The organism is Aquisphaera insulae (assembly GCF_011064615.1).
GTDB lineage: Bacteria > Planctomycetota > Planctomycetia > Isosphaerales > Isosphaeraceae > Aquisphaera > Aquisphaera insulae.
The window spans coordinates 1-57671 of record NZ_JAALJH010000046.1; the positions used below are offsets into that span (position 1 = coordinate 1).

Below are 57671 nucleotides of genomic sequence, written 5' to 3' on the forward strand. Positions count from 1 at the left end.
CGGGCGGGCTGTCGGGGCGGGACGCATGCACCACAAGCGGGAAGAGAAGGCCCCTATCACGCCCGCGGGCCTGCCAGCCGGACCAGCATCACGCCGTGGCGGTCGACCCGGGCGGAGTAACTCTCCCTGGCCGTCCCGAGGTCCTTCTGCCTCCAGAGGTCGCGGACCCGATGCTCGCCGGAGAGCTTCAGCTCGGCCCAGGACACGGCGAGCTCCCGCGGCTCCTCGCCCAGGTTGAAGAGGCCCACGGCGATCGAGCCGTCCTCCAGCGGCTTGGCAAGCACCAGGTCGGACTCCGACTTGCGGACGACCCGGGCCTGGATCCCCAGCGGGTCCTGGTCCACGTCGATGACCTCCGCGTTGCAGAGGACGCTCAGCGTGAACGCGTCCAGCTTCTCCATGTCGCCCGAGTAGAACAGCGGCGCCGCCATCAGGGACCACATCGACATGTAAGAGTGTTCCTCGTTCGCGGTCAGGCCGCAATGCTCCTTGCCGACGACGCCGATCAGCAGGTAGTCCGGGTCGTTCCAGCGGCCCGGCGCGGCATTTCGGGCGTGGGCCGCGTTGCTCAGGCCCACGCGGTAGAAGCCCGGCAGGTGGTCCGCCTTCTCGAGGCCGACGTCCCCGGTGGTCCGCCAGCACTGGCCGCCGACGTCGCCCCCCCACTCCCAGACGTTCCCCATCCCGTACTGGCAGAGGTTGAACACGATGTCGCGATCGAGCCGCCCGACGAGCCCGCCCATCAGGGCGTAGGGCTTCACCAGGTGCGCGCGGTCGCTGCCCCCCGCCACGTCGGTGTACGAGCACCAGTCGTACTTGAGGAAATCGAAGCCCCACTCGGCATACTTGCGGGCGTCGACCTCCTCGTGCTCATAGCTGCCGGCGAACCCGGCGCAGGTCGTCCGGCCGGGGCTCGTGTAGAGCCCGGCCTTGAGCCCTCGGGCGTGGATGGAATCCGTCAGCGCCTTCATGTCCGGGAAGCGGCCGTTCGGCCGCATCGCCCCGGCGTCGTCGCGGGCCGGGCCGCCGAGCTCCGGGTCCGACGACCCCGGCCGGACCATCCAGCAGTCGTCGATATTGATGTATTCATAGCCGAAATCGGCCATGCCCGTGCCGATCAGGATGTCGGCCGCGGACCGCATCCGGGCGTCGGTGATGCGGTCGGTCCAGGTGTACCAGTCGTTCCAGCCCATGGGGGGCGTGAGGGCCAGCGTGTCGCCGACGACGATCCGGAGCGGGCGGGTCGATCGGCCGTGCTCGCTCGAGGCCGAGAGGACCACCGCGAACGTCCCGGGGGCCGAGGGGGCCCGCCCGGAGATCACGCCGGTGTCGGCGTCGAGCGTCAGGCCCGCGGGCAGGCCCTCGGCGCTGAACCGGATCGGCCGGCGGCCGGTGCACGGGATCCGGTGGAGGAACGGATGGCCGGGCCGGCAGCCGTAGGCCTTCGGCCCGCGGATCGCCGGGGCCGGGCCCGGCCGGGGCGTGAGGATGTCCGCCTCGCCGGGCGGCCCCGCCAGGGCCGTCGGGCGCGCGGTCGCCGCCGCCAGCGCCAGGAGCGTCATCGTCATCGTCAGGCGGCAAAGGACTCGTCGCGATCGTCGCATGATACACCTCCGATGGAAACGTCCAGCGACCAGCGCCGGGACTCCCCCGGGGCGAGGCGGACGGCCCCGCCCCCGGCCCCGGCCCCAGCCCCGGCGAGTGCCTCGTCGAGCCGATCGCCGGCCGTGGTCGTCGGCTCGATGCCGAGGTTCCGATAGGGCGGGGAGCCGGCGCCGAGGCCCGACCAGCCCCCCTCGTTGATCCAGAGGCCCACGTGGCGGACCTCGTCGCCGCGCCACGCGATCCGCAGCGACTCGTCGCCGCCGGTCGCGGTCAGGCGGACCCAGGCTTCGGCGGGAAGCTCCGCAAACAGTTTCACCGCCCGGCCGGCCTCCGGCGCAAGCGGCCAGGCGAACGGCTCGTGGAGGGCCGGCTCCGCGGCCCCGATCGCCGCCGTGACGCGCGCGATCGTCCCCGCCGGCATTTCGATCGTCATGCCGTCCTCGATGCGAAAGAGCGGATGCGCCGCCCAGAGGTACGGCACGGCCTCGTCGCCGAGGTTCGTCAGTTGATACTCGAGGCGGAAGGCCGGCCGGTCGGGATCGAGCCGGAGAAGCCGGGCGAACCGGACGGCCGGCGCGGGGAGCTCGACGGCCAGGTTGAGCGAAGCCCCCTGCCCTCCTTCGTCTTTCGCGAGCGGCTCGGCCAGGCTCCAGCTTCGATACCAGAGCTCGCCGTGGTCCGTGAGCATCCCGTCTCCCCAGGGCGAGCCCGGCAGCCGGCAGGGATGGACGGTCGGGACGATCTCGTCCCAGCCGCCGACGTCGTGATCGGCCACGTACGAGGCCCCCGGCCGCCCCGCGACCACGGGGAGGTCCGGGTTGCTCCAGAGCCAGGACCGGCCGGTGCGGAGCGACTTCACCGAGGCGATCTTGCCGCCGAGCTCCGGCACGACGACGACCCGGATCGAGGCGTTCTCGAGCGCGAAGGCCGGCCACCGGCCGAGCCATCGCGTCGGTTCGATCGAGGCGGTCATGGCTTCGCCTCCGTCGCCGCGGCGAGTGGCCGATGGATCAGGGCGGCGAGGTGTCCGGCTGCGTGACGGCTCCGGGTGGCTGTGGCAGAGCCGAAGGCGATGCCACGGGATCGGCGAGGCCTGTGGGTGAAGCGACCGCCGTCGGTCGAGCCGAGGCGATCCCGTGGTGTCGCTGCGCGTCCACCACAGCCACCCGGAGACTTGCCACGCGCGACAGGGCTGCTGAAGCCAGGAGGCGTGAGCCTCGCCCGGATGAGCGTCATGGCCGTGCCTCCGTCGTCGTCGCCATGGGCTGGTGGATCAAGGCGCCGAAGTGGCTGGCATCGAGCGCCAGCGCGAGGTCGAACGCCGCGAGGGCCTCGTCCCGCCGGCCCTGGCCGAGGCGGCCCAGTCCCATCAGGTAATGGCAATGGGTGTCGTTCCGCCGGCGGAGGTCGTCCTCGAAGACGAGGAAGTCCGGCAGCGACACGGCGAAGTAGTCGATCGCCACGTTCTGACCCAGGTGGTCGCGGCCGAATTGGGCGAGCGCCTCGAACCGCCGCTCCGCCTCCTCGCCGCGGCCGAGCGCCCGGAGGGCCAGGCCCTGGTAGAGGATCATCTCGGGGGGCTGGTCGTTGTAGTAGAGGGCCTCCGCGGGCTCGACCTGGCCCTCGCTCGCGGCCTCGAAGGCCGAGGCCGCCTCGGCCTCGTTCCCCGCCTCCGCGTGCGCCCGGCCCAGCCAGTAGAGGACGTGGTTCTCGCGGGCGCCCGGCAGCTTGCCCTCGCCGAGGTTCTCCGGGTATTCCCGGGCGCGGAGGAGCGACGCGACGGCCTCGTCCGGCCGGCCCGCCGCGAGCTGGGCCCTCGCCCGGCCGATCAGCGCCTGGACGTACTGGCCGGCCGGCTTCCCCTCGCCCCCTTCCCACGGGTGGAACGTCCGGCCCAGCAGGTCCGAGAGCGCCTCGTCGTGGCGGCCCAGCGCGTTCAACAAGGTCACCCGCTCGATCGTCAGGTCGTCCCGGAACGCAACCAGGTCGGGGCGTGCCTCCAGGCGGGCCAGCCGCGACGCCGGGCCCTCGTTCGTCCGCTTGCGGAGCTGGTCGAGCTCGAAGAAGACGCGGGCGTCGTCCGGCCCCAGCGCGAAGGCCGTCTCGTATTCGGCCAGGCCGCGGGCGTCGTCCTTGCGGGCGTTGACGAGGGCCAGGCCGAGGTTCCGGTGCGCGGTCGGGAAGTCCGGGCGGATCGCCGCGCAGCGTTCCCAGGCGGCAATCGCCTCCTCGTGGCGGCGATGCCCGTACCAGAAGTTGCCCAGGCCGTAGGCCGCCTTCCAGTCCTCCGGGTCAAGCCGCAGGGCCGACTCCAGGGCGGGCACGCATTCGAGCTCGTTCGGGAAGAAGTAGCCCGGCGAGGCCGACGCGATCGACCCGAGGATCGCCCGGGCCGCGTCGTCGTCCCCCGCGAGGGTCCGGAACCAGGCGGCGAAGTAGGCCGCCATCAGGTCGCCCCGGGCGCCGGCGTCGAGGAGGTCGATCGCCTCGTCGAAGAGGCCGGCGTGGGCGCAGTCGAGGGCCAGCTCGATCGCCCGGGTGGGGAGCCCGCAGAAGGTCCGGAAAACCCCGTCGCCCGGGGCCGAATCGGGGCCGGACTCCCGCACCGCGCCCAGCTCGAGGGGATCGGAGCGGAGCCCCCGCCGGGCCTCGCGGCGGGCCTCCTCGGTCCGCCCCAGCCGGCGGAGGATCGCGGCCTTCAGGTGGCGGGCCTGGCCGACGTGCGAGCCGCGGGCCTCCGCCTCGTCGAGGTGCCCGAGCGCCCGGGCGAGGTCCCCCCGCCGGGCCGCGAGCCGGGCCATCGCGAAGGCCGCGGGGCCCTTCCACGCGTCGGTCCAGCCGGCCTTGGCGAAGGCGTCGTACGCCTCGTCGAGGCGGCCCTGGTAGAGCAGGCAGCGGCCGAGCTGGTACGAGGGCTCGCCGTCATACGGGTTCGGGTTCCGGAGCGTCAGGCGGCCGATCGCGGCGCGGAGATGCGGCTCGGCCTCGGCGAATTTCCCCTGGCCGATCCGGATCCGGGCCACGGCCGTGAGGCAGCGGCTGTCCCCCGGGTCGCGGCGGAGCGCCTCGAGGTAGTAGTCGAGCGGCGAATACGTGGCGTGCCGGTACTGCTCGAGATGGAGGCCGTTGAGGAAGAGCTCCTCGACCGAGGCGATCTCCGCCGGCGGCCGCGCCGCGGTCGCGGGCCGCGGGGCCGGGGCGGGCTCGCCGCTCGGGGGCTCGATCGCCACCAGCTCCTCCTCGCCGTCGTGGACGCGGAGCGTCAGCTCGCCCGGATCGGTCCCCGGCGGCAGCGCCACGGACGTGAGGAAGGCCCGCTCGGGGGCGAGCTCGGCCGAGACCTCGCAGAGGGTCTCCTCGCCGCGACGGAGCCGGATCGCGAGCGTTCGCCGCGAGCTGGCGTAGACGCCGATCCGCGCGACCCCGTCGCGGACGTGCAGGCTGGCGGCGGCGTCCCTGCCGGCGTTCCGGGGCGGGCCGATCTCCTTGTAGGGGAGGAAGACCTGGGTGAACGTCTTCTCCTCGCCGGGCATGATCCAGGTGAAGTCCGGCTGGTTGTCCGTGAAGGCGCCGCACATCAGCTCGATGTAGGGCCCGTCGGCGTCGGTGAGCTGCCGGTCCCAGGCGTGGCCGAACGGGCCGTTGCCCCAGGTCCACTGCTTCTTGCCCGGGACGACGCGGTGGTCCGCGACGTGGAGCAGCCCGGCCCGGGCGCGATGGTCGTAGCAGCCCAGGAAGTCGAAATCGGAGTGGTGGGCCATGTACGACGTCGGCACCGGGATCGTGTCGTATCGCGAGATGTCGGTCCCGGGCGCATAATTCACGTGATAATAGGTGCCGGTGGCGATCGGGAAATCCGACACCGCGCGCTTGCCGTGGTCCATCACCGCGCGGACGTCCGGCGGGAAGACCGACTGGTACTGGTCGTGCACGTGGACGGCCGGGTTGGCCCACCAGAGGAACGACCTCGGCTCGTCGGTCCGGTTCACGAGGTGGACCTCGACCTCGAGGTAGGCGCGGCCGGGATGGAGCCTGAAGCCGTGCCGGCCCTGGGTGCGCGACATCCGCTCGACCTCGGAGCACCAGACCGTCCGCGCGCCGTCGGGCCCGGCCTCGATCGCCCAGTCCAGCGGCTCGAAGGTGCTGGGCCGGTGGTGCTGCGGCCAGTTGAACTCGATGCCGCCGGAGATCCAGGGCCCGCAGAGCCCCACCAGGGCCGGCTTGATCACGCGGTTGTGATAGACGAAGTGGTATCCGTTGGTCTTGTCGACCGCCATCTGGACGCGGCCGCCGAGCTCCGGCAGGACCATGATCCGGAGGTACTCGTTCTCCAGGAAGACGGCCGTGTAGGCCCTCTCGACGCGACGCCCCTCGATCCGGTCGATGACCGGGTGCGGGTACACGGCGCCGCTCGATCCCTGGTAGACCCGCTTCTCCAGGAACATCGGGTTCCGGTCGGGCGTGCCGACCGTGTACGTCGGGATGACGACCCGCTCCGACCAGGCTTGCACCGCCGACCCGCCGGCCGCCCCGTTCATGATCGGTCTCCTCCCCGGGAGGTCCTCGCCAACTCGCACGACGCCCCGATTGTCGAAGGCCCCGCGGGCCGTCACAATGGAGAAAAGTCCGCGCGGAGATGGACGATCTGATGATCGACGACGAGTCCCGAACCCAGGAAATGGCCCGTGGCGTCCCGTTGCTGGAGAAAACCCGGCGCCCGGACGGTTTCGCGGGGCAGATCATGCACGTGCTCCCCCGGCCGCTGCTGGCGAGGGAGGCCCGCCACTTCCCGGTCCGCGAACTGTACGTCACGGACCTGGGCTGGTATCCCCGCGCCGCCGGCCACGGGCGGCGGCGGGACGAGGGGGCGGGCGAACATATCCTGATCCTCTGCGAGGCGGGCGAGGGCCTCTACCAGGTCCAGGGCCGCGAGGGCCGCCTCGGCGCCGGCGAGGCGCTGTTGATCCCGCGGGGGGCGGCCCACGCCTACGGGGCCTCGGATCGGGATCCCTGGTCGATCCACTGGGTCCACTTCCTGGGCGACGACGCCGACTACTACCTCCGGCTCCTGCCCGACGGCGAGTGTCGGCTCCCGGTCGCGGCCGGGACCATGGGGCGGATGATCGAGGTCTTCCGAGGCGCCTGCGCCAGCCTCGACCGCGGCCTGTCGGGGTCGGTCCTGTGCTACCTCTCGCACGCGCTGAGGCACCTGCTCGGGCTGCTCTTCTTCGAGAATCGGTCGTACGACGCGGCCGCGCGGGGCCCCTCGCGGCACGACGTCGCCGGCTGGATCGACGGCATGCTCGACCGGATCGGCCGGCCGTTCTCGCTCGCGGCCATGGCCCGCCGCGCCGGCCTCTCGGTGCCGCAATTCTCGGCCGTCTTCCGCCGCCAGACCGGGATGACGCCCGTGAATTACTTCATCCACCTGAAGGTCCAGCGCGCCTGCGCCCTGCTCGACGTCGAGGGCCTGGCCATCGCCGAGGTCGCCCGCGCCGTCGGCTACGACGACCCCTACTACTTCTCGCGGATCTTCCGCAAGGTCATGGGCGTCTCCCCCCGCGACTTCCGCAAGCAGCGGTTCGGGTGAGGATGCGAGGCGATGCGAGGCGCCCCGACCCGACCCGTGGGCGGCCGAGCCGATCTGGTCCGGCCGCGCCGCGATGGAGACGCCCTGCAAGTGTCAGACTTCACCGGCATGGTAGAATCGCCGGACGTGGCGGCATCCGGCATTCGCGCCGATCCTCCGGTCCATCGAGGTCGAGCCATGCGGTCAGTGCCGATCTCCGCGCGACGATTCATGGGCATCGTCCTGCTTGTCGTGGCCCCCCTCGTCGCCCGCGCGGCGGTGGCGGACGAGCCCTACTTCCCGGACCTCGTCTTCGACCGGGATCGGGGGGCGAACGACTTCACGGTGGACTGGTATTCGAAGCACCTGGCGGCGATGAAGGAGCCGTCGTTGTGGGCGCTCTCCCGGAAGGACCCGGCCGCGACGACGTACCGGTTCCTGTGGCTGCCGACGTTCCATCACCCGGCGGCGGTCCGGCTGGTCGAGTCGGACGGCGGGGGCATGCTGCATGCCGTCCTCCTCGACGGCAAGGGCGGCTATGAGCCCGGCAAGGTCATCGCCTCCATCCGCCGGAAGCTCAACGACGCGGAGTGGAAGGAAGTCCGGCGGCTCCTGGATCGGGCCAGGCCGTGGGACCTGCCGACCACCTCCGACCCGTTGCTCGATGGCGAGGACGGGGACCAGCTCATCGTCGAAACCGTGAGGGCGGGCAAGTACCACATCGTCGATCGCTGGGGGTCGACGGAGACGGCCGACTACCGGAATCTGTGCCGGCATCTGCTCGCCCTGTCCGGCCTCGACGTGATGAAGACCTGGAAGGAGTACCGCGAGGAATGACACGCCGCAGGGCGGTGCCTGACGCATCGTCCCGGTTCGCTGCACGGCTCCGGGGCCGCCGGGCCCGCGTCCCGGCCGGCCTGCAAGCCGGGCGCGGTCAGTGTTTGTCCTTCTTGATCCCGAGCCGATCCAGTTGCGCCGCCAGGGTCTGGTAGTTCCGGTAACCGAGGAGCTCGGCGGCGCGGCGCTGGACCCCGGCGGCTTCCGTCAGGGCGCGTTGCAGGTAGTGGCGGCGGATGTCCTCGAGGAGCCGGTCCAGCGAGAATCCCTCGCCCAGGGGTAGCTCCATGAGGTCCTGGGGGGGGCGGCCCGGGATTTCGGCCACGGCGTCGTCGAGGTCTCTCCGATCGATCAGGTCACCGTCGGTCATCACCGCGGCCTGGACGAGCGTGTTGTAGAGCTGCCGGACGTTCCCCGGCCAGGCGTGCCGCCTCACGAAGCCGAGGGCCGAGGCGGACAGACGTTTGGGCCGGAAGCCCGGCTCCTGCCGGGCGAATTCCCGGTTGATCCGGTCGAGCAGCCGCCCGGCGATCATCGCCACGTCGCCGCGCCGCTCGCGGAGCGGCGGGAGCTTGAGGGTGACGACCGCCAATCGATAGTACAGGTCCTCTCGGAACTCGTGCCGGGTGACGGATTCGAGCAGGTCGCGGTTGGTGGCGGCGACGATCCGGACGTCGCTCGTCAGCGGCCGGGAATCGCCGACCCGGGAGAAGACCCGGCGGCACGGGCTGCCGTCGGGCGGCTGCAGCACCCGCAGCAGCTTGGCCTGCATGGCCGGGTCGCACTCGCCGATCTCGTCGAGGAACAGGGTGCCGCCGTCGGCCGCGGCGAACGCCCCGTCCCGGTCCCGGTCGGCCCCGGTGAAGGCCCCCTTCCGGTGGCCGAAGAGCTCGCTCTCCAGCAGCTCGCGGGAGAGGGCGGCGCAGTTGATGGCCACGAAGGCGCCCTCGCGGCGCGGACCGGCCTCGTGGATCGCCCGCGCGAAGAGTTCCTTGCCGGTCCCGCTCTCCCCCAGGATCAGGACCGAGACGTCGCGCCGGGCGGCCCGCCGCGCCCGGCCGACGGCCAGACGGATCCCGGCGCTCTCGCCGGCTATCTCCCGGAATCCCTGGACGTCCTGCGGCAATTCGGCGGCGAGGGACTGGAGCCGGGCGTCCGCGTCCCGCAGGACCTGGGGCACATAGTCCACGACGAGGTCGAACGGGACCGTGGTCACCCAGGCCCGCCCGCCGTGGGTCTGGTAGAAGGTGACCGGCTGGTACTTGCTCTTCCCGAGCAGCAACCAGACCGCCGCCATGGTCGGAGTGCCCGGGCTGAGATGGACGCACAGCTCGACGCCGGCCTCGCGGGGGACGCGGACAATCGCCGCGAGCCGGGAGTCGACGAGCTGGAAGATCTCGGCGTAATCGGTCGGGTCATTCACCGCGACGGCGTGGAGCGTCGGCCCGCCGCCGACCCACTCCGCGTACAGCCGATTGCGCGGGCCGGTGTGGCCGGTGAGGAGATGCACCTCGTCGAACCGCTCGGCGTCGAGCAACGTCCGGAGCGGTCCCGCCTCGCCGACCAGCGGCGTCGGCGGATTCAGCCCGCGCAGGACCTCGGCCTGCCGGTCCTCCGGCAAGGTCGCGGCCAGGGCGCGGAAGTCGGCATAACCGATCCAGGAGACGAGGACGCGACGGGTCGCCATGGGGGGGCACCAATTGTTTGGACATTGCAGCAAATTCCTTTGTACTCCATCGGCGAGCCGGATGCTCATCGCAAAAGCTCCGGGAGGAATTTCGGGACGAGTGCTCCGCCGGCCTCCTCGTTCCAAGGAGTGAGCGGCCATGACCTTGGGGAGCCCGCGGGGGCCTCGGCTCGTCGGGCATGGATCTCGGCCGGTCGCGTTGACTCGAGTCCGGCATCCCCGATGCGATGGACGGCCTTCTCCTTCTCCACTCCCTTGTTCGCCCGGCCCCGATGCCGGCGAGCCGCAGGCGAAGGTTATCTCTGCGAACCGAGACGACCGGTGGAGGTTCCGATGACGCCGGCCCCGGCCGGCGATGCGGGCTCATCCCCCGCGAGCGGAGGAGGTGCGGCGAGACCGGCATGACCCGGGTCTCGCCGCACCATCCCCGACGAATCATAGTTTTCAATACGTCTTCACAATATTCGATCCGAGGCCCTGCCATTGGACGCCTCCGACGACGAGCTCGACCCGCCTCGTCGGGCTCCGGCCCCGCAATCCGAGCCGATGCCCGGCATGCCCCAGTCCCGGAACAACGCCGGCGGCTTCGCGTTCGCCGTGGACGACTGGACCAGGCTCGACCGGTTCCTGGTCCTCGGCGTCGAGGGGGGGAGCTATTACGCGACCGAGCGGCGGTTGACGGCCGAGAACGCGGAGGCCGTCCGGCGCTGCCTGCACGCGGACGGCCCGCGCACCGTGGCGCGGATCGTCGCGATCAGCGAGGAGGGGCGGGCGCTCAAGAACGACCCGGCGATCCTCGCCCTCGCCATGGCCGCGGGTGCGGCCAGCCCCGCCACGAGGGCCCTGGCGCTCGCGGCCCTGCCACGGGTCTGCCGGACCGGGACGCACCTGTTCCGGTTCGCCGACGCGATCGGGACGTTCCGGGGCTGGGGACGCGCCCTGCGCCGGGCGGTGGGCGACTGGTATACCGCGAAGGCGCCGCGGGAGCTCGCCCATCAGCTCGGCAAGTATCAGAGTCGCGGCGGCTGGTCGCACCAGGATTTGCTCCGCCTGTGCCACGTCAGGGCGACGGGGTCGTCGAACGCGGCCCTGCGGTGGGCGGTCGGCAAGGGGCTCGAGCCGGGCCCCGAGGACGCCTCGTCCCCGCTCGCGATCCTCGCGGGATACGAGGCCGCGAAGCGGGCGGCCGCGCCGGGAGAGGTGATCCGGCTGGTCCGCAAATACGGCCTGCCACGAGAGTGCGTCCCGACCCGATGGCTGACGGATCCGGGCGTCTGGGAGGCTCTCCTGGTGACGATGCCCCTGGCCGCGCTCGTCCGCAATCTCGCGACCATGACGCGCCTCGGCCTGCTGACGCCGGGCTCGACCGCGGCGGCACGAGTCGTCTCGGCGCTCGATGATCCGGAGGGGCTCGCGCGTTCCCGCCTCCACCCGATCGCCCTCCTCGCCGCCCTGAGGACCTACGCCTCGGGACGCGGCGCGCGTGGGCAAGGCGTCTGGACGCCCGTCCCCGAGATCGTCGATGCGCTGGACGGGGCCTTCTACGCGGCCTTCCGCAACGCGGAGCCGACCCGCAGGCGCTGGCTCCTGGCCCTGGACGTCTCGGGGAGCATGGCGTGGGGTGCGATCGCGGGGATCCCCGGCCTGTCGGCCCGCGATGCCGCGGCGGCGATGGCCCTCGTCACGGCGGCGACCGAGGCGGATCATCACGTCATCGGCTTCACCGGCCGAGGGTTCTCCGCCTCCTCCGCCGGCGGCTCGCGGTATCGCGCCGGCGCCGGCCATGGAGGGGTCGAGCCGCTGTCGATCGGCCCGGATCGACGATTGGACGACGCGATCAGGATCGTCAGCGACCTGCCCATGGGGCCGACCGACTGTTCGCTGCCGATGCTCTACGCGCTGGAGCGGAAGCTCGCCGCGGACGTCTTCGTCGTCTACACGGACAGCGAGACCTGGCACGGCGCCATCCACCCGGTCGAGGCACTGCGGCGATACCGGGACCGCACGGGCATCGCGGCGAAGCTGATCGTGGTGGGCATGGTGTCTTCCGGGTTCACCATCGCCGATCCGGACGACGCCGGGATGATGGATGTGGTCGGGTTCGACGCGGCCGTCCCGCAGTTGATCGGCCTCTTCGCCGGCCCCGAGGGGGGGACCTGACGGCGGGCGAGGCGGTCGATGACGTCGACTTGGGCCGAAAATCCTTGACCGGGCGGCGGCCGTGCCGGATGGTGAAGCCCGCGGCTTCATCCCGCTCGTTGTCCGATAGGATGGAAACATGTTGATGATTGTTCGATCGTGTCGCGTCGCGATGCTGGTGGCCCTGATCCTGCCGGCGGCCCCGGGCCGCCCGGCGGTCGCGCAGGACGCGGCCGGGGGGGCGGACGTGCGGCCCAACATGGTGGGGGCGTATGGCCCCTGGCTCTCCGGGAAGGTGCTGGGCGACGGCCCGGCGCGGCTCTCGTTCCGGACGGGGCGGTGGAAGTCGCTCGACGAGTGGCGGGCCGTGGCGCGGGAGCGGGCCTGGGAGCGGATTGCGCCGGTGGACCAGGGGGGCAGGCCCGAGGTCCGGGTCGAGTCGACGCGGGAATTCGAGGGCCTGCACGTCGAGCGGCTGTCGTGGCAGCTCCCCGGCGGGGGGCCGCGGACCGAGGCCGTCTTCCTGAAGCCGGCCGGCGCATCCGGGCCGCTGCCGGCGATCCTGGGGCTCCACGATCACGGCGGGAACAAGTTCCTGGGCTGGCGGAAGATCGCCAGGGCCGGCGACGCGCCGACCCGGACGGTGGCGACCCACCAGGACGAGTACTACGGGGGCGTCGCCTGGGCCAACGAGATCGCCAAACGCGGCTACGCGGTCCTCGTCCACGACACCTTCCCGTTCGCGAGCCGACGCGTCCGCGTGGCCGACGTCCCGCCCCGGATCCGCGAGGAGGGGATCGACCCCGAGCCCGACGACGCGGAGGGCATCAAGCGCTACAACAAGTTCGCCGGCGCCCACGAGGACATCATGGAGAAGTCCCTGATCAGCGCGGGGACCACCTGGCCCGGCGCCTACGTCGTCGAGGACCAGCGGGCCCTGGACGTCCTCTGCGCCCGCCCCGAGGTCGACTCGAGACGCGTCGGCTGCGCCGGGCTCTCCGGCGGCGGGATGCGCACCGTCTTCCTGGCCGGCCTCGACGACCGGATCGCCTGCTGCGTCGCCGTCGGCTTCATGACCACCTGGCGGGATTTCCTCCTCGACAAGTGCCATACGCACACCTGGATGGCCTACGTCCCGCTCCTGCCCCGCGACCTGGACTTCCCCGAGATCCTGGCCCTGCGGGCCCCCCGGCCCACCATGGTCCTGAACTGCAACGAGGACGGGCTCTACACCCTGCCCGAGATGCATCGCGCCGACGACATCCTCCGCGAGACCTTCGCGAAGGGGGGCGCGGCCGCCGCCTACCGCTGCAACTTCTACGGCGGCGGCCACAAGTTCGACCGGGAGATGCAGAAGGATGCGTTCGCCTGGTTTGATGAACATCTGAAGGCGAAGCAATGATCTCGGCCGGTCGCCATGTCTGCCCCCGCCCCCTCTCGAGCACCGGAGGCTCTCCTTGGCAAGGTTTGCCAGGCCTGGTCGTGTGCACCGGGAGGGGGCCCTGCCATGGCGACCATGAACATCTCGCTGCCGGACCAGATGAAGGCCTTTGTGGAGTCCCAGGCCCGCAAGGAGGGGTTCGGGACGGTTAGCGAATATCTGCGCTCCGTCATCCGGGAGGTGCAGAAGCGGGAAGACAGGCAGGCGCTCGAGACACGGCTCAGGGAGGGGATCGAGGGCGGTCCGTCCGCCGCGCCTCTGACCGCCGGGGAGTGGGACGACATCGAGCGGGAAGGGCTTGAGAAGGCCGCCGCGAGGCGACGACGGAAGGCATGAGCGTCATTCGCCTGCGAGCCGGGGCGCGATGGGACCTGGTGGAAGCGTCCCAAATGGCTGGGAGGCAGGGCGTGGGGCGTTTGACAGGTGGCACCAAGCTGCAGTGGGGTGGCCGTGGTGGAAGCGCAGCGACACCACCGTGAGGCAAGCGGTCACGCCGGTCGGACTTTGCTCCGGGGACGAGGCGGTCCCGTGGTGTTCCACCACGGCCACCCGGAGCCCCTGCGCGGCGGCCAGGAGTGTCCAGAACCCCCCTCAGGATTTGGGACGGTCCCAACCTTGTGGAAGCGGTCGCCTAACTGGCGGCGAACCGCGGGCATGGGACGCGTGTCGGGTCCGAGGATGTCATCGGGGCCGGCTCCGCTCGGGGGCCCGGCTGGTGTGATAGCCGCCGTCGTCCCGGCCGGAGCCGACCCGCGTCTCCCCTTCTTCGGTCATGTCAGAGAACGGAGCTGCGAATGGCGGCCTCCTGCCCGGAATGCGGTGCGGCGCTCCCCGAGGGCGGGGCGTGCATCGACCATTTCCACGCCCTGCTCCTGCTGGAGTACGAAGTGCTCGCCGACCCGAGCGTGGCTTCCGGCGGCCGAGGCGAGGTCGCCCACTTCCATGCCGTCAGCTCCTATGTCCTGCAGCATCCGGAGGGGATGAACTACACCGCCGAGGCGGTCGTGGGCCTGCGGCGCAGCCTGGCGGACCACCTGGCCGGGAGGATAACCCTGGCGGAGCAGCGGTCCCGGGTCCGCCGCGCCGCTGACGGGGCCACCCGGGTCACCCGCCGTGCGGGGGACGAGGTGACGCGATGGCACGTCGCCTCGTGGCCGATGACCGTGACGGACGTGCTTTCCGGTGGCGTCGAAGGCTACTGCGCGCGGGTCGCGAGATGGGCGGAGTCGATCCTCCGCACGCTGGACGAGGCAGGCGCCTGATTCGACACCCGGGACGGACCTCCACGTCAGCGATCAAGGAGCGGCTGAACTCGAGCGCCGAACGCCTGGATTGCGCCCGAACGAATTCGCTTCCCCCCTTACCAAGGGGGGATACAGGGGGGTGAGTTCGATCGCCTCGGCCGGCACGATCCACCCCCTCCAACTCCCCCTTTGTAAGGGGGAGAGCCCGAGTAGCTTCCCCTGCGTGGGTCTGCATTCCGAGCCCCGTCGGGACGAGAGCCTGGTCTTCCGTCTCGCCAGCGCCATCCGGGTGTGTATGCCAGGCTTTCGTGAGGCGCTCTCGCTCCCTGATCGCCGACGTCGAGGGCCTCGGCCTTCAGACCACGCTCACCTGGAACGGCTCCACCTCGCGGCCGGTGTAGATCGTGAACCCCAGGCACTGGGCCTGGTCGTCCGCGTACTCGACCTCCTCCTCGACGTTGAGGAACTCGCGGAAGGTCTGGCCGGTGGCGTCATCGGTCGTGTCGCGGTGGTAGTCCCAGACGAGGTAGTCGGCGTGCCGGAGCTCGTCCTTCTGGACCGAGCCGTCGCCGTCCCGGTCGTCCAGGATCGTCACCTCGCAGCGGTACGGATCGCGGACGTCGTCGACCCGCCAGTAGGTCGGCTGCTTGTCCTCGTCGATCGGGTTGCCGTCCCGATCGGCGAGGATCTTGAACACGCCCTCCTCGTCGGCGAGGACGTCGAGGAAATTGTTCTCCTCGGCGAACCGCCAGCCGAAGTCCATGTAGGGGCGGAGCACCTGGAACCGGTGCCCGAGCTCGTGGGGCGACTCCTCGTCGGGGATCAGCCGGAGCTTGAGCCGGACCGGCTGGCCCTGCCCGACGGCCGCCACCGCCTTCAGGTTGTAATCGGTGTGGAAGAACGTCCGGTCGCCGATCCGGGTCTCCCAGGCCCAGATCGACTCCACGTAGAACTTCAGGCCGGAGAGGTCGGCCTCGTAGTTGACGGCCACGGACCAGCCCACCTTGGCCTGGAGCGGGTTGTGCACCTTCAGCTCCTGGGCGGTCAGGTCCCGCTTGTTCCGCCCGGTGAGCATCTCGAACAGGGTCCGGCCCTTGCCATTGGCGGAGCTCATCGATCACTTCCCCCAGCGGACGTTGAAGAACACGTAGACGAGGGCGACCACGCCGCAGAGGGCGGAGAGCCACAGGATCACGCTCCCGCCGCCCGAGCCGTCGCGGCCGCGGGGCGCGGCCGGGGAGTAGGTCGCGGCCACGGGGACCGGCTCCGGCATGGCCGTGGGGTTGTAGGCCGCTTCCACGTAGCCCTGGTCGTACTGGTCGGTCGGATCGGAGGCGAACTCCGGGTCCACGTAGTTGGCGTCGCGGGGCACCCGCTGGGCTTCCAGGGCCGCCAGCCGGCGCTGGACCTCGGCGTCGCGGGCGGCGTCCGCATAGGCCTCGGCGCTCAGGCGGGCCTGGTTGTGGTAGAGCCACTGGGCCCGGCGTTCGGCGTTCCACTCCATCATCATCCACCAGAACCCGGTGGAGTACGGCCCGATCCCGTAGCCGACGGGACGGCCCCAGTAGTAGTCGTAAGGATGAGCATAATGGTACACCGTCACGTGCCGGACGAATCGATCCTGGCGGACGTCGGGCTGGATGTAGCTCGAGGGCCGCTCGCGAAGCTGCGTGACGGCCGGCGACGACGCGTCCACCTTGACGGACCGCCCCCCGATCACGGCCTCGCTCCGGGGCGGGGCCGTCGCCTGCTGGGTGGCGACGTATGCCTGGCGGCTCTCCTCCCGCCGCTGGGCCTGGGCCTTGGTGCTGATGCCGCCGGTCGCGGTCGCCGGCCGGGAGCTCGACGAGTTCCCCACCGTCGCGGAGCGGGAGCCCGTCGTGGCGCTTCCGCCGGGCTTCGAGGAACTGCCGCCGCCGCCGGACGACGACGAAGGCGAGGCGGAAGGCTTGCTGCCGCCGAACATCGACCCGCCCGAGGACGTCCCGGTCGCGGCCTTCCCGCCGGACGAGGAGCTCGGCGGCTTGCTGCTGCTCGTGCTCGGCTTGCTGCCGCCGAACATCGACCCGCCCGAGGACCGGCTCGACCCGCCCGAGGACCGACTCGACCCGCCCGACGGCCGGCTCGATCCGGAGCTACGCCCCTTCTGGGCCAGGGCCGAAGTCGAGAACGAGACGAGGAACGCCAGGGCGATCGCCCCGACGAGTCGTTTCGATACCCGCATCTGAAGTCTCTCCGATCGTGGTTGAACCTGACGGTCCATCTTTCATCCATCGAGCCATGCTGTCGGCCATGGTCGGCGCCAACTTGCAGAGAGTATTCTCCATTTCGCCGCACTTATTTGAAGTGGGGCGGTGGAATGGGCTCCGGCGTTTCCCGGCCCGGGGTGATCCCGGATAATGGGGCGGGCGGCGTGGTCGGGTTCGAGACTCAACGGGACGAAGGGGCCGGCGCTCATGATTGGGGACGAGGGCACGGCCTATGCTTGCGGCTCGATCGGGATCGGTCGATGGTACTGGGTCGTCTGGGCGAGCGAGGCGGACGCCCGGGCCATGGCCCCCGCGCTGGCCAGCGGGTATGAGAAGTCGTCGGGGGCGGCCGAGGCGAAGGCGGTCGAGGCCGCCGGCCCGCACTCGAAGCGGCTGCCGGCCCGATGGGCGACCGGTTACAAGCGTGGTGGCGATCCGGCGAAGGCCTCCGGCCCGAAGCCGAAGAGCCGCCTGAGCCGGCCCGTCGGCGGCCTCGCGAAGGGGAAGCGAGGCGGCCCAGCCTCCTCGCCGCCCCGCCTGGCCTTCCTGTACGCCGCGGCCGAGAGCGACCGGCCCGAGGAGCGCGGCGAGGTCGTGGTCGTGAGGCACCGGATCGTCCGGCAGACCGCCGGGAAGATCCACATCGACCGCGACCCGTTCCGCGAGGACGAATGGCGGGGCCGGGACGGGGACGGGGATGGCCCCTCGCCCCCTGCGGACGCCCCGAAGCCGCGGACGCTGGCCGTCGACCGCGAGACGCTGCGCCGCGAGGGGCGGTTCGATCATCGCGGCCTGTCCTTCTACGCCAGCGAGGACGCCGGCATCCGGGGCGTCCATGCGGAGCTGACGGCCCGTCATGGCTGGTGCGCCGCGCTCGGCGTGAAGTTCCCGTGCTCGGTGCAGTCCATCAAGGCCGCCTACCGCCGCCTCGCCCGCAAGACCCACCCGGACGCCGGCGGCGACCCGTCCGCGTTCCGGGCCCTGGAACGCGCCTACCGCGAGGCCCTCGCCTACTTCTCCGCGACCGACGAGCCGGCGGGGCCGGATCGGGGATGAGGGCGTCCGTTCGAGCCGGCTCGTGCTCTGCCAGGGCTAAAGTCAATACCGTTCAACGAAGGCTCGTCTCGTCTCGCATCGCGAAGGCGGAACGTGAACATCCTGGCAGGCAAGGAGTGTCTCCGGGTGGCCGTGGTGGAACACCACGGGACCGCCGTGGCCTCCAGGCGAAGCCCGTTGGGCGCAACGGCTTGCCGCACCGTGGTGTTCCACCACGGCCACCCAGCCTCAGCTCGGAGCCGACGTGACGTTGACCTCGGTCTCGTACCATCGCGGTTCGAGACCCTGCCGAAGCCCGTGTGCCCCTACCCTTCGTTGAACGGTATTGGGGCTAAAGTGGCATCGACCTCGCAAGATCGCTGGCCTCGCATGAACTGCGGGCGCCCGACCTCCTCGGCCCGAGGTGAGGGAGAGAAGGGTCGTAGGAGTCAGGGGTTGGGAACGATGGAGAGGGCTCGTCCATCGTCCGTGCGGTAGACGCTGAAATCTCGCTGGTCGAGGGGGAAAGACGACCCGCTTACTCACCTCCGAAGCCTTCCATGTGGGCGGGATTCGTCGCGAGGTCGCTGGGACCTCCCTTGAGCGTGCCGATGAGCCCGGCCTTGCTCAGGACATCGAACGCGGTCGGCTCCGCGTCCGAGTGCGCGTCGTTGGTGGAAAGCTCGTCGAGCACGGTGACACGGACGCGGTGCCCGGCCAATTCTCGAGCATGGCGGGTGACCTCTTCCCACGTCCCTTCGATGATTCTCTGCTCCATCGCCGCACCTCCTCGGTTTCACCGTCGCCTGAGTCTACCACAACTCCCGGTGCCCTATCCGCTCCTCCTCGAGGCAGCGGCCGGACGCTCCGGGCCGCGTGCCGGGCCGGGCCAGGCCGGGCCGTGCCGGCTCGGCTCACAGATTCGGCCCCAGCCCGTCGGAGACGCGGGCGAGCCCGTCGCGGTCGAGGAGGCGGAGATCGGTACCGGCCCCGGCCCCCGCCCCGATGAGGCCCTCGTCGGTGAGGCGGCGGAGCGTCCGTGAGAGGGTCTCGCTGGTGAGGTTCAGGCGGCTGGCCATGTCCTTCTTGAGGCTCGGCAGGCGGACCACGCCGTCGGCCCCGGCGGCCTCCAGGAGGAATCGCGAGACCCGGCCGGCGGCGTCGCGGAGGGTGATGTCCTCCACCAGGCCGATGAAATGCCGGACCCACAGGGCGAAGCTGCCCAGCAGTTGCAGGCAGAGCGCGTGGTCCTCGCGGAGGGCCGCCTGGAAGGGCCGCTCCGGCAGCAGCAGGCAGGTGGCGTCGGACGCCGCCTCGGCGAACGCCGGGCAGGGGAAGTCGCCGATCGCCGCCACCTCCGCGAAGGTCAGACCCGGCGAGACCAGGTGCAGGACGTGCTGCTTCCCCGACGGCGCGACCAGGAAGACCCGCACCAGCCCCGTCCCCACGATGAAGACGCCCGGCGGGGCGTCGCCCTGGCGGAAGATCAGCGTGCCGCGCTCGTAGCGGCGGACCTCCGCCATCGCCACCAGCCGCGCCCGCTGGCCCCCCGTCACCCCGGCGAGCAGCCGGCAGCCGTCCAGGATCGCCGCCGCGTCGATGTCCACGGTCGTCCCGCCTTTCTCGGCCGCCCCCCCGCGACGTCCCGTCCCGTCGCCCGGCCGGGAGGAAATCCCCGGAAAATCCGGCGGCTTGATCCAGGTCAAGGATCCGGATCGGCGGATCGGCGATAGTCGCATCTGACTCGTCCGCGTCGTCGACGCCGGCCGCTCCGTGCGGCCGGGTACGACCCGGGTTGCCGCGCGGCTCGGACCCGGCGGGCAAAGACCATTCTGGGGAGATCGAACGATGTTCTGCAACCAGTGCGAGCAGACCGCCCACGGGACCGGCTGCGTGATCAGCCCCGGGGTCTGCGGCAAGGACGCCGACGTCCAGTCCGTCCAGGAGATGATCCTCTTCGGCCTGAAGGGGATGGCCGCCTACGCCAACCACGCCCGCCGCCTGGGGAAGACGGACGAATCGGTCAGCGCGTTCATCGAGGAGGCCCTCTTCGCCACGATGACGAACGTGAACTTCGACCTCGGGTCGCTCCTCGAGATCGCCCTGGAGCTGGGCCGCAAGAACCTCCGCGTCATGGAGCTGCTCGACGCCGGTCACATCGAGGCGTTCGGCCGCCCGTCGCCGACGATCGTCTCGCGGGGGACGAAGCCCGGCCCCGGCATCCTCGTCACCGGGCACGACCTCGTGGACCTCCACGACCTGCTCAAGCAAGTCGAGGGCACGGGCATCAACGTGTACACCCACGGCGAGATGCTGCCCGCCTTCATGTACCCGACGCTCCGCGAGCACCCGAACCTCGCCGGCCACTACGGCGGCCCCTGGCAGAAGCAGAAGCAGGAGTTCCCCGCGTTCCCCGGCCCGGTCGTCGCCACCACGAACTGCATCCTGATCCCCCGGGCCGACTACGCCGACCGCGTCTTCACCACGCGGTTCACGGCCGTCCCCGGCGGCACCCGCCTGGCGACGAACGACTTTTCCGCCGTCCTCGCGAAGGCCCGCACCTGCCCGCCGCTGGAGAAGACCTCCCAGGGCGCCTTCCAGGTCGGGTTCCACCGCACCGTCCTGCTCGACGCCGCGCCCACGATCGTCGAGGCGGTCAAGGCGGGCCGGATCAGCCGCTTCTTCGTCATCGGCGGCTGCGACGGCGCCGAGCCGGGCCGGAACTACTTCAGCGACTACGCCCGGAACACGCCGCCGGATTCGTTCATCTTCACCCTGGGCTGTGGCAAGTACCGGATCAACGGCCACGATTACGGCGAGCACCTCGGCCTGCCCCGCCTGATGGACATGGGCCAGTGCAACGACGCCTACGGCGCCATCCAGGTGGCGCTCGCCCTGGCCGAGGCCTTCTCGTGCGGCGTCAACGACCTGCCGCTCACCCTGGTCGTGAGCTGGTTCGAACAGAAGGCCGTGGCCGTCCTGCTGACCCTCCTCTCTCTGGGCGTCAAGGGCATCACCCTGGGCCCGAACCCGCCCGCCTTCGTCACCCCGAACGTCTTCCGCATCCTCCAGGAGCAGTTCGACCTCAAGCTCACGGGCGCCGACGCGAAGCAGGACCTCCTCGCCGTCCTGAACTGATTGATCCCCCGGCCCCTCCCCCGCGGGCGGGGCACCCAGCGGCGTCCTGGCACGATGTGCCTTGTCCCGGCTATGTTCAGCCCGGAACATGGGTGGCCGTGGTGGAACACCACGGGCGGGCAGGCCGTCGCCCTGGCACGAGGGGCCTTGTCCCGGCTATGTTCAGCCCGGAACATGGGTGGCCGTGGTGGAACACCACGGGCGGGCAGGCCGTCGCCACGGCCCAGGCCGCTTCCGCGCTTCCCACGCTCGTCCACCTTCGAGCGAGTGACCTCGCTCAATCCCGGTGGGTCCATTCCGGCGGGACTCGATCAGGAATCAGGCCACAACTCGGCGTGCCATCGAACCAGCCGGCGCTCGACCATCTCCATTCCGACGGCCGACTCACCAGCCCTCGACGCACGGGGTTGGCATGCACGTAGTCGATCATCGTCATCAGGACTTTCGGCTCCCAGATGTTCCGGTCATAGCCCTTGCCCGCCTGCCAGAAGAGTCGCTCTGTCCTCTCCCCACGCTGACGGGTAATCCGGGCGAGCCAGGCCGGGGAATGTTCCACGAGATGGGCGACCCCCTTTCGCCCCACGGGCTCCTTGATCGCCTTGCGGATCGACGCCATGCTGCACATCGACCGCCCTGGGCAAACGATCAAATGGACATGCTCTGGCATGAAGACGAAAGACCAGAGTGCGAAATCCAGTTTCCGCCTGGCGTCTTCGATCGAATCACAGAGCCACTGACACGTGCTCTCCGCCGCCAGGAACCGATATCGATGATAGCAGGAGAACGTCAGTTCGTGAGCCTCACCCGGTTCATCGCTGGTCCGCGGCTTCTGCTTCGAGGGCTGATGTCGCACCATGAGATGAAGCTAGCCCGCCGGTACTGACCGGGCAAGAGGCCTGCCCGCCCGTGGTGTTCCACCACGGCCACCCATGCCTCGGGTAGCAGAGGGATGGGAATATGAGCCAGGAGGCATGGCGGCGGCCTGCCCGCCCGTGGTGTTCCACCACGGCCACCCTGCTTCGGGTAGCAGAGGGATGGGTGTATGAGCCAGGAGGCATGGCGGCGGCTCGCCCGCCCGTGGTGTTCCACCACGGCCACCCATGCCTCGGACTCGCGGGGAAAGACCATAGCCGAATGACCGGCACACATCTCTGGCTGAATTCCCGGCGAACAACTGTGGCGCGTGACACTTCGCTCCTCCACAGCCGCGGCGCGACGCGGCGCCCGGAGTGGTCCGGGATGGGAAGGCGCGGGAAGCTCGCGTTTTTCCCGCAATCCTCGGGGCCGATTGTCACGGCGGGACGGCCCGAGTAGGTTGATAGCATGCGAATTTGACATTGGCCTCAGTGCCGGGAGGGATTCGGGATGCGCGCCGAGCAGAGGACCGCCCTCCAACGAGCCTGGTCGGCGATCTTCGGCTGGTTGCGAGGTCGTGGATTCGCGGCCGAGCGGAGATCCTCGAACGGCTACGAGGCGGGTCCCTCGACCGCCCCGCGGCCCAGCATGGCCCGGACTGTCGTTGACCATCTTCAGACCTTCCTCGCCGTCCTGGCCTTCATCTTCCTGGGAGGCGAGGCCTTCGAGGCGGTCAGGCCGTGGCGACTGGACGTGGGGATCGTGCCCTTCCTGCTGGGCCTCATCGGAGCGTGCGGGGTGGGCTACCTTCGCACCAGGAGCCTCGGAGGCTCCCGGTGGAGGAGCGTCTCGATCACCGCCGCGAGCGTGGCGGCGGCGATGGTGCTCTACGCGGAATGGTCGGCCCGGCGGGGCCTGACGAGGCCGCTGACCGCTTCGAGGCTCGAGTCGATCGGGGGGAAGTCCCTCCCGGCCGGTTCCGAACGACCGGGCTTCCGCCTGGAATGGATGCCCCGGGTATCGAGCGTCGGGAGCCTGCCCTCCGAGGGCAGGAATGAGGTGATCGTCGCCGAGGTCGATCGCGTGCTCCATCTTCGCGTGTTCGACGGCGATGGCGTGATGGTCATGGACACGGATGAAAACCGGCTGATGAATTCGGACCGCGAGCGGATCGACGAACGGGCCCGGATCCTGGAGGAGTTGAGGAAATGGCCCCGTGGGGGGCCCCCTTCCCCGCAACTTTCGCCCTCCCAGCAGCGCCAGGTCATCGACGAGGTCCTGTCGCTCTTCGACTCCGCCCTGATCGTGCTGGTCCATGGCTTCGGCGGGCCGCGGACCGACGGCTACCGGCAGCTCGTGGGAGGGATCAAGAGCTGTCGGCCGGGGGACGACCTGTTGCAATTGTCCTACTCGAACCGGCTGTTCTCGAACGCCGACCCCGCGATGATCGCCGATGAGATCAACGACCAGATCGATAAGGCGTTCAACACGCGGAGAGACCGGGATGGCGTGGGATATCGCGAGGTGATCCTGGTCGGCCACAGCGTCGGGGCCCTGCTCGTGCGGAAGGCGTACCTTTACGGCCGCGGGCACACCGACGACGCTCCGGGCTGGCCGCCCAGGGTCGGCGAGCGGCCCTGGTCGCGGCGGGTGGGCCGGATCGTGCTGCTGGCCGGCGTCAATCGGGGCTGGAGGTCGGACCCGTTCACGGTCCGCGCCGGGGGGTGGATTCGCGGGATCGCCCACCTGGGGGACTCCTTCGCCTGGGCCACGGGGACCGCCGAGCTGCTGCGGGGGTTCCAGGCCGGCTCGCCGTTCGTCGCCAACCTGCGGATCCAGTGGATCCGCCTGGGCAAGGCGGAGAAGCCGACCGTCGTGCAGCTCCTCGGGATCGAGGACGAGGTCGTCGGGATCGAGGACAGCAAGGACGTGGCGGTGAACTCCGACTTCATCTTCGTGCCCGTCCGCGGGAGCAACCACGCCAGCATCCTGGGCTTTGACGACCCGACCTACGGACCCGGACGCTGGGCCGCCTTCCGCGACGCGATGGACATCGATCACCGCAAGGTCGAGACGCTCAAGGAGAAATACTCCGAGGAGACATACGAGTCCGATCAAGGCATCAAGAAGGTCGTGTTCGTCGTCCACGGCATCCGAGACATGGGGCAGTGGACCTCCCAGATCGAGGCGGAGATCCAGGGCCGGGCGAAGGACGTGATGGTCCTCCGCCCCCGCTACGGTTACTTCCCGATGGGCCCGTTCCTCCTCTTCGAGGACAGGCAGAAATACGTGCGCTGGTTCATGGACGAGTACACCGAGGCCCTGGCCCGCTATCCGAATGCGGCCGACGACGTCAACTACGTGGGGCACAGCAACGGCACCTACGTGCTGGCGAGCGCCCTGGCCCGGTATCGAACGCTCAGGATCAACCGGGCGATGTTCGCCGGCTCGGTGGTCCCCCGCGACTACGACTGGAACGACCGCCTCAGGCGCGGGCAGGTCCGGCTCGTCAGGAACGACCTGGCGTCGGCCGACTGGGTCGTGGCGATCTTCCCCAGGATGATCGAGCTCTTCTACGAGACGCTCGGCACCTGGTTCGGCCCCAGCGACATCGGCAGCGCCGGCTTCAACGGCTTCCTGACCGTCGGCGGCAACATGACCGAGAACTACTACCTCGAAGGGGACCACGGGGCCGCCCTCCAGGCCGAGAACATCCCCTCGGTCGCCGGCTTCATCCTGGGCGAGGACGCTCCCGCGGCCTTCGCGCCGCGGGCGTCCGCCCAACCCGCCTGGCTGGTCAACCTGTCCCACCTGTGCTGGCTGGTCTGGGGCGGAATCGCCCTCGTCCTGGTCCTGGCCTATCCGGCCTTCCGGCGGGCCGTCCGCGGGCTCAACGCCCTGTTCTGTCGGGTCGGCCTGGCCCTGAAGGTGCCGGAAGGGATGGCCTTGCCCCTGTACGGCATCCTGTTGATCGTGATCTTGTATACATACTGATGATCGTCGAGATCCCGCGGAGGGCCTGCCCCCGGCCACGAAGGGGGATGGCGCCTGCCCGACGGAACCGGGGGCTTGAAAACAGACAGACTAGTCTGTATGATTGGGGCATGGAAGGTAAGGCGACCACCTCCCGGGCCCGGCGACGCATCCTCGAGACGGCCGATCGGCTGTTCTACGAGGAGGGCTTCCGCGCCGTCGGCATCGACCGGATCATCGCGGAGGCGGATGTCGCCAAGGCCACGCTCTACGCCCACTTCCCCTCCAAGGACGACCTGATCCTGGCCGTCCTGGAGCACCGGGAGCGGTCCACCAACGAGTTCTTCCGCGCGTCGATGGGGCGGCACGCCCGGGCGAAGGGCCCCCTGGGGCCGTTCTTCGCCGCCCTGCGGGAGTGGTTCGAGTCGCCGGGCTTCCGGGGCTGTGCCTTCCAGAACGCGACCGTGGAGCTGGCCGACCCGGCACACCCCGCGACCGAGTTCTCGCGGGGATTCAAGGGCCGCTTCCGCGAGTTCCTGCGGGGGCTCATCCGGGAGTCGGTCGGCGAGCAGGCCGCGAGGCTCGCCCCCGCCGTCTTCCTGCTGGTCGAGGGGGCCATCGTCACGGCCGCCGTCGAGGGCAAGCCCGACCCCGTGGACGTGGCCCGCGACGCGGCCTCGAAGCTGATCCGGGGGGGCGCGTAACCCTCCTCTTCTTTTTTGCCCATGACAGACAGACTTGTCTGTCTGATTTTCCCTGCGGAGGAATCCCGATGAGCGACGCGACGAGGACCCTGCACCGGACCGTGGAGGTCGACGGCCTCGACATCTTCTACCGCGAGGCCGGGCCGAAGGACGCCCCGGCGATCCTGCTGCTCCACGGCTTCCCGACCAGCTCGCAGATGTTCCGCAACCTGATCCCGGCGCTGGCGGACAGATACCGCGTCATCGCCCCGGACTACCCCGGCTACGGCCACAGCGCCATGCCCTCTCGGGACGAGTTCGCCTACACGTTCGACAACCTGGCGAAGGTGATCGACGCGTTCACCGGCAAGGTCGGCCTGACCAGATATGCTCTCTACGTCCAGGACTACGGCGCCCCGGTCGGCTACCGGATCGCGTCGCGGCACCCGGAGCGGGTCACGGCCATCGTGGTCCAGAACGGCAACGCCTACGACGAGGGGCTCGACGACGACTTCTGGAAGCCGATCAAGGACTACTGGGCCCAGCCGGAGAGCCAGGAGAGGCGCGAGGCCCTGCGCGGCCTGCTGACCTACGAGGCCACGCGGTGGCAATACACGCACGGGGTGCCGCACCCGGAGCGGGTCAGCCCCGACGGCCCGGCGCACGACCAGTTCCTGCTCGACCGGCCCGGGAACGCCGAGATCCAGCTCGACCTGTTCCTCAGCTACGGCAGCAACCCGCCGCTCTATCCGGGCTGGCAGGCGTATTTCCGCACCCACCAGCCGCCGGTGCTGATCGCCTGGGGGAAGAACGACCAGATCTTCCCGCCCGCTGGGGCGGAGCCCTACAAGCGGGACCTGAAGACGCTGGAGTATCACCTCATCGATGCCGGGCACTTCGCCCTGGAGTCGAACGGCGACGAGATCGCCGCCTTGATTCGCGACTTCCTCGGTCGCCATGTGACGGCCCGATGACTTCATGGGAGTTGACCATGCGAAATCATCCCAGCGACGTCGCCTTCACCCCGGCGGTGAAGGCGATCCAGGAGCGGAAGGGCTCGCGCCGGGGATATGCCCGGATGGAGAAATCCGGGGGCTGGCAGGCGAGCATCACCGACGACCTCGCGGGGTTCGTCGCCGGCCTCGACATGTTCTACCTGGGGACGGCGAACGCCGAGGGGCAGCCCTACATCCAGTACCGGGGCGGCCCGCCCGGCTTCCTCAGGGTTCTGGACGACAGGACGCTCGCCTTCGCCGACTTCGGCGGCAACCGGCAGTACATCACGCTCGGCAACCTGTCGGAGAACCCGCGGGCGTTCCTCTTCCTGATGGACTACGCCAACCAGCGGAGGGTGAAGGTCTGGGGCACCGCCCGCGTCGTGGAGGGCGACGACGAGCTGCTCGGTCGCCTGAGCGACCCCGAATACCCCGGCAAGGTGGAGCGGGCCATCGTCGTCACGGTCGAGGCCTGGGACGTCAACTGCCCCCAGCACATCCACCCGCGGTTCTCCGGGCGCGAGGTCCGGCCCGTCATCGAAGGGCTCCGGGGCCGGATCCGCGAGCTGGAGCGGGAGCTGGCGGAGCTGCGGGCGGGCCGAGGCCCGGCCTCGGCCCCCCGATGACGGTCCGCCGCGTGACGGCTCACTCGGACACGAGCGGGACCAGCTCGCGGAGCTTGCGGTCGCGGAAGTAGAGCCCGAGCCAGGCGACGACGCCGACGATGACCGGCACGAAGAACATGCCGTCCCTGGCGTGGACGTGGGTCGCCACCGCACCGCCGAGGTAGGCGAGCATGAGGAGGCCGCCGATGTAGCGGGTCTTCGGGATGAGGAAGAGCACGAACAGCGTGACCTCGATGACCCCGAGCGGCAAGGCGGAGCCGGCGGGATAGGTCTTGGTCCACTCCTCGAGGAAGCCCTCGGGCTGGGCGATCTTGAAGAACGCGCTGGGGACGAACACCAGGGCGAGGATGCCGGAGAGCACCCAGCCGGTGATGAGCTGCCATTTCGGGATCGGATTCGTCGTCATATTTGCTTTTCCTCAAGCCTTCCGTTTCACCATGGCCTGCACCCACACCGGTACATACGGGGGCGTGCAACCCTTGGACACCGGCCAGTCACGGTACAGGCCGATCTTCTCGCCGATGGCGACCGCGCGGTCGCGGTGCTCGGGGTGGTGGATGCCGATCGCGGCGAGCGCGTTGTTCATCGTCCACTGCACCTCGGGCTTCGCCTTCGGCAGCTCCTTCTCGATGCGATCGAGCAGCCCGGGCAGGTCGAGGCCGTCGCCCCCCTTGTTGATCCGGCTGGCGGTGAGGTTCCAGCCGGCGCGGGCGGCCCACCGATCCTTGTCCTTCATCCACTTCGCCCGCAGCGCGTCCTTCTCGGGATGCTCCGCGACCACGTAGGCGTTCAGCCAGTCCGCCACCTGCGTGCACGTCGTCGAGCGGGTCAGCGCGTCGAGCTCGTCCGCGGAGAGGGCTTTCGGCTTGATGAGGAGCGTGGCCAGGAGCTGCGCCTCGACGTTGCCCGTCTCCCAGAGCCGAAGCGCCAGCGCGTGGTCCGTCTTGAGCGTCTTCGCCATCGCGCGGATGTCGCCGAGCATCACGCCGAACTGGTTGTCCGGCGCGCCGGCCTTCGTGTTGTGGGCGCGGCGGGCGACGTTGCCTTTGGACTCGAGCTGCCCGAGGATCTCCTCGACGGTCATGGCGGCCATTGTTTTCACCCGAAGATCTTACTGGTTTGCCGTTCGGAACACCTGGTGCCAGTCGGACCATGCCGCCGGGGATCCCGCCCGGCCCGCCGCCCGGACCCGGACGGCGTATCGCGTATCGGGGGCGAGCTCGACGGCCCCGGCGAGCGGCCCGGCGAAGGACCCGGTTGCCGCCTCGACCATCACCCGCGTCGGGCCCGCGATCGGCCTCGACCGCCAGGCGACCGCGCCGCCGCCGCCGCCGGCATCGACGTCCGCGACCTCGGCTTCCCAGCCGGTGCCCGGCTCCGGCGCGGGGCCGCCCAGCAGGAGGACCGGCCGGCGGGGGGCGACGACCGGCCCGATCGGCCGGGTCGAGATCACGAACAGGTCGAGCCACCGCGTCTGGTCGACCGGCGAGCCGTCGTTCCAGTACGACTCGAGGAAGACGGCGTTGAGGCCGTGCTCTTCATAGCGGCCGCGCCAGTCGAGGCCCGTCCGCTCCGACTCGAGCCGGCCGTCGATCCAGAGCTGCATCAGGCCGTCGCGCTCGCCGGGGGTGTTGAGCTTCACCCGGGCCTCGACGCAGACCCACCAGCCCGACTCGCCCGCGGCGCTGATCGGGAGCCTCGCCGCGGGCCGGTTGCCGAGCCATCGCAGGTTCGCGAAGTCGTTGTAGCGCGTCGTGACCACGCGATCGCCGCGGACGCCGCTGGCCGGATCCAGGGTCAGGGTCTCGCCGGTCGACCAGACGTGCCCGATCATCGCCTGCGCCCAGCCCGGCGAGGCGATCGACGTGATCCGCGAGAGCTTCGCCTCGCCGCCGCCGGCCCAGCCGGGTTGATGCTTGACATAAACGCGCCAGTAGACGTCGGAGAATGTCTCCCCCTTGCGGACGACGCGGCCGGTGGGGCTGTCGCCGAAGAAGACCTTGCGATTGCCGAGCCCCTGCTGTCCCTTCTCATAGCGGCAGATCATCGACCGCCCCGCGCCCCCGAACCCGACGCGATCGTCGAGCCCGCCCTGGCTCTCGGTGTACTGTTTCTCCGGGCCGTCGAAGTCGTCGTACCAGATCGTGGCCGGGTCGACCGCCTGCGGCTGATCCGCGAGCGGCACGACCGAGTCGATCCGCGGCGTCCGCTCGGCCGGCGCGAGCAGGGCCGCGGCGAGGCAGGCTGCCAGCAGAGTCATCGAGCCCCCCTTGATGGGCCACATGCGGAATCGGAATCCGTCATACGCTATCGCGTCTCCCCGCGGCGGACAAGCGCCCGAGGCGCCGATGACCATGTTGATGCGAAGGGCCGCCGCGGGGTAATCTCCGGGGATGACGTTCGCCGGCCCGGTGCTTTCGGAGTCCGCTCGATGAGAACCAGGCCCTTCCGGCTCACCGACGCGATGATCCTCGTCGCGGCCGTGGCCGCGGGGCTCTGGGCCAATCGGATCGACTGGCGCGGCTCGTTCCCCTGGTCGTCGTCGTCGAATTCCTATAGCCGGGTCGATTACATCCTGCGTCTCCTCCTGCCTCACGTCGCCGCCATGACCGTCGCCGTGGTCGCCATCGCGATGGGGAGGCCCGGACCGTCTCGGCGACGGGTCGCACGGCGGCCAGGCACGGTGGCGTGCACGGTCGCGTCGGCGGTGTTCCTGCTCATCTCCGCCTGGGCCGCGACGACGACGGCGACGGGCCGCGTCGTGGATCTCATGCAACACGTGTCCTTCCTCCCCAACGGTGGAGGCCACGGCCGAGGCGGCTCCGCGAGCGGTGCGGACGTGGGGATGTGGCTCGTCGTGTATGGGGATCGCGTGGGGTTCACCGTGGCGGGGGCATGGCTGTTGCTCCGGCTGGCCGGCCTGTGGCGGGCCGAGGCGACGTGGATCGACCGCCTGGGCCGGATCATGGGTTGGCTCTGGATCGGCCTGGCGGCGGCCCTCTGGCTCCGGTCCCTGTTGCTTTGAATGAGTCCCCACCCGCGGAGAGGGCCGATCCCATGATACGCCGGCCGTTCCGACTGACCGATGCCATGATCCTCCTCGCAGCGGTTGCCGCCGGGCTGTGGGTCAATCGGCCGGACTGGGCCTTCGCCCTCTTGCGCTGGCGGCAACCCGTCGATGCGCACAATGCCTTCGTGCACCTGCTCGACCTGGTGACGCCCCATCTCGCGATCGGGACGATGGCGGCACTCGCGATCACCATGCGGCCGCCGCGGCCGTCGATACGCCGCCTCGCTCGCAAGCCCGGGGCGGCGGCCTGCATGGCCGCCCTGGCGGCGCTCGTCGTCATCGCCTGCTGGCTGGGCATCACCAGGGCCACGGGACGCGTGGTGACCTTCGACGACCATGCCACGATCCCCGGCCATGACGGCGATTGGGACTTCCCGGGCTCTGCGTTCAGCGGGCGATTCCTGGTGCTCTACGGGGACCGCGTGGGCTTCGCGGTGGCGGGGGCCTGGTTGTCGCTCCGGCTGGCCGGCCGATGGCGAGCCGAGCCGACGTGGATCGACCGCCTGGGCCGGATCATGGGTTGGCTCTGGATCGGCCTGGCGGCGGTCCTCTGGCTCCGCGGCTACCTCCTCTGAGGCCGGAAGCCGAGGTAATGTTCTTGTGGATAACATGGAATCATAGATGATTTCACTTGTCAATGGACGCGGGCCGGCGGGCTCGGGCCGCGGGCTCAGGGCTTCGCCGCCGCGGGGGCGGGGAGCACGGTGAGCCAGGGGTGCTCCGTCTCGGCGTCGAATCCCGCGATCTTCGATCGGGCCACGCGCTCGTGCTCGCGCTCGCGGCCGTCGGCGGCGACGGGCCGGCCGACGACGCGGAACGAGCCGGGCCGGGCATCGACGGGGCCGAGGAGCTCCAGCGTCACCGATTTCGCCGAGTCGTCGCCGGATCGGGACACGGCCGTCGTGCATCGGAGGCCGGCGACGAGCCCCTCGGCGCGGACCTCGATCTCGCCGGCGAAACCCTCCTGGCGGTCGACCGTCACGACGACCCTGGCGGGCTTGCCGGGCGTCAGCTCGAACGCGTCGGCCGCGAGCGCCAGGCCGAAGTCGGGCGCGGGGCGGACCACGCTCAGGAGGTAGGCGAACCGGGGACCGCCGCGGCCGTGGAGGTCGCGGACGACGATCCGGTATTCGCCGTCGGCCGCGGGCGTGAACCGGAGCTCCGGATCCTTCGATTCGCCGACGTCGTCGGTCTCGGCCAGGCCCTTGCCCGTGGCGTCCTGGACCGCCAGGACGGCGTCGAGCGGCAGGCCGAACCCGCGCGACTCCAGCCGGAAGAGGCGGGCCTCCCCCTTCTTGAGCGCGATCCGATAGACGTCCCGATCGCCGGCCGGGTCGATCCGGCCGCTGATCGAGGCGAGGTCCGCGAGCGGCTGGGGTTTGTCCGCCCCGTTGAGCTCCGCCTCGACCGTCGCCGCGGCCGCGGCCGCGACCCGGCGGACCTGGACGCTGCCGGGAAGGCGGGGGTGGAACAGGGTGAGTCGCCCCGATCGGCCGCCGTCGTCCTTGCCGTCGCCGGGCGGGACGGCCAGGGCGGAGTCGGGATCGGAGCCGGAGAGGTTCGGCCCGAGGGCGGCCACCCGCGCCGGCCCGTCGAGCGGCACGGCCAGCGGGAAGGCGTGATCGAGGAAGCCGCCGGTCGTGAGGGTCAGCCGGTAGACGTACGCGTCGCCGCCGGCGAGCTCGATGCTGCTGTCCGGCGTCGCCGGGAAGGCGAAGACGCGGACGATGTACGTGCCGTCCGCGGGCGCCCGGAAGACGAGCCGCGGGTCGAATCCGCCGCCGCCGTCGTCGTCGGCCTGGTCGAGGACGAAGCCGTCGGCCGAGACGACCTGGAGCACGCCGTCCATCGGCGAGCCGAGGCGGCGGTTGGCCTCGACGTCGGCCGTGAGCATTGCCCCGGCCCTGAGCTCGACCGCGAAGCCGTCGACGTCCCCGCGCTTGCCGAGGCGGCCGTTGATGGTGGTGCGCGGCGGGCCGGCCCCGATCCGCTGGGGGGCGAGCGGGTCGTCGTTCGGCTCCGCCTCCGCGGCCTCCGGCAGCACGCCGACGACGAACGGGCGGAGGCCCGTCGCCCCGTCCTTGTCGTAAATGCGGATCCAGCGGACGCCGGGCTTCGCGTCGCCCGCGACGACGACCGAGAGCACCCCCTTCTCCTTCGAGGGCTCAACCTTGAGGCCATCCCCCTCCACCCAGACGCCCACCGGCCAGTGGTCGAAGCTCCCGGACATCGTCACCGACGCGGAACGCCCGCGCTCCGCCCCGGCCGGGAAGAAGCCCGTGAGCGTCGGCGGCTTGGCCGTCGCCGCCCGTCCCGACGCGGCGAGCAGCAGGGCGATCGCGATCGGCCAGGCGGCGCGATGAAGTGGCCTCGGAGTCGGTCCCATCAGGTAAGGCTCCTGGTGTGGATCCAGGATAATTCTCGCACCAGTGGTGCGAGTTTTGGCTGGACACCATACGTCTCAAAGGCCCGCCCGTCTCGGCAGGAGCCTCGACCTGGCGCGATGAAAGGTAAGTATTGACTGCCCCACAGCCGGGACCTGGACGCGACGGTTCCTCTTGCGCCTGACGTGGCTCGCGATGCGGTTGGGAACCTGGCCCCGGCGCGATCGCCAGCCCGTGCCTGGCTCGGCAGGAGCCTCGCCCTCCCATTCGGAGAAGAGCCGCTCCGGGGACCGGGAGGGCGAGGCTCCTGCCGAGCCAGGCGCAAGCCGAGGCTTGCCGACAGGCCTCGTTCCCGCGCAACGAATCCTGGACAAGACGCCCGGGGCGTCCAGGCCAACTTTTCATCGCGCCAGCCTCGACCTCCCGGTTCGGACGTCCTCGGGCCGAGGCCTCGGATTGGCCGGGCGACTTGCGGGTTAGGATAACTTCTAGCGAAGAGTGACCAGAGGGGAGCCGGGCTCCCGCGCGGCCGTCCCGCGGAACAGCCTCTCATCCCATCAGCTCGCGGATCGGGGTGGGGTCGGAGACCAGGAAGGTGGGGCGGCCGCTCGGGGTGTAGAGGATCTTGCCGGGGTCGATCCCGAGCTTGGCGTAGATGGTGGCCACGAGGTTCTCCGGCGCCAGGATCCGCTCGCTGGCGGCGTAGCCCTGGGCGTCGGTCGCGCCGACGACCTGGCCGCCGGGGGTGCCGCAGCCGGCCATCAGCACCGACATGGCGTTCGACCAGTGGTCGCGGCCGGCGTCCTTGTTGATCTTCGGCGTCCGCCCGAACTCGCCGAGCACGACGACCAGCGTCGACTCGAGCAGCCCGCGCCGGTCCAGGTCCTGGATGAGCGCGGCGACCGCCCCCTCGAACCGGGGCATCCGCTTGCGGAAGCCGTCGAAGAGCGAGACGTGGTGGTCCCAGCCCCCCTCGTTGAGCGTGATGAAGGGGACCCCCGCCTCGACCAGCCGGCGGGCGAGCAGGCAGCGCTGGCCGAACGAGTGGCGGCCGTAATGGTCGCGGACGCGCGGGTCTTCCTGGGAGACGTCGAACGCGCGCTGGGCCATCGGCGAGGCCATCAGCTCGTAGCCCTGGTGGTAGTACTCGTCGAGGGCCAGCGCCGGGTCGCCGGCCGCCTTGTCGGCATAGCGGCGGAACCGGTCGAGCCGCTCGCGGAGGCCGCGGCGGTCGTCCACCCGGGTAATTTCGAGGCCCCCCGGCGGGGCGACGTCGCGGACGCGGAAGCTCGACGAGTTGGGGTCATCCGGGACGACGAACGGGGCGTATTTCGCCCCCAGGAAGTTGGGCCCGCCGGACCGCGTCATGCTGGGCATGGAGAAGTACGGCGGCAGCCCGCCGGCCGCCCCGCGCTCGCGGGCGGTGACCGCCCCCATGCTCGGGTGGAAGCTCACGAACGCCCCGCAGCCGACGGGGATCCGCGGCGGTGCCCCCGTGATCATGTAATGATTGCCCGCCCCGTGGTTCCCCTGGTCGTGGCGGATCGATCGGATGATGCTCAGCTTGTCGGCGATCGCCGCCAGCCGCGCCATCGGCTCCGCGAAGCGCACGCCCGGGACCGAGGTCTCGATGGGGCGGAAATCGCCGCGGATCTCGGCGGGGGCGGCGGGCTTGGGGTCGAAGGTCTCGTAGTGGCTGGGCCCGCCGTCCATCCAGACCAGAATGCAGCTCGTCGGCCGCGAGCTCGAGCTCGAGCCCGCGCCCGCCCCCGGCGTGGCGGCCAGGCCGCGGGCCCGGAGGGACTCCACGAGCCCGCCCCCCATCAGGGCGCCCAGGCCGAGCCGGAGGCAGTCGCGGCGGGTCATGGAGGACTGGCAGTTCCTGGGGGTGGCCATGACGGTTGCCTCTGCGGGAGGGTGGAGAGAAAGCGGGCGGGGGAGGGTCCGTATCAACAGCGCGAGGCCGGGGGGCTGAGGGAAACGGGGACTGGCTCCGAGTCTTCGAGGTGCCTGTCCCCCTTCCCCGGGCTCGGCATCACCGGCAGCATGCGCGTTCGGGACATATCCTCAATCCTTGAACACGAATTCGGGCGAATTGATCAGCGCCCAGAAGAGGTCCTCGATCGCGGCGCGGCGGGCCTTCCCCGGTTCCCGGAAGAGGTCCCCGGCGATGCTCGCCTCGTCGCCGGCGGGGCGGCGGCCGTAGGCGCGGAGGTAGGCTTCCTCGACGATCTCGGGCGGCGTCGCTCCCCCCTTCGCCAGGGTCGCGATCCGGCCCCGGTCCGAGGTCAGCTTCTGGTGGATCGCGGGCGAGTTCATCAGGTGGAGGGCCTGGACCACGGCCGTGTCGCCCGTCCGCTCGCAGGGGGGATCCTGGTTCGGGTCCGGCCTCCCGAACGTGTCGAGGGAGAGGGACGGGATGCGATTGGTCCAGGTCGCCGCCGCCCGGCTCCGCGGCGGTGCGGCGCTGAAGGCGTCGGGCACGCCCGTCACGTCGGTGACCGCGTCCACCAGCGTCTCCGCGCGGAGCCGCTGGCGGTAGTGGCGGGAGAAGTTCCGGAGGTCGGCGACGTTCCGCGCGTTCGGCTCCGAGGACAGGGCGTAGACGGTCGAGGCCATGATGGTCCGGATCAGGTGCTTGACGTCGTAGGCGTGGCCGCGGAAGTCGTCCGCCAGGGCGTCCAGGAGCGGGCCGTTGCTGGGCGGATTGGTCGCCCGGATGTCGTCGACGGGGTCCACGATCCCGGTCCCCATCAGGTCGCCCCAGACGCGGTTGGCCATCACCCGGGCGAAGTAGCGATTGTCCGCCGCGGTCATCCAGCGGGCGAGCGCCTCGCGCGGATCCGACTCGGGGCCGCCGCCGACCTTCGCCTCGCCGAAGAGGGGCTTCGGGTCGAGCACCGCGTTCGTCGCCGGGTGCCGGAGCTCGCCCGACGCGGCGTTGAAGACGATCTCCTCGCTCCCGGAGATCGGCGGCGAGAGCCCCGTCCCCTTGCGGCCGACGCGGGAGAAGAAGGCCGCGAACTCGTAGAACTGCTCCCGGCTCCACGACTCGAACGGGTGGTGATGGCACTTGGCGCACTCGAGGCGGATGCCAAGGAAGAGCTGGCTGACCACCGGCGCGATCTCGATCGGCTCGCGATGGTCGCGGAAGATCGTGCTCGGCCCCGGCTCGAACGAGCTCCCCTGGGCCGTGACGATCCGGCGGACGAACTCGTCGTACGGGAGGTTCTTCCGGAAGGCGTCGCGGATCCAGGCGTCCAGGTTGAAGACCGCCTTGATCCCCACCCGGTAGGGATTGGGCCGGAGCAGGTCCATCCACCTCGTCGCCCAGTGGTCGGCGTACTCCGGGCGTGACAGCAGCCGATCCACGAGCCGGGCTCGTTTGTCCGGCGATCGGTCATCCAGGAACGCGCGGGCCTCGTCGGGCGTCGGCAGCCGGCCGATGACGTCGAGGTGGGCCCGCCGCAGGAAGGTGGCGTCGCCCGCGACGGCCGAGGGCGTCAGGCCCAGCTTCTTCCATTTCCCAACCGCGAGATCGTCGATGAAGTTCGACCGGGGGAAGGCGTCATACACGGCCGGGGCGACCGCGCCGGCCAGCGGGACCAGGACGTCGCAGTTGGCGAACAGCCCCTCGTAACGCGCCGAGATCGTGGCCTCGCCCGCGAGCTGGCCCGCCTTGACCTTGCCGCCGGGATCGACGGCGACCGCGGTGGCCTCGCTCGACCCGAACGTCGCCAGCCGGGTCACGTCCTCGGTGGACCCGTCGGAGAACCCGGCGATCACCCGGAGGTCGAACGACTCACCGGGCCGGAGGGCCCGCTCGGTCGGCTCGACCCCCACCCGGACCAGCTTCGGCGCATCGGCGGCGGTGTGAGGCCCCCCGTCGACGATCCAGCGGCGGATCGTCTCGTAGAAGGGGCTGCCCGGCTCGAGCCGCCGGCCCCCGCCGTGCGGCAGGTCGCCGGTCGCCTTGCGGAGCAACAGGCTCTCCTCGGGCGTCGCCCGGAGCATGCGCCGGCCCCCCGCCTCTCGCGTCAGCGCGATGTGATCGAAAGCCGGGTCGAAGCCCTGGAGCGACAGCTTGAACCCGTTCTGCCCGCTCGCCTTCCCGTGGCAGGGCCCCGAATTGCACCCCGCGCGGGTCAGGATCGGCTCAACGTGCCGCTCGAAGGTGATCGGCGACGCCGGGCTGGCCGTGTCCGCACCTTCGGCCGGGCCGCCCGCAGCCGCACCGACGATCATGGCCAGGCCGAGAATCGCGAGTCGCATCATGATCGCCTCGGGGCGAGGTCTGGCCGGTTTCCATCCACGATTCAGGTGTAACCGACCGCGCTGAATTCTTCAACAAGTATTTGACGGCCGGCGGACGAGCCGGGGCGAGCGGAGTGAGGGGCATCGGTCAGGCGGGCAGATGACGGAACGCCTGCCAGGTGAGCACGGCGCACGGCACGGCCCCGACCAGGCCGACGACGCGGAAGACGCCGAATCCCCGCTTACACCGGTCTGCCCTGGCGAGCATGCGCTCCGACACGCCCGGGACGATCATGTAGAGGATCGACTTCAGCGTCATGCCCCAGCCGGCGACGGTCACCATCACCGGCCAGTCCCAGGCCCACCGGTTGTGGCCGACGACCACGAGGAGGCCGATCGGCAGGGTGTACATGCCGATGATCAGCGGCGCCACTCCGGTCCGCGTCAGGACCCGGAAGAACTCGGCCCACAACTTCGGCTGAGAGGCGTGCGACAAACAGGCGATCAGGAGCATCGGGGCGACAAGGGCGTCGATGTACGCGGACATTGGGCGGGCCCTCCAGAGGCATGGTGTCGGATCGGGGCGCAGTCTATCCGGATGTATCTGTACTGCAAAATAAAAATTTTGGCGATCCAAAATTTGCGCCCGTTCCGTCAGTGGTTACCTGTTCGGCCCTGGTGAGTGGGAGAGCCGGCCGTTGATCGTCTTCGGGCTCGAATCGGTGGCCTTCGTCGCGTGCCGATAGGGATCGGCGACCGCATCCGGCGGGACCGTCCCAGATCCTGAGGGCGGTTCTGGACACTCCTGGCCACCGCGTAGGGGATCCGGGTGGCCGTGGTGGAACACCACGGGACCGCCGTGGCCTCCAGGCGAAGCCCGTTGGGCGCGACAGCTTGCCGCACCGTGGAGTTCCACCACGGCCACCCAGGCTCAGCTCGGAGCCGACGTGACGTCGACCTCGGTCTCGTACCATCGCGGTTTGAGACCCTGCCGAAGCCCGTGTGCCCCTGCCCTTCGTTGAACGGTATTGGGGCTAAACCGGCTCACAGAAGGGGCCAACCCGAGGGACCATTCTGGTTCAAGACGGACTCTCGGGCAATCCGGGGGATTTGCCGGCTGGCCGATGGTCTCCGATTGCGGGGGCGTGGGGCCGGGGCCAAGATGGAGGGGAGATCGAGGCACGAGGCGGGGAGGGACGGCCCGCGATCGGCACGGGCTTCGGCCGGCGGCTTTCGCGACCACGCGATCAACCGTGGCCGCACGGGGGCGAGGTCTTCCACATCCGAGATCGCCGCCATCCGCCCCTCGATCCGCCGTGACCGCTCTCGCGGCTCGGAGACTCAGGGGGCCGCGACGGCCGGTCGGCCGGGCCCGGTGCGAGGGCCTCCGGGCCGATCGAGGCCGCGACGGCAGGACGACCTTCCGGGTTCGCCGTCCCCGGGCCCCGCCGCGAGTCGGCGGGTCAACACGCCCCTTCCCGACGATGGAGATGCCGAGATGAGACGACTCGGGACGATCCTCGCGCGGCGATCGACGGGCCATGACTCCGCGGGCCCGTCGCCGCCCGGGCCCTTTGAGGCGAGCAGGGATCGCCGCCGGGGCGGGGACCGCGCCGACCGTCGCCGCCGGCCGGAGCTGGAACGGGTCGAGGATCGCACGCTGCTGGCGGGCGGCCCCGCGGTCCTGGACCCGACCCTCTCCGTCCGGACCGTCGTCGGCGGCATGTCCCAGCCGATCGCCATGGCGTTCCTGGGCAAGGACGACTTCCTGCTGCTGGAGAAGGGGACCGGCCAGGTGCACCGGATCGTCGGCGGCGTGGACGCCGGCACGGTGCTGGACCTCCCGGTCAACGCCGCGGCGGAGCGGGGCCTGCTCGGCATCGCGCTCCACCCCAATTTCCCGAAGAACCCGCGGGTCTATCTCTTCTGGACCGAGAGCTCCACCGGCGCCGACAGCACGGATCTCGGCCAGGTGCCGCTCCTGGGCAACCGGGTCGACAGCTTCCTCTGGAACGGATCGTCCCTGACTTATGAAAAGACCCTCATCCGCCTGCGTGCCTTCCAGGCCGACGAGGGCCAGCCGCCGGCGGGCAGTCACAACGGCGGCGTGATCCGGTTCGGGCCCGACCGCAAGCTCTACGTCTTCGTCGGCGACGAGGGCCGCCGGGGCTGGATGCAGAACCTCGGCTCGGGCCCCTTCGGGCCGGGCCGGCCCGACGACCAGTTCGGCGGCCCGGCGCCCGACGAGGCGCACCTGACCGGCGTGGTCCTGCGGCTCAACCCCGACGGCTCCGCCCCGCGCGACAACCCCTTCGCCCGCGTCGATGCCCGGCAGGTCACGCGGCTCGCCTCGGCCTCCGGCGTGGACCTGACGGCGGACCAGGTCCGGCAATCCGTGGCGAGCATCCGCAAGGTCTTCTCGTACGGCCACCGCAACAGCATCGGCATGGCCTTCGATCCGGCCTCCGGCGGCCTCTGGCTCCAGGAGAACGGCGACGACAGCTTCAGCGAGCTGAACCGCGTCGGCCGCGGCGAGAACGGCGGCTGGATCCAGGTCGCGGGCCCGGTCGGGCGGATCGCCGAGTTCCGGGGGATCGAGACCACCTTCGGCGGTCGCAACCTCCAGCAGGGCCGCTGGTCCCCCGACCGGATCGCCGACTCCCCGGCCGAGGCGCTCGCCCGGCTGGTCCAACTCCCCGGATCGCGCTACAGCGACCCGGAGTTCAGTTGGCGGTGGGAGATGGCCCCCGGCGGCATCGGCTTCCTGAGCAGCCGGGCCCTGGGCCGCCAGTATCGGAACGACCTCTTCGTGGCCGCCGCGACCACCGCCCTGGACGGGGGCTACCTCTTCCGCTTCGACCTGTCGAGGGACCGGCGACAAATCGCCCCGAGCGACCCCCGGCTGGCCGACCGGGTGGCGGACAACACCGCCAAGCACGAGGTCACCGAGAGCGAGAGCCTGCTCTTCGGCACCGGCTTCGGGGTCGGGACCGACGTCCAGACCGGCCCCGACGGCAACCTCTACGTGGTCTCGTTCTCCGACGGGGCGGTCTACGTGATCGCCCGGGCGGCGGGGGCGGGCACCTTCGCGAGCCGGGCCGCGCGGGCGAGTGGCCCGTTCGCGGCGGCCGCCCGCCCGCCGAGGCCTCCGCGGGCATGAGGCCGCAGACCGGCGCGATCTTTGCCCGTAAGATCAGGGCAACGCACCGACGAGACCCGGTCCCTTGCTCCTTCGGAGGCCCACCATGGCACGACCGACCCCCACGATTCCCGAGGATACAGGCGCGACGCGACGGAGTTTCCTCCAGGCGGGCACCGCCGTCTTGATGGTGGGCGGGGCGGGAGTCCTGCCCGCGAATCCGGCGGCGGGGGGCGAGGCCGCCGGGGCCCAGGGGGACGCGGAGTGGCGGAACAGGCAGCCCGGCATGGCCTATCGCCGGCTCGGGCGGACCGGCCTGATGATCTCCGAGGTCGTCAGCGGCGGCGACCCGATCACCCTGGAGAACTACCGTCACCTCAAGCTGGCCCTGGAGATGGGCCTGAACTACCTGGACATGGCCCCCGCCTACAATCGGGGCGACACGGAGAGGGCCTACGGCAAGCTCCTCGCGGCCTCGTCCGGCCGGCGCGACCGGGTCTTCCTGACCACCAAGGTGAGCGACTTCAACTCGGTGCGGACCCGGATGTATCGCCAGGTCCTCGAGGCCCTCCCGGAGTCGAAGCGGGCGGAGATCCGCGCCAGGGCCCGCGCGATCAAGGAATCGCGACGCGTCGAGAACCCCGGCTACTACCTGACCTACTTCCCCGGCCAGCAAGGCGCCTTCGAGGCGGCCTACCTCCGCGCGGCCATGCAGCCCGAGTTCGGCCCCCGGGTCGAGGGGAGCCGGGAGCTGCGCGAGACCATCGTCCAGTCGGTCGAGGGGAGCCTGAAGCGGGTCGGCACCGACCACTTCGATCTGCTGATGTGCCCCCACGGGGCCGACCTGCCCGAGGACCTCGCCTCGCCCGAGATCCGCGCGACGTTCGAGGACCTGAAGAAGCAGGGCAAGGTCCGATTCCTGGGCGTCACCTCCCACAACGACCCCGCCGGCGTGGCCCGCGCCGCGGCCGACGCCGGCCACTACGACGCCGCCATGGTCGCCTACAACGTGATCAACGGCGGCTACGTCGACGACGCGCTCCGCCACGCCGCCGCCAAGGGCCTGGGCGTGATCGCGATGAAGGCGGCCCACGCCGTCGCCACCCACCACAAGGCCCTCCAGCCGGTGCCCGACTGGCGGGTGCAGAAGGTGGAGCGGATCGTCCCGGGCGACCTCAAGGCCCCCCAGAAGGCCTACCTCTGGGCCCTCCAGAATCCCGACATCGCGGCCGTGATCTCCAACCTCTGGGACGAGACGTTCGTGAAGGAGAACCTCGGGCTGGCCGGCCGGAAGGTGGCCCTGAAGCCGGCCTGATCCCGGCCCGTCAGGTTGGGCGGCGCGGCCGGCCAAGGCGGCCGGGCCGGTCCCCTTGCGCCCCCGGTACGCCCGCCCGCCGGACGGGCCGTGCGTCGCCCCACCCTGGACACACGCGCCGCCGGGGCCCATCCTGGGTCGGTGGTGGCTCACACACGGCGCGAACCCCGGGAGGTCTGCGATGCGGCCATTCCTGACGGCGATGACGATCACCCTCTCGGCCGCGGCGGCGGCCACGGCGATGGCGGCCGAGGAGCCCGAGGCGGACGGCTACCGGCTGGCCTGGGCAGACGAGTTCAACCGGGACGGGAACCTGGACGAGAAGGACTGGACGTTCGAGCGGGGGTTCGTCCGCAACAACGAGCTCCAGTGGTATCAGCCGGAGAACGCCGCCTGCCGGGGCGGCCTGCTGGTCATCGAGGCGCGGCGCGAGACGAAGCCCAACCCGGGCCACGCGGCCGGCAGCCGCGACTGGAGGCGCGGTCGGGAGAAGATCGAGTACACCTCGGCCAGCGTCACGACCCGCGGCAAGCACGCGTGGAAGTACGGCCGATTCGAGATCCGGGCCCGGATCGACACGCGGCCCGGCATGTGGCCCGCCTTCTGGACCCTGGGGACCGCCGGCCCGTGGCCCTCCAACGGCGAGATCGACATCATGGAGTACTACCGCGGCATCCTGCTGGCCAACGTGGCCTGGGGCACCGACCGGCGATTCGTCGCCAGGTGGCACACCGTCAAGAAGCCGATCGCCGAGTTCAAGGACCCCGAGTGGTCCAGGGCCTTCCACGTCTGGCGGATGGACTGGGACGAGAAGGCGATCCGCCTGTACGTCGACGGCGAATTGCTCAACGAGACGAGCCTGGCGGGGACCATCAACGGCGACGCGGCCCGCCTCAACCCATTCCAGCATGAGCATTACCTGCTCCTGAACCTGGCCGTCGGCGGCGACAACGGCGGCGACCCGTCGAGGACCGAGTTCCCGGCGCGATACGAGATCGATTACGTGCGCGTCTACCAGAAGCCGTGAGGCCCGGGAGGGATGTCGCAACTCCTCGGTTCATGGATTGACTGGTCTGCGTGTCTGCTGGATGAGTCCGAACTGTTGTTTCGTTGATTTCGTCTGTTGCGTTGGTTTCGCCGTTGTGGCAAGATGCACAGGTCGTCCCGTGGAAAGGCGAGCCATGCCGATCAGCAGACCCGAGATCATCGAACCAGGGCAGTCGGAAGTGCAGATCGCCCGGGAAACGGGGCGAGCATTGGCTTCTCGACTCGAACGGGGTGAGTCTTCGCTCGAATTCCGGGACGCGGGGACGGGTGAGACGCTCACCCTCCCGCCGTCGGCGGAGCGGGCCTTGCTCCAGGTGCTGGAAGAGATGGGGCGAGGGCGAGCGGTCACGGTCACGTCGGTCGCCGCCGAATTATCCACGCAGCAAGCGGCGGACATCCTCAACGTCTCCCGCCCTTATGTGGTCAAGCTGGTGGACGAGGGCACGCTGCCGGCTCGCAAGGTCGGTCCCCACCGCCGGTTGCTGCTGGGCGACGTGGTGGCCTACAAGGATTCGATGTACGCCAGGCAGGTGAAGGCGATGGAGGAGCTGGTGGCCCTGACCGAGGACCTCGGTCTGTACGATGTCGATCCGAAATGAGCCGCGCCCCCGCCGTCATCTGCGACTCATGCATCCTCTTCCCGCCCTCGCTTCGAGACCTCTTCGTCTGGCTGGGGATCACCGGCGCGTGCCGCCCGCGATGGACCGCCGCCATCCACGAAGAGTGGACGCGGAGCGTCCTGGCCGCGCGGACCAACGTTTCGGCCGAGAGCCTCGCCCGGTGTCGCAGCCTGATGGACGCCGCCGTGCCGGACTGCCTGGTGAACGGATATGAGGCGCTCATCCCCTCGCTGACTCTCCCCGATCCGGACGACCGGCATGTGCTGGCCGCGGCGATCCACGCCGGCGTCGAGAACATCGTCACGTTCAACCTGAGAGATTTCCCCGAAGAGCAGACTCGACCGCACGGAGTGATCGCCATTCCTCCGGACGACTTCCTCGTTCGGTTGCTCGATGGGTTCGAGGACGAGGTGTGCCGGGCCGTACAGAGCCAGCGAGCACTCCTCAAGAATCCTCCGAAGACGACGGCGCAACACCTGGCCACGCTTGAGAAGATCGGGCTCATGCAGGCGGCCTCGCTGCTTCGGGCCCACGACGCGAGGCTATAGGCCCAGTCGATTGCGCTCGACCGCCGCGTTCATCTTCCGCACAAAGCCACAGGGCCATTCTGGCTTTCCACCTGACGCTGGGGACCGCCGGCCCGTGGCCCTCCAACGGCGAGATCGACATCATGGAGTATTACCGCGGCACCCTGCTGGCCAACGTGGCCTGGGGCACCGACCGGCGATTCGTCGCCAGGTGGCACACCGTCAAGAAGCCGATCGCCGAGTTCAAGGACCCCGAGTGGTCGAAGGCCTTCCACGTCTGGCGGATGGACTGGGACGACAAGGCGATCCGCCTCTACGTGGACGGCGCGCTGCTCAACGAGACCAGCCTGGCGGGGACCATCAACGGCGACGCGGCCCGCCTCAACCCATTCCAGCATGAGCATTACCTGCTCCTGAACCTGGTCGTCGGCGGCGACAACGGCGGCGACCCGTCGAGGACCGAGTTCCCGGCGCGATACGAGATCGACTACGTGCGCGTCTACCAGAAGCCGTGAGGCCCGGGAGGGATCTGGAACGGGTTCAATGACATGTGTAGGATGTAGGGGAGTTCTCCTGATACCGCATCATCGAGACAGGGGCCTGGGACGGGGTGAATCATGTCCGGCCGACGGATTGCGTTCGATCCGGGCGTGGCCCGGTGCCTCCGATCGCTGGGACGGCAGGCGGTCATGGCGGCGACCTGGCTGATCGTCGTCGGGTACTTCGGGGCGGCGTTCTTCATCCGCGAAGGTCGGCAGCCCTGGGGCGTCCTCGTCGACTTCACCGGCGGATTCGTTTGCGCCGCCGCGATGGCGTGCGGCATGACCCTCGTCCTGGGGTGCAAGCGACGCTGGGGCTTCGAGGTCGTGGCCTCGATCCTGGTCCCGGCTGCGCTCCTGGCTGGAGGTGTCTATCTCTCGTTCTGGCTCGCCCCGCCCCTGGGCCAGGGCCTGCTGGGGGCGACAGGTCGGAGCTTCTTCGAGGCCAGGGATAAGCTCCTCGACGCGATCGTTGAGCTTGCCTGGCTCGCGATGCCGATCGGCGCGGTCTTGGGCGTCGCGATCGGGGGCGTCGCCAGCCTGCTGCTCCTCGCGGGGAGGCGCTGGCCCCACCTCGTCGCAGGCACGGCGATGGGGCTGGTCATCGCCTGCGCGATCACCTCGGCGCATGTCATCGCGTTCAGCCGCCTGATCGATCTCGTCGTGCGGTATCGACTTCACGGGCTCCCGGCCATTTACCTGGCCTGGTACATGAGATTCGCCCAGGCATCGGCCGTGGGCGCGACCGCGGGGGCCGTGGTCGGAGCGGCCGTCGCCTGTGCCGTCCTGTGGTTGGCCGGCCGGTCACGGTCGCGAACCGGCGCGTTGAGCGGCCTCCACCCGTCGATCTCGCCCTCTCCGTAGGACGTCGAAGAGGCCGCCCCGCGGGGATCCGCGGCCCTCCGGCTTAGCGTCCGCTCGCCTCTGCCGTCTGCGTCCGTCGGCCCTTGACGCGGAGCAGGACCGGGCTGCTGGACAGGCCGCCCTCGGCGGACGTCGTCAGGTGGAAGGGGCGGAGTTGGTCGGGGGTGTCGCGGTCGGCGGTGACGAAGAAGGTGCGCTCCTTCTGGTTCTCGAGGACGAGCAGGCCGTTGAGGCCGAGGTTGTCGACGATGACGCCGAAGGGAAGGTTGCGGCCGGCGCCCGTGGTGCCGAAGGGGACCTGGCCCTCGTAGCCGAGGCGCTCGACCCGGACGGACAGGGTGATCGTCCGGCCGGCCTCGACCTCGAACTCGGGGAGGTCGCCCGGGCCCGGCGTGGCCGCGACGGGTTTGGGGCCGCCCTCGGCGGGGCCGATGGTGACCTTGATCTTGGCCGCGGGGGCCAGCTTGATCGCGCCCAGGTTGTTCACGTCGTGGGTCAGGTCGCGACCGCCGATCTGCGCGGTGGCCCGGACGGTGTTCTTCCTCGCGGCCTCGGGCGGTGGCGGGGTCGCCTTCGCGTCGGCCATGAGGACGCCGAGGGCCTCGACCTGCCCGGGCTCGATGACCAGCGGCGTGGACGCGCGGAAGCCCGGGGGGAGGTTCGCGACGTCGACGCGGATCGGGCCGTCGAAGCCGTCGATCCGCCGGGCCGTGACCTTGAACTCCTTGGCGCCGCCGGGGCTGACGGCAAGGTCGGCCCCGGTGAGGGTGACCGCGAAGTCGGGGCGGCTCGGGCGGGCGGTCAGCTTGTATTGGAAGTCCGGGCCCTGGAGGTTGCGGACGTCGCGGAGCTTCACGAGGTACTCGCCGTCCGCCGGCGCCGTGAAGGTGAGCCGCGAGTCCTTGCCGAGCTCGCGGCGGGCGTCGTCGTCGTTCTCGTAGTCGAGCGTGAAGACCGGCAGGCCGCTGGGCACGAGCTTCGTGCCGGGCGGATGGGGCTCGACGATGTAGCAGGGCTCGCCGAGCGCGTGGGCCAGGGGCGTCGTGTCGAAGTAGCCCCAGCGGTTCCCCTGGCCGGGGTAGACGACGAATCCGGAATCGGGGCCGCGGGGGTAGAGCCAGAGCTTGACGATCTCGCCATTCGCATACAGGTACTCGTTCAGCCGCATCTCCTCCCAGTTGAAGACGCGGAAGTCGTCCGTCTCCGCGTCGTCCTTGCCGCGGAAGGTGAAGTAGGAGTCGCGGACGGCCTGGAGGAGGGCCCGCGGCACCCGCCTGCCGCTCGCGTCGAGGACCTCCAGGAACGAGTCGAGCCGGGACTTGGACCGGGCCGCGTCCACCTCGAAGACCCAGGATTCGCCGGCCCTGGCATGGAACCGGAAGAGGTCGGAGTCCGCCCCGCCCGCCCGGCCGTCGATCGCGCCGGCGACCCGCGCGGGGAGCGTCAGCGCGTTGGCCGCGGCGGGCTCGTCGTTCGGCTCGTGCTCGACGTGCTCGGTCATCGGCCGGGCCGCGGGCGTGGCGGCCGGATCGGTCGCGGCCGGGACGGCGGCCGACCCCGATGCCCCCGCGTCCGGCGCGGGGAGGGGGAGGTCGTACGACGCGATCGAGCCGTCCATGCGTCCGACCACGAACGACCTGCCGCCGGGCGCGAACGCCAGGGCCGCGGCGACGTCGGGCTGGCCGGCCCAGAGCCTGGTCTCGGTGAAGTCGCCGGCGCGCCAGGCCTTGATCGTCCGGTCCTCGGCCAGCGAGACGAGCGCGGAGCCATCCGGCGTGAACGCCAGGCGGACGATCGCGGCCTCGTGGGCGAAGCGGGCGATCTCCATCGGGTTGATCGCGGGGCCGTCGCGCGAGACGAACCGCCAGACGCGGATGTTGTTGTCGGCGCCGCCGGCCACGATGAAGTTCCCGTCGGGGCTGAAGGTGCAGGCGTACTCGGCCTTGAGCGGCTGCGGCAGGGTGTCCAGGCGGAGGCCGTCGCGGACCCGCCAGACCTTGCAGGTGTCGTCGCCGCTGGCGCTCACCAGGGTGCGGCCGTCGGGGCTGAACGCCACGTCGTAGACGGCGCCGGTGTGCCCTTCCAGCGTCCGCAGCAGGGCGCCGGTGGACGCGTCCCGGAGCTCGATCTTCCGGTCGTAGCCGCAGGTGGCCAGGGTGGTCCCGTCGGGCGAGAGCTCGGCGTCGTAGAGGATGTCGCGGTGGCCCTCGAAGCTCCTCACGAGCTTGCCCGTGGCGACGTCCCAGATCGCGGCGACGCCCCCGAGCCCGGCGACGCCCGAGGCCGTGACCAGGCGCGAGCCGTCGGGGGTGAAATGGAGCGCCGTGACCTTGCCGGGGGACGGGCCGAGCGTCCGCCCGGGGGCCCCGTCGCGGGGGGCGCCCGGGGCGTACAGGCCCACCTCGGCGTCGCGCGCGACGGCCAGCCAGCGGCCGTCGGCGGAGGCGTCGATCGCGAGGACGGGGCGGGTCCGCGAGTGCCCGGGGACCTTCGGGACGATCAGCGCCAGCCGGTCCGGCTCCTGCCCCTTCGGCCCGCTCGCTCCGGCCTCGATCCAGGCCTCGAGGATGGCGATCTCCTCGGCGGTCGGGCGGGGCTCGTCCTTGGGGGGCATCTTCGGCTTCGAGGCGCCGGTCAGGACGCGGACGACCAGGCTCCCCTTCGGGTCGCCCGGCAGGAGCGCGGGGCCGTGGGGCGTGCCCCGGCGGAGCGCGGCGTAGGACTCGAGCGAGAACTCCCCCTCGCGGTCGTCGTCGTTGTGGCAGCCCGCGCAGTACTTCTTGAGCAGCGGGGCGACCCGCCCGGCGTAATCCGGCGCGGGGGCATCATCGGCCGCGACCGCGGCCGGGTTCGCGGCGAACAGGCTCGCGAGGAGGATCAGGCTCGACATCGGCGGGTCTCCCCCGTCAGTGATTGAAGAGGAACTCGCGGCCGCTCATCAGGCCCCAGAACACGTCCTCGACGACGGCCGGCTCGTCCGGGGCGCCCGGGGGCGGCAGCAGGTCGAGCAGGCCGCGGCGCTCGGGCTCGGTCGGGTAGCGCGAGAGGCAGGCCAGGTAGATCTCGTCCACGAGGGCGGCGGCGGACATCCCCTCGCGGCGGAGCCGCCGCAGGGTCTCGGCCCGGCTCCCCTTGGCGCGGAGCTTCTCGTTGAGCGTGTCGCCGTTGGAGAGGTGGAGCACCTGGACCATGGTCGGCTCTCCGGACCGCTCGCACTCGCAGACGATCCGCCGCGGGTTGCGGCCGAAGGCCTGGAGGAAGTAGCTCTCCACCGCGGCGTCGTAGAGCTGCACGGCGCGCGTGCCCAGCGGGTAGAAGTCGGTCTTCTGGACGTCGCCGCCCGGGAAGGCGATCGCGTCGAACCGCGTCGGCACGCCGGTCACCTGGACGATCGCGTCGTGGAGCACCTCGGCCGTCATCCGCCGGGGATAGTACCGCGAATAGAACCGGCGGTCCGCCACGTTGCCGGCCAGCGGCCGGCTCGTCCGCTGGTAGGCGTTCGACCGGAGGATGGCCCGCATCAGGGCCTTCAGGTCGAACGCGTGGTCCACCAGGAACTTCGCCGAGGCCGAGAGCAGGGCCTCGTTCGAGGCCGGGTTGGAGGCCCGCATGTCGTCCACCTTCTCGACCAGCCCCACGCCGAAGAAATTGGCCCAGACGCGGTTGGCGATCGAGCGGGCGAAATAGGGGTTCTCCGCCGCGGTCAGCCAGCGGGCCAGGACGATCCGCCGGTCGGCCGGGTCGTCGAAGGCGAGCGGCGGGGCATCCAGCGGGGCCGGCGGCTGGGGCTTGCCGGTCCTCGGCTGGACGAGCTCCCCGGAGCTCGCCGCGTAGATCGTCCGGCGGCCGTCGCCGTTGCGACCCTCGCCGCCCCAGCCCTTGGCCCGGACCCGCGCGAACAGGCTGGCCATCCCGTAATACTGGTCGTTGGTCCATTTCTCGAGCGGGTGGTCGTGGCAGCGGGCGCAGCCGATCGAGAGCCCGAGGAACGCCTGGCTGACGTTCTCGGTCATGTCCTCGGGGGACTGGCTGAGTGCGTAGAAGTTGGTGGGGCCGGTTTCGACGCTCTCGCCGGTGGCCGTGACGATCGCGCGGACGAACTTGTCCCAGGGCGTGTTGTCGGCCACCTGCTGGTGGATCCAGCGGTAGTAGGTCTTGAGGGCCTCCGGCCGGAGCCTCGTGCCGTTGAGCATCAGCAGGTCCGACCACTTGTAGGTCCAGTAGTCGGCGAACTCCGGCCGGGCGAGGAGGGCGTCGATCAGGGCGTCGCGGCGGCCGGGCGAGCCGTCCGCCAGGAAGGCCCGCGCCTCGTCCGCGGCGGGGATCCGGCCGATCGTGTCGACGTACGCCCGCCGCACGAACTCGGCGTCGGAGCAGGCGGGGGACGCCGGCAGGTTGAGCCGCGCGAGCTGCCCGTCGATCTGCTCGTCGATGAAGTCCCTGGGCTTCCGCGCGTCGGCGACCTCGCCGGGCCGGGCGGGCCGGGCCTCGTAGGGGACGGTGACCCGCGCGATGGCCAGCCGGCTGGCGTACCAGGCGACGATGGCCCCCTCGCCGGGCCCGATCACCTGGGCCTTGCCGTCGTCGTCGACCCGGCAGACCGATTCGTCGGCCGAGGACCAGCGGGCCAGGCGGGTGACGTCCTCCTCCCGCCCGTCCGCGTAGTAGGCGCGGGCCAGGAGCTGCTGCGACGCCCCGACGCGCTGGACCACGCGGCCCGGCAGGACCTCGATCCGCGTCACCCTCGGGTCGGCCTCCCCGGGGGGCGGCGTGCCCCGGCCGATCCATTCGGCCAGGACCCGGTATTCCGGCGACGTGGGGGCGAGCCGGATGCCCCCCTTGTGGGCGATCGCCCCGGAGGGCTTGGCCAGGAAGAGGCTCCGGCCCGGGTCGGCGAGCTCGACCCGCCGGCCGCGGTCCTGCTTGACGATGTTGAAGAAGTCCGACGGCGGGTCGTAGCCCCGGAGCGAGAGCCGGAACCCCCCCTTCCCCGCGAGCGCCCCGTGGCAGGCCCCCGCGTTGCAGCCGAGCTTCGCCAGGATCGGCTCGACGTCGTTGCGGAAGCTCGGGGCGACGGCCAGGCCCTGCCCGCGGACGGTCACCTTGCAGGAGGCGGACCGGCCGCCGGCCCGCGCCGTGATCGTGGCCTCGCCGTCCCCCACGGCCGTCACCAGGCCGTCGCCGGAGACCGCGGCGACGCCCGGGGCGCTCGAGGCCCACGCGACGCTCGAGGCCACCTGCCGCCCGGCCTCGCCCGCTTCGAGCTCGTGGACGATCAATCGCTGGCTCGCCCTCGGCGTCCCCAGCGTGAACCCCGACGGCAGCACCGCCAGGCCCTCCGCCTCGCCCGCGCGGGCGGGTACGGCGAGGGCGAGGGAGGCCGCCAGGATGCACGGCAGGAGGAGCATGTCGCGGAACGTCCTGAGCATGGCGTGGCCTCTCGCGGTTGCGGCGTCCCGGGTCAGTCCCATGACCTCATCATCCCGCAACTCGACACGGTCGAAGGGGAGTGCCTGATTCGCTTCCCCCCTTACAAAGGGGGGATTCAGGGGGGTGGATTCGATCGCCGTGGCTGAGACCATTCACCCCCTCCAACTCCCCCTTGGTAAGGGGGAGAGCCTGATATCGCGTCTCTCCTCGCCGGGGTCCCATCCAACACTCGCTCAGAACAGCTCGCGGATCTCGCGATGGCCGAAGTCGACCAGCGGGAACGGGCGGCCGGCGGGGCCGGGGAGCTTGGCCTCGAGGTCCAGGCCGAGGCTGTGGAAGATCGTCGCGGCGATGTCGGCCGGCTCCACCGGGCGGTCCGCCGGCACGGCGCCGATCGGGTCGCTGGCGCCGACCACGCGGCCCCCCTGCACGCCGCCCCCCGCGAAGCCCACCGTGAAGCAGTTGGGCCAGTGGTCGCGGCCGCCGGCCGGGTTCACCCGGGGGGTCCGGCCGAACTCGGCGAGGTTGCAGACCAGCGTCGTGTCGAGCATCCCCCGCTGCGACAGGTCCTCGATCAGGGCGCTGTAGGCCCGGTCGTAGAGCGGGCAGACGATGTCGCGCATCCCCTCGATCGAGGTGAACGGCTTCGAGCCGTGGATGTCCCAGGTGATCTCGTCGAAGACGGTCAAAAACGTGTTGATCGTCACGAACCGCACGCCCCCCTCCACCAGCCGGCGCGCCAGCAGGCAGCACTGGCCGAACCGGGTCATGCCGTAGCGGTCGCGGACGGCCGCGGGCTCCTTCGAGAGGTCGAAGGCGTCGCGCGCCTGCGGGCTCGTCATCAGGCGGAAGGCCGACTGGAAGTTGCCGTCCAGCAGCGCGGCGTCCTCGGACGCCTCGAACGTGGCGACGGCGTCGTCCACGAGTGCCCGGATCTTGCGGCGGCGGTCCAGCCGGACGGTGCCCATCGATTCGGGGGGGAGCAGGTCGGGGACGCGGAACCCGGGCCTGGACGGGTCGGCGTTGAGGGCGAACGGATCCTGCGCCTTGCCGAGGAAGCCGCCGGCCTGGCCGTTGGGCAGGTTGCCGCCGCCGCGGCCCATCAGCTCCGGCAGGACGACGAAGGGGGGCAGATCGGTCCTCCGCCCCTTCAGGTAGCTGACGGCGGACCCGACGTGCGGCGTGTTCACGCCCCCCGCGAAGAGCCGGCCGGTCTGCATCATCTGCCAGCCGGCGTCGTGCACCGCCGCGCCGCCGTGGTGGACCGACCGCACCAGCGAGAACTTGTCCGCGATGGCGGCGTGCTTCGGGAGGATCTCCGAGACCTGGATGGCCGGCGACGCCGTCGCGATCGGCCGGAACGGCCCGCGGATCTCGGCGGGGGCGTCCGGCTTCATGTCCCAGAGGTCCATGCTGCTGGGCGCGCCCAGGTTGAAGATCATGATGCAGGCGCGGTCGTCGGCCCCCCCCTTCACCGCCCCCGCCGCCCGGGCCGCGAACCAGTGCGGCAGCCCGAACCCGATCGCCCCGAGCGTCCCCGCCTGGAGGAAGTCGCGCCGGGTCGCGCCGTCGCACGTCGTGACCCGCCCACGTCCGGTGAACGTCAGCATGGGAGAGCTCCCGTCCAGATCCGTCGTCGCAACCCCGAACCGCCGACCCACCCGCCGACGTCCCACCGTCCCCCCGCAGGATCGAGCACCTGGAATCGGAATGCGGTGGGCATCGTCGGGCGGGCACAAGTCGAGGACGAACCAGCCCATGCGAGGATATGCCCTCGGGGGATGACCCGGCCAGGGGAATGTCCGGCCGCACGAGGATTATTCGTCCAGGCCCCCGCGGTGACCGGACTCAAACGGCCTCGCCGGCCGGCTGCCGCCAGGGGCACGGCGGCGGGCCCGTCTCGGCCTCAGGCCCCGGAGCGGACCGCTCGATCGGACAGATTGAAGATCGTCGTGACCTTTTCGCGCGACCTGCGTGATCCAGAAAATGTATAAGGCCTGACAAAACCGGATGTGGTATGAGTTGTGCGCCCTGGAGTGGTCCCCTCGGTATCGGAGGAGTCCGCCCGATTGGTCAACACTCACATGCCGGGCCGAAGACCTGCCAGAGATCATCTTGCAGAAAAGTGTCCTCCCGTCACGCTGGTTCTTGCAAAAACCAACACTGATCGCCAAGATGTGGCCCATCGTTGCAGGCGTTCTTGCAACTTCTTGTGGCTGATCCCGGCTCCGCCCGATGTTCGCGCCAGTCGGATGGGGTATGCTGGCAAGATTTTCGAGAATCTTCGTTACCTTTTCGTTCGGCAAGCAGGATCATATGTGGACCGATAGTAGATCGGGCCACGTCAACGTCACGACACTTGACTTGAAGTAAGGATGGCTTCATGCGATCGTGTCCCATGGTCATTTTGATAATGTTCATCTTCGGACACGGCGTGTCGACCGTGAAAGCCGAACTGACGCTATCTCTGGCGGCGGAGTCCGCTGACCTGGACCATCTGGCCGTCGGCCAGGCGGTCCGCTTCGACGTGATCCTCTCCGGGCTGGCGCCGGGGGACGCGCTGGCCTATCTGGCGGGGACGGTCACGTTCCCGGGCGGCTTGCTGGGCACCCCCACGGACGTCGCCGCCGGGGCCATCGTCCCCGACCCGACCGGCTTCGTGGGGGCGGGGTTCGACGGCGCGGCGGATGCCTTCTATGACGCGGTCTTCTTCTCGACCACGAACACGCCGATCACGAGCAACGGCGTCTTCTACTCGTTCGAGGTCGTCGTGCTCCAGGTCGGTTCGGGCGTGCTGAGCTTCGACGTCTCGAGCCTGGCGGCGGCCGACGGCTCGAACGATCCGGTGAGCCTGGCGGCCGGCCCCGACCTGCCGTTCACCGTCGTCCGGGCGGTCCCCGAGCCGGCATCCCTGGGGATGGCGATGCTCGGCATCCTGGCCGTCGCGGGGGGCTCGCGGATGAACTCCCGGCGGGGACTGCTGCGCTCGCCCTGATGTCGGAGCGTCGCCGCGTCTGAGCGGGCGATTTCCGGTCCCCTCCCCCTGGCGGGCCCTTCCTCACCTACGAGTGAGGAGGCCAATTCTGGTCCCCTCCCCCCACCGTGGGGGAAGGTTAGGGAGAGGGGGCGACCACCAAGTGACATTCGAGAAATCACCAAATCAAATGGGATTGTCTTGATCTTCAATCCCTCACGCGATCGACGGCCCGCTCAATCCACCCCCCTCTCCCTAACCCTCCCCCACGGTGGGGGGAGGGGACCGGACGCCTTGCCTCGCGCATGGGGCGTGCTGGGTGGCGGAAGGGCCTGACCCGCTCCTGGCAGAAGTGCAGCCTTGCAACGGGAAGAGGAAGCGGGCTCGGCCTCCGCGGCACCGGGCTTCCAGGACAGACACTCATCGAGAGCAGGCACCGAAGATGCGTCATCACCTTCACGACGTTCGGCGGCCCCGCCGCCGCCCTTCCGGACTGCGCCTGGGGATGGAGCGGCTCGAGGACCGGACGATGCTCGACGCGTCGAACGTCTTCGCCCGCTTCCGCGCGGTCGTCCCCGCGACGGGCCAGGCGGCCTCGATCCCGGTGACGCTCTCGCCGGCGGACTTCACCATGCCCGGTAGCCGCGTGGTCGTCGGCTTCCGCGTGGAGTCAGCGGCCGGTGGCCTCGACCCGGCGGCGGTGACGGTCCGGACGGCCTCGGGCGCGGTCGTGTCCCCCACCTACGTGAATGCCGACCTCGGCGGGAAGGCGCAGAGCCTGGCCCTCTTCTCGCTCGGCTTCGCGAGCTATCAGCTCGCCGTCTCGGGCGAGCACGGGACCTCCGGCGAGTTCCGCCTCGATGCCTTCCTCGCCGGTGATGCGGACGGCAACCACGCCATCGACCTGGCGGACGGGGCCCGCATCCGCGCCCTGGATGGGTCGATCGCCGGCGACGGGCGGTATCTCGTCGAGGCTGATGCCAACCTCGACGGCAAGATCTCCTCGTTCGATTACACCCAGTGGCGGTACAACGTCGGCGCCGCGACGCGGATCGCGCCGCTGTCGCTCTCCCTGGGGACGCCGGCCGGCGTCGTGACGCTCCCCTCGGGCTCGCTCGCCACGCGGAACGCGACCGGGCTGCTGCCGGGGCAAACGGCCTCGGGCGCGAGCCTCGCGCTCGAGTCGGGGAGCGACGGCGGGTTCGACGACGGCTCGGCGGTCGCCAATCCCGCCGGCGGCTTCGGGATCGCCTACACGCTCGCGGCCGGCGACAACACGCTCCAGGTCCGGGCGACCGACGGCTTCGGCCAGTCGCAGTCGGCGTCGCTGGGGTTGCTGCTGGACGCCTCCGCGCCGGTCATCCAGCTTTCCACCCCGACGGCGGGGCTCCTCACGCGCACCAATCCGACGTTCGCCGGGAAGGTCACGGACGACCTCACCGGGGTGGCCTCGCTCACGGCCTCGCTGGACGGCGGGCCGGCGACGTCGGTGACCTTCGACGCCTCGGGCAACTTCAGCTTCGCCACCCCCCTGCCCCTCGACCACACGGCCGACGGCGTGCACACGGTCCGCCTGATCGCGACCGACCGCGTCGGCAACGCCTCCGCGGCCCTCGATCGGAGCTTCACGCTCGACACGGCCCCGCCGGTCGTGACCGTGACGAGCCCGACCTCCGGCGCGACGGTGGACCGCGACGTGACGCTGCAAGGCGTGGTCACGGACGTCACGGCGGGCGTGGCCTCGCTCCAGGTCGCGCTCGACGGCGGTGCTTACGCGGCGGTTCCGTTCGACGCCTCCGGGCACTTCGCGGTCGCCGCGGGCCTGGCCGTCGACGGCAGCGCCGATGGCCCGCACACCTTCCACGTCAAGGCGACCGACCTGGCCGGCAACACGTCCGCGGTGACGGACGTGCCGTTCACCCTGAAGACGGCGGCGACGGGCGAGACCCTGACGGAGCGGACCGACTTCGAGCCCGCGATCCGCCGGTCGATCGTCGTCCCGTCGTCGCCGTCGATGCTGACGGTCAAGCTCGCCGGCCCGACGTTCGACACCAGCAGCACGGGGCGGGCGAAGGACGCGTTCGAGGTCGCCCTGGTCGACGCCTCGGGCCGGTCGCTGGTGCCGACGATCGCCGCCGGCCGCGACGCCTTCTTCAACCTCACCGAGGGGCAGGTCGCGGCGGTCGGCGCCTGGGCGAAATGGTCGGGCGACACGATCACCCTGGACCTCTCGCAGGTCACCCCCGGGACGGCGGCGACGCTGATCCTGCGGCTCGTGAACAACGACGGCGACACCACGACCACGGTCCGGATCGCGCAGGTGGCGGTCGGCCCGCTCGTCGGCTCGCCGGTCGGGCCCGGCGGCCAGCCAGCGGCGGCCTCGTCACAGTCGTCCGCCTCGATCGACTTCGCCCACCTCGCCGACGTCTCCGCGAGCGTCCGTCCCGCCTACGGCCGGACCTCGTTCGACGAGGCGGCGAAGGTTCTGTATGCCGACCTGGCGGCGAAGAACTCGGGCTCGTACGCGGTGGAGTCGCCCCTGATCGTCGCGATCGCCCACCTCAGCGACCCGACCGTGCGCGTCCGAGGCGCCGACGGGACGACGCCGGAGGGGCTGCCGTACTTCGACCTCTCCACGCTCGTCTCGGGCGGCCTGCTCGCGCCCGGCGGGACGACGGCCGCGCGGACGATCTCGTTCGCGAACCCCTCGGGCAAGGCATTTACGTATGACCTCGTCTTCCTCGGCCACCTCAACACGCCGCCCGCGTTCACCTCGACGCCCGGCACGGAGGCGGTCGCCGGCAAGCCCTACGCGTACCGGGCCGCGGCCAGCGACACCGAGGGGGATGCCCTGGCCTTCTCGATCGTCTCCGGCCCGGCCGGCCTGGCGATCGACGCGGCCACCGGGCTGGTGACGTGGTCGCCGGCCGCGAACGACGTGGGGACCGCCGACGTGACGATCGCGGTCGCCGACGGCCACGGCGGGACCGCGACCCAGCGGTTCACGCTCGCGACGATCGCCCCGCCGCCGAACCGGCCGCCGGTGTTCACGTCGACGCCGGTGGTCTCGGCGAACGTGGATATCACCACGATGGAGGTCATGTACGGGAGCAGCCGCGATATCCAGGGCGCGAGCCAACTGATCCTGGTTCAGGGCTTCAACTCTTCGACTCCCGTCGTGAAGGCCATCGGGAGCATGGGAGTCGTCGTCGGTGATCTCGCGGGCACAGACGACGGTGTCCTGTACGCCGCGACTTTCGATGGAGTCTACGCGGTCGATACGAAGAACGGGTCGCTGGCGACGCTGGTGGCGGCCCAGATTCGGGGCAATTCCCTGGCCTGGGCCCAGACGAACGTCCTGTACTCGTGGAGCTACGACCGGGCGACGATCAGCAGCTACGACCTCAAGACCCACGCGATTCGCACCGTGGCCTCCTTGTCTGACAGTGGCGCCGACCTGGCCTGGGACCCGACCCAGAATGTGCTCTATGCGGTCAGCCTCTCGGATCGGCTCTACCGTATCGACCCCGCCACGGGTGAGGTCCGGACCATCGGGACGCTCGATCTCGGCGGCCTTGCGCCCTCGATCTCCTTCGATCGAAGCGGCCAGCTCTATACCGGAGGAGGAGCGCAGGGCTCACCCGCCTTCCGGCTCTATCGAACGGACAAGGCGAATGCCTCGTCGACCTTGCTGGCCGACTTCAGTCCGTCGAACCTCGGGTTGTACGGCCTTGGCAATGCGGTGGTGCCCGGCTCATCCGGGATTTCCTATGCTTACCAGGCCAATGCAATCGATCCGGACTCAGACCCGCTCACGTATTCCCTGCCGGAGCACCCCTCGGGGATGATCGTGAATTCGGCGACCGGCCTGATCACGTGGGCTCCCCGGGCCGAGCAGGTCGGGATCAACGAGGTCGTTCTAAACGTCTCTGATGGCCATGGCGGCACGGCGACTCAGGCCTTCTCCATCGACGTCCGGCCCGCGGTGGGGAACCATCCGCCGGCAATTGTGAGCACGCCGCCGACGGAAGTCGTCGTCTCGCCGTCGAGGGTCCTCGCGTCCAGCGATTTCGACTCGGATTCCGAAGGATGGAAGAGCGTCACTCTGAAGTATCCTCAGGCGGGCTCGCCGCCGGCCGTCCTGGGGACATACAACCCGACGTTCGTGGCCACCGGAGGAAGCCCGGGCGGATCGATCCGCATCGACGATCCGGACGGATCGCTGAGCGTCGGCAATACGCAATACTGGTCGGCGTCTTCGAAGTTTCTGGGGGACATGTCGGCGGCCTACGGGGGCATCCTCTCGTTCAGCCTGGCACAGTCACCTACGAACGATCCGTTCTCCCAGGAGGACGTGATCCTCGTCGGTGGAGGGCTCACGCTCGTCTACGACACGTCTTCAAACCCGGCCACGGGATGGACGGGGTACAGC

Annotated in this window: 43 protein-coding genes (1 of these 43 running past the window's edge); 24 read left to right on the forward strand and 19 right to left on the reverse strand. The window is 70.6% G+C overall.

What is annotated here, in order from left to right:
• Window positions 1–56 precede the first annotated feature (56 nt).
• The 3 genes from G6O54_RS21960 to G6O54_RS21970 all read right to left on the reverse strand — a co-directional run bounded on the left by G6O54_RS21960 (window position 57) and on the right by G6O54_RS21970 (window position 6143).
• Window positions 57–1604: a putative Ig domain-containing protein gene (locus G6O54_RS21960; protein WP_165228060.1), complete on the reverse strand. Its 1548-nt coding sequence runs from the start codon at window positions 1602–1604 to the stop codon at window positions 57–59.
• Entirely contained in the window at window positions 1571–2578 is a 1008-nt protein-coding gene (locus tag G6O54_RS21965) for an aldose epimerase family protein (protein WP_165228062.1), read from the reverse strand. Before G6O54_RS21965 ends, G6O54_RS21960 begins: the two co-directional genes overlap by 34 nt.
• A gap of 259 nt (window positions 2579–2837) precedes the next feature.
• Complete coding sequence (locus G6O54_RS21970; RefSeq protein ID WP_165228064.1) at window positions 2838–6143, reverse strand: DUF5107 domain-containing protein; 3306 nt, start codon at window positions 6141–6143, stop codon at window positions 2838–2840.
• Between the two features lie 110 nt (window positions 6144–6253).
• Here G6O54_RS21970 and G6O54_RS21975 point away from each other — a divergent pair, with 110 nt between their 5' ends.
• Both G6O54_RS21975 and G6O54_RS21980 read left to right on the forward strand, forming a co-directional pair.
• Window positions 6254–7195, forward strand: a complete 942-nt coding sequence (locus G6O54_RS21975) for an AraC family transcriptional regulator (RefSeq protein ID WP_165228066.1) — start codon at window positions 6254–6256, stop codon at window positions 7193–7195.
• A gap of 177 nt (window positions 7196–7372) precedes the next feature.
• The gene (locus G6O54_RS21980; protein WP_165228068.1) at window positions 7373–8011 is read left to right on the forward strand and encodes a hypothetical protein; all 639 of its coding nucleotides are present in this window, start codon (window positions 7373–7375) and stop codon (window positions 8009–8011) included.
• 97 nt (window positions 8012–8108) lie between these two features.
• Here G6O54_RS21980 and G6O54_RS21985 read toward each other — a convergent pair whose 3' ends face one another.
• Entirely contained in the window at window positions 8109–9698 is a 1590-nt protein-coding gene (locus tag G6O54_RS21985; protein WP_165228070.1) for a sigma-54 interaction domain-containing protein, read from the reverse strand.
• 555 nt (window positions 9699–10253) lie between these two features.
• Here G6O54_RS21985 and G6O54_RS21990 point away from each other — a divergent pair.
• The 4 genes from G6O54_RS21990 to G6O54_RS22005 all read left to right on the forward strand — a co-directional run bounded on the left by G6O54_RS21990 (window position 10254) and on the right by G6O54_RS22005 (window position 14540).
• Window positions 10254–11858 carry a TROVE domain-containing protein gene (locus G6O54_RS21990; RefSeq protein ID WP_205678982.1) on the forward strand — a complete coding sequence of 535 codons (1605 nt, stop codon included), beginning with the start codon at window positions 10254–10256 and terminating at the stop codon, window positions 11856–11858.
• 118 nt (window positions 11859–11976) lie between these two features.
• Complete coding sequence (locus tag G6O54_RS21995) at window positions 11977–13239, forward strand: alpha/beta hydrolase family protein (protein WP_250847025.1); 1263 nt, start codon at window positions 11977–11979, stop codon at window positions 13237–13239.
• A gap of 105 nt (window positions 13240–13344) precedes the next feature.
• Window positions 13345–13614, forward strand: coding sequence for a ribbon-helix-helix domain-containing protein (locus tag G6O54_RS22000; RefSeq protein WP_165228072.1), 270 nt, complete (start codon window positions 13345–13347; stop codon window positions 13612–13614).
• Window positions 13615–14072: 458 nt separating this feature from the next.
• A complete protein-coding gene (locus tag G6O54_RS22005) occupies window positions 14073–14540 on the forward strand; it encodes a DUF5946 family protein (RefSeq protein ID WP_165228074.1) in 468 nt (155 codons plus the stop codon).
• 337 nt (window positions 14541–14877) lie between these two features.
• On the opposite strand, the gene G6O54_RS22010 is transcribed toward G6O54_RS22005, so the two are convergent.
• Both G6O54_RS22010 and G6O54_RS22015 read right to left on the reverse strand, forming a co-directional pair.
• Window positions 14878–15636 carry a hypothetical protein gene (locus tag G6O54_RS22010; RefSeq protein WP_165228076.1) on the reverse strand — a complete coding sequence of 253 codons (759 nt, stop codon included), beginning with the start codon at window positions 15634–15636 and terminating at the stop codon, window positions 14878–14880.
• 3 nt (window positions 15637–15639) lie between these two features.
• Entirely contained in the window at window positions 15640–16242 is a 603-nt protein-coding gene (locus G6O54_RS22015) for a hypothetical protein (RefSeq protein ID WP_165228078.1), read from the reverse strand.
• Between G6O54_RS22015 and G6O54_RS22020 the strand changes: the two genes are divergently transcribed.
• Complete coding sequence (locus tag G6O54_RS22020; protein WP_165228080.1) at window positions 16220–16750, forward strand: hypothetical protein; 531 nt, start codon at window positions 16220–16222, stop codon at window positions 16748–16750. The genes G6O54_RS22015 and G6O54_RS22020 overlap by 23 nt on opposite strands.
• A 228-nt stretch (window positions 16751–16978) precedes the next feature.
• On the forward strand, window positions 16979–17827 hold the full coding sequence (locus G6O54_RS22025; RefSeq protein WP_205678984.1) for a DnaJ domain-containing protein: 849 nt from the start codon (window positions 16979–16981) through the stop codon (window positions 17825–17827).
• A 517-nt stretch (window positions 17828–18344) separates the two neighbouring features.
• Here the strand turns inward: G6O54_RS22025 and G6O54_RS22030 are convergent.
• Together G6O54_RS22030 and G6O54_RS22035 are read right to left on the reverse strand one after the other, a co-directional pair.
• Entirely contained in the window at window positions 18345–18584 is a 240-nt protein-coding gene (locus G6O54_RS22030; RefSeq protein WP_165228058.1) for a hypothetical protein, read from the reverse strand.
• Window positions 18585–18720: 136 nt separating this feature from the next.
• Window positions 18721–19545 carry a Crp/Fnr family transcriptional regulator gene (locus tag G6O54_RS22035; RefSeq protein WP_165228082.1) on the reverse strand — a complete coding sequence of 275 codons (825 nt, stop codon included), beginning with the start codon at window positions 19543–19545 and terminating at the stop codon, window positions 18721–18723.
• 109 nt (window positions 19546–19654) lie between these two features.
• Here G6O54_RS22035 and hcp point away from each other — a divergent pair, with 109 nt between their 5' ends.
• Window positions 19655–20944: a hydroxylamine reductase gene (hcp, locus tag G6O54_RS22040; RefSeq protein ID WP_165228084.1), complete on the forward strand. Its 1290-nt coding sequence runs from the start codon at window positions 19655–19657 to the stop codon at window positions 20942–20944.
• A 277-nt stretch (window positions 20945–21221) separates the two neighbouring features.
• On the opposite strand, the gene G6O54_RS39065 is transcribed toward hcp, so the two are convergent.
• Window positions 21222–21800: an REP-associated tyrosine transposase gene (locus G6O54_RS39065; RefSeq protein WP_165228086.1), complete on the reverse strand. Its 579-nt coding sequence runs from the start codon at window positions 21798–21800 to the stop codon at window positions 21222–21224.
• 509 nt (window positions 21801–22309) lie between these two features.
• On the opposite strand from G6O54_RS39065, the gene G6O54_RS22050 reads away from it, so the two are divergent.
• From G6O54_RS22050 to G6O54_RS22065, 4 genes are all read left to right on the forward strand, one after another.
• Complete coding sequence (locus G6O54_RS22050) at window positions 22310–24793, forward strand: lipase family alpha/beta hydrolase (RefSeq protein WP_165228088.1); 2484 nt, start codon at window positions 22310–22312, stop codon at window positions 24791–24793.
• Window positions 24794–24903: 110 nt separating this feature from the next.
• Entirely contained in the window at window positions 24904–25476 is a 573-nt protein-coding gene (locus tag G6O54_RS22055) for a TetR/AcrR family transcriptional regulator (RefSeq protein ID WP_165228090.1), read from the forward strand.
• A gap of 68 nt (window positions 25477–25544) precedes the next feature.
• Window positions 25545–26429 carry an alpha/beta fold hydrolase gene (locus tag G6O54_RS22060; protein ID WP_165228092.1) on the forward strand — a complete coding sequence of 295 codons (885 nt, stop codon included), beginning with the start codon at window positions 25545–25547 and terminating at the stop codon, window positions 26427–26429.
• 17 nt (window positions 26430–26446) lie between these two features.
• Complete coding sequence (locus tag G6O54_RS22065; protein WP_165228094.1) at window positions 26447–27076, forward strand: pyridoxamine 5'-phosphate oxidase family protein; 630 nt, start codon at window positions 26447–26449, stop codon at window positions 27074–27076.
• Window positions 27077–27095: 19 nt separating this feature from the next.
• On the opposite strand, the gene G6O54_RS22070 is transcribed toward G6O54_RS22065, so the two are convergent.
• Genes G6O54_RS22070 through G6O54_RS22080 form a run of 3 tightly spaced genes read right to left on the reverse strand, consistent with a single transcriptional unit; the run spans window position 27096 to window position 29336 of the window.
• On the reverse strand, window positions 27096–27482 hold the full coding sequence (locus G6O54_RS22070) for a DoxX family protein (protein WP_165228096.1): 387 nt from the start codon (window positions 27480–27482) through the stop codon (window positions 27096–27098).
• Between the two features lie 12 nt (window positions 27483–27494).
• Window positions 27495–28169, reverse strand: coding sequence for a DNA alkylation repair protein (locus tag G6O54_RS22075; RefSeq protein ID WP_205678986.1), 675 nt, complete (start codon window positions 28167–28169; stop codon window positions 27495–27497).
• An 18-nt stretch (window positions 28170–28187) separates the two neighbouring features.
• Window positions 28188–29336 carry a hypothetical protein gene (locus G6O54_RS22080; protein ID WP_165228098.1) on the reverse strand — a complete coding sequence of 383 codons (1149 nt, stop codon included), beginning with the start codon at window positions 29334–29336 and terminating at the stop codon, window positions 28188–28190.
• Between the two features lie 171 nt (window positions 29337–29507).
• Between G6O54_RS22080 and G6O54_RS22085 the strand changes: the two genes are divergently transcribed.
• Window positions 29508–30101: a hypothetical protein gene (locus tag G6O54_RS22085; RefSeq protein ID WP_165228100.1), complete on the forward strand. Its 594-nt coding sequence runs from the start codon at window positions 29508–29510 to the stop codon at window positions 30099–30101.
• Window positions 30102–30133: 32 nt separating this feature from the next.
• Window positions 30134–30721 (forward strand): hypothetical protein, encoded by a 588-nt coding sequence (locus tag G6O54_RS22090; RefSeq protein WP_165228102.1) that lies wholly within the window; start codon window positions 30134–30136, stop codon window positions 30719–30721.
• A gap of 95 nt (window positions 30722–30816) precedes the next feature.
• Here G6O54_RS22090 and G6O54_RS22095 read toward each other — a convergent pair whose 3' ends face one another.
• The 4 genes from G6O54_RS22095 to G6O54_RS22110 form a co-directional block, all read right to left on the reverse strand.
• On the reverse strand, window positions 30817–32532 hold the full coding sequence (locus tag G6O54_RS22095; RefSeq protein WP_165228104.1) for a PPC domain-containing protein: 1716 nt from the start codon (window positions 32530–32532) through the stop codon (window positions 30817–30819).
• A 547-nt stretch (window positions 32533–33079) separates the two neighbouring features.
• On the reverse strand, window positions 33080–34426 hold the full coding sequence (locus G6O54_RS22100; protein WP_165228106.1) for a DUF1501 domain-containing protein: 1347 nt from the start codon (window positions 34424–34426) through the stop codon (window positions 33080–33082).
• A gap of 171 nt (window positions 34427–34597) precedes the next feature.
• A complete protein-coding gene (locus G6O54_RS22105; protein WP_165228108.1) occupies window positions 34598–36805 on the reverse strand; it encodes a DUF1549 and DUF1553 domain-containing protein in 2208 nt (735 codons plus the stop codon).
• Window positions 36806–36932: 127 nt separating this feature from the next.
• Window positions 36933–37331, reverse strand: coding sequence for a hypothetical protein (locus G6O54_RS22110; protein ID WP_165228110.1), 399 nt, complete (start codon window positions 37329–37331; stop codon window positions 36933–36935).
• 951 nt (window positions 37332–38282) lie between these two features.
• On the opposite strand from G6O54_RS22110, the gene G6O54_RS22115 reads away from it, so the two are divergent.
• From G6O54_RS22115 to G6O54_RS22145, 7 genes are all read left to right on the forward strand, one after another.
• Window positions 38283–39944 (forward strand): PQQ-dependent sugar dehydrogenase, encoded by a 1662-nt coding sequence (locus tag G6O54_RS22115; protein ID WP_165228112.1) that lies wholly within the window; start codon window positions 38283–38285, stop codon window positions 39942–39944.
• An 85-nt stretch (window positions 39945–40029) separates the two neighbouring features.
• A complete protein-coding gene (locus G6O54_RS22120) occupies window positions 40030–41238 on the forward strand; it encodes an aldo/keto reductase (RefSeq protein ID WP_165228114.1) in 1209 nt (402 codons plus the stop codon).
• Between the two features lie 241 nt (window positions 41239–41479).
• A complete protein-coding gene (locus G6O54_RS22125; protein ID WP_369432150.1) occupies window positions 41480–42265 on the forward strand; it encodes a glycoside hydrolase family 16 protein in 786 nt (261 codons plus the stop codon).
• A 154-nt stretch (window positions 42266–42419) separates the two neighbouring features.
• Complete coding sequence (locus G6O54_RS22130; protein ID WP_165228118.1) at window positions 42420–42884, forward strand: helix-turn-helix domain-containing protein; 465 nt, start codon at window positions 42420–42422, stop codon at window positions 42882–42884.
• The gene (locus tag G6O54_RS22135; RefSeq protein WP_165228120.1) at window positions 42881–43453 is read left to right on the forward strand and encodes a PIN domain-containing protein; all 573 of its coding nucleotides are present in this window, start codon (window positions 42881–42883) and stop codon (window positions 43451–43453) included. Before G6O54_RS22130 ends, G6O54_RS22135 begins: the two co-directional genes overlap by 4 nt.
• A 122-nt stretch (window positions 43454–43575) precedes the next feature.
• Window positions 43576–43947, forward strand: coding sequence for a glycoside hydrolase family 16 protein (locus G6O54_RS22140; protein WP_439650266.1), 372 nt, complete (start codon window positions 43576–43578; stop codon window positions 43945–43947).
• Window positions 43948–44049: 102 nt separating this feature from the next.
• Window positions 44050–44835, forward strand: coding sequence for an EscU/YscU/HrcU family type III secretion system export apparatus switch protein (locus G6O54_RS22145; protein WP_165228122.1), 786 nt, complete (start codon window positions 44050–44052; stop codon window positions 44833–44835).
• A gap of 43 nt (window positions 44836–44878) precedes the next feature.
• Here G6O54_RS22145 and G6O54_RS22150 read toward each other — a convergent pair whose 3' ends face one another.
• The 3 genes from G6O54_RS22150 to G6O54_RS22160 form a co-directional block, all read right to left on the reverse strand.
• The gene (locus G6O54_RS22150) at window positions 44879–47725 is read right to left on the reverse strand and encodes a c-type cytochrome domain-containing protein (protein ID WP_165228124.1); all 2847 of its coding nucleotides are present in this window, start codon (window positions 47723–47725) and stop codon (window positions 44879–44881) included.
• A 16-nt stretch (window positions 47726–47741) separates the two neighbouring features.
• Window positions 47742–50306 (reverse strand): DUF1553 domain-containing protein, encoded by a 2565-nt coding sequence (locus tag G6O54_RS22155; protein ID WP_205678988.1) that lies wholly within the window; start codon window positions 50304–50306, stop codon window positions 47742–47744.
• Window positions 50307–50498: 192 nt separating this feature from the next.
• Entirely contained in the window at window positions 50499–51875 is a 1377-nt protein-coding gene (locus G6O54_RS22160) for a DUF1501 domain-containing protein (protein WP_165228126.1), read from the reverse strand.
• A gap of 788 nt (window positions 51876–52663) precedes the next feature.
• Between G6O54_RS22160 and G6O54_RS22165 the strand changes: the two genes are divergently transcribed.
• The gene (locus G6O54_RS22165; protein WP_165228128.1) at window positions 52664–53260 is read left to right on the forward strand and encodes a PEP-CTERM sorting domain-containing protein; all 597 of its coding nucleotides are present in this window, start codon (window positions 52664–52666) and stop codon (window positions 53258–53260) included.
• Window positions 53261–53768: 508 nt separating this feature from the next.
• Window positions 53769–57671 carry the 5' portion of a putative Ig domain-containing protein gene (locus tag G6O54_RS22170; protein WP_165228130.1) on the forward strand. 8055 nt of this gene lie beyond the right edge of the window, so the window shows 3903 of its 11958 coding nt (coding positions 1–3903); the start codon lies at window positions 53769–53771; the stop codon falls past the right edge of the window.

What these genes read in the sequence shown, in the direction of transcription:
- G6O54_RS22000 (WP_165228072.1), top strand. Translation starts at nt 13,345, where the DNA reads ATGGCGACCATGAACATCTCGCTGCCGGACCAGATGAAGGCCTTTGTG.
- G6O54_RS22115 (WP_165228112.1), top strand. Translation starts at nt 38,283, where the DNA reads ATGAGACGACTCGGGACGATCCTCGCGCGGCGATCGACGGGCCATGAC.
- G6O54_RS21960 (WP_165228060.1), bottom strand. Translation starts at nt 1,604, where the DNA reads ATGCGACGATCGCGACGAGTCCTTTGCCGCCTGACGATGACGATGACG.
- G6O54_RS22080 (WP_165228098.1), bottom strand. Translation starts at nt 29,336, where the DNA reads ATGACTCTGCTGGCAGCCTGCCTCGCCGCGGCCCTGCTCGCGCCGGCC.
- G6O54_RS22060 (WP_165228092.1), top strand. Translation starts at nt 25,545, where the DNA reads ATGAGCGACGCGACGAGGACCCTGCACCGGACCGTGGAGGTCGACGGC.
- hcp (WP_165228084.1), top strand. Translation starts at nt 19,655, where the DNA reads ATGTTCTGCAACCAGTGCGAGCAGACCGCCCACGGGACCGGCTGCGTG.
- G6O54_RS21975 (WP_165228066.1), top strand. Translation starts at nt 6,254, where the DNA reads ATGATCGACGACGAGTCCCGAACCCAGGAAATGGCCCGTGGCGTCCCG.
- G6O54_RS39065 (WP_165228086.1), bottom strand. Translation starts at nt 21,800, where the DNA reads ATGGTGCGACATCAGCCCTCGAAGCAGAAGCCGCGGACCAGCGATGAA.
- G6O54_RS22125 (WP_369432150.1), top strand. Translation starts at nt 41,480, where the DNA reads ATGGCGGCCGAGGAGCCCGAGGCGGACGGCTACCGGCTGGCCTGGGCA.
- G6O54_RS22100 (WP_165228106.1), bottom strand. Translation starts at nt 34,426, where the DNA reads ATGGCCACCCCCAGGAACTGCCAGTCCTCCATGACCCGCCGCGACTGC.
- G6O54_RS22145 (WP_165228122.1), top strand. Translation starts at nt 44,050, where the DNA reads ATGTCCGGCCGACGGATTGCGTTCGATCCGGGCGTGGCCCGGTGCCTC.
- G6O54_RS22055 (WP_165228090.1), top strand. Translation starts at nt 24,904, where the DNA reads ATGGAAGGTAAGGCGACCACCTCCCGGGCCCGGCGACGCATCCTCGAG.
- G6O54_RS21970 (WP_165228064.1), bottom strand. Translation starts at nt 6,143, where the DNA reads ATGAACGGGGCGGCCGGCGGGTCGGCGGTGCAAGCCTGGTCGGAGCGG.
- G6O54_RS21980 (WP_165228068.1), top strand. Translation starts at nt 7,373, where the DNA reads ATGCGGTCAGTGCCGATCTCCGCGCGACGATTCATGGGCATCGTCCTG.
- G6O54_RS22095 (WP_165228104.1), bottom strand. Translation starts at nt 32,532, where the DNA reads ATGGGACCGACTCCGAGGCCACTTCATCGCGCCGCCTGGCCGATCGCG.
- G6O54_RS21990 (WP_205678982.1), top strand. Translation starts at nt 10,254, where the DNA reads ATGCCCCAGTCCCGGAACAACGCCGGCGGCTTCGCGTTCGCCGTGGAC.
- G6O54_RS21965 (WP_165228062.1), bottom strand. Translation starts at nt 2,578, where the DNA reads ATGACCGCCTCGATCGAACCGACGCGATGGCTCGGCCGGTGGCCGGCC.
- G6O54_RS22130 (WP_165228118.1), top strand. Translation starts at nt 42,420, where the DNA reads ATGCCGATCAGCAGACCCGAGATCATCGAACCAGGGCAGTCGGAAGTG.
- G6O54_RS22070 (WP_165228096.1), bottom strand. Translation starts at nt 27,482, where the DNA reads ATGACGACGAATCCGATCCCGAAATGGCAGCTCATCACCGGCTGGGTG.
- G6O54_RS22065 (WP_165228094.1), top strand. Translation starts at nt 26,447, where the DNA reads ATGCGAAATCATCCCAGCGACGTCGCCTTCACCCCGGCGGTGAAGGCG.
- G6O54_RS22075 (WP_205678986.1), bottom strand. Translation starts at nt 28,169, where the DNA reads ATGGCCGCCATGACCGTCGAGGAGATCCTCGGGCAGCTCGAGTCCAAA.
- G6O54_RS21985 (WP_165228070.1), bottom strand. Translation starts at nt 9,698, where the DNA reads ATGGCGACCCGTCGCGTCCTCGTCTCCTGGATCGGTTATGCCGACTTC.
- G6O54_RS22155 (WP_205678988.1), bottom strand. Translation starts at nt 50,306, where the DNA reads ATGGGACTGACCCGGGACGCCGCAACCGCGAGAGGCCACGCCATGCTC.
- G6O54_RS22085 (WP_165228100.1), top strand. Translation starts at nt 29,508, where the DNA reads ATGAGAACCAGGCCCTTCCGGCTCACCGACGCGATGATCCTCGTCGCG.
- G6O54_RS22110 (WP_165228110.1), bottom strand. Translation starts at nt 37,331, where the DNA reads ATGTCCGCGTACATCGACGCCCTTGTCGCCCCGATGCTCCTGATCGCC.
- G6O54_RS22030 (WP_165228058.1), bottom strand. Translation starts at nt 18,584, where the DNA reads ATGGAGCAGAGAATCATCGAAGGGACGTGGGAAGAGGTCACCCGCCAT.
- G6O54_RS22165 (WP_165228128.1), top strand. Translation starts at nt 52,664, where the DNA reads ATGGTCATTTTGATAATGTTCATCTTCGGACACGGCGTGTCGACCGTG.
- G6O54_RS22035 (WP_165228082.1), bottom strand. Translation starts at nt 19,545, where the DNA reads ATGCGACTATCGCCGATCCGCCGATCCGGATCCTTGACCTGGATCAAG.
- G6O54_RS22160 (WP_165228126.1), bottom strand. Translation starts at nt 51,875, where the DNA reads ATGCTGACGTTCACCGGACGTGGGCGGGTCACGACGTGCGACGGCGCG.
- G6O54_RS21995 (WP_250847025.1), top strand. Translation starts at nt 11,977, where the DNA reads ATGTTGATGATTGTTCGATCGTGTCGCGTCGCGATGCTGGTGGCCCTG.
- G6O54_RS22150 (WP_165228124.1), bottom strand. Translation starts at nt 47,725, where the DNA reads ATGTCGAGCCTGATCCTCCTCGCGAGCCTGTTCGCCGCGAACCCGGCC.
- G6O54_RS22005 (WP_165228074.1), top strand. Translation starts at nt 14,073, where the DNA reads ATGGCGGCCTCCTGCCCGGAATGCGGTGCGGCGCTCCCCGAGGGCGGG.
- G6O54_RS22120 (WP_165228114.1), top strand. Translation starts at nt 40,030, where the DNA reads ATGGCACGACCGACCCCCACGATTCCCGAGGATACAGGCGCGACGCGA.
- G6O54_RS22090 (WP_165228102.1), top strand. Translation starts at nt 30,134, where the DNA reads ATGATACGCCGGCCGTTCCGACTGACCGATGCCATGATCCTCCTCGCA.
- G6O54_RS22135 (WP_165228120.1), top strand. Translation starts at nt 42,881, where the DNA reads ATGAGCCGCGCCCCCGCCGTCATCTGCGACTCATGCATCCTCTTCCCG.
- G6O54_RS22140 (WP_439650266.1), top strand. Translation starts at nt 43,576, where the DNA reads ATGGAGTATTACCGCGGCACCCTGCTGGCCAACGTGGCCTGGGGCACC.
- G6O54_RS22025 (WP_205678984.1), top strand. Translation starts at nt 16,979, where the DNA reads ATGATTGGGGACGAGGGCACGGCCTATGCTTGCGGCTCGATCGGGATC.
- G6O54_RS22050 (WP_165228088.1), top strand. Translation starts at nt 22,310, where the DNA reads ATGCGCGCCGAGCAGAGGACCGCCCTCCAACGAGCCTGGTCGGCGATC.
- G6O54_RS22105 (WP_165228108.1), bottom strand. Translation starts at nt 36,805, where the DNA reads ATGATGCGACTCGCGATTCTCGGCCTGGCCATGATCGTCGGTGCGGCT.
- G6O54_RS22010 (WP_165228076.1), bottom strand. Translation starts at nt 15,636, where the DNA reads ATGAGCTCCGCCAATGGCAAGGGCCGGACCCTGTTCGAGATGCTCACC.